General features: G+C 69.0%; 50 protein-coding genes and 5 pseudogenes (2 of these 55 cut by a window edge). 27 read left to right on the top strand and 28 right to left on the bottom strand.

Going from position 1 to position 57671, the window contains the following annotated elements; all coding sequences use genetic code 11:
* On the top strand, positions 1–29 hold the 3' end of the coding sequence (locus tag AGRA3207_RS37160; protein ID WP_231332047.1) for a WD40 repeat domain-containing protein. It extends 688 nt beyond the left edge of the window; 29 of the gene's 717 nt are visible here — the last part of the coding sequence; the start codon falls outside the window, past its left edge; it ends in the stop codon at positions 27–29.
* Positions 30–46: 17 nt separating this feature from the next.
* On the opposite strand, the gene AGRA3207_RS37155 is transcribed toward AGRA3207_RS37160, so the two are convergent.
* Complete coding sequence (locus tag AGRA3207_RS37155; protein ID WP_231332046.1) at positions 47–3976, bottom strand: tetratricopeptide repeat protein; 3930 nt, start codon at positions 3974–3976, stop codon at positions 47–49.
* 622 nt (positions 3977–4598) lie between these two features.
* Entirely contained in the window at positions 4599–5564 is a 966-nt protein-coding gene (locus AGRA3207_RS37150) for a hypothetical protein (RefSeq protein WP_231332045.1), read from the bottom strand.
* Positions 5565–5704: 140 nt separating this feature from the next.
* Here AGRA3207_RS37150 and AGRA3207_RS37145 point away from each other — a divergent pair, with 140 nt between their 5' ends.
* Positions 5705–6619: an IS5 family transposase gene (locus AGRA3207_RS37145; protein ID WP_420830840.1), complete on the top strand. Its 915-nt coding sequence runs from the start codon at positions 5705–5707 to the stop codon at positions 6617–6619.
* Positions 6620–6817: 198 nt separating this feature from the next.
* Here the strand turns inward: AGRA3207_RS37145 and AGRA3207_RS37140 are convergent, their stop codons facing one another.
* The 6 genes and pseudogenes from AGRA3207_RS37140 to AGRA3207_RS37115 form a co-directional block, all read right to left on the bottom strand.
* Positions 6818–7300 carry a hypothetical protein gene (locus tag AGRA3207_RS37140; protein WP_231332043.1) on the bottom strand — a complete coding sequence of 161 codons (483 nt, stop codon included), beginning with the start codon at positions 7298–7300 and terminating at the stop codon, positions 6818–6820.
* A gap of 250 nt (positions 7301–7550) precedes the next feature.
* Positions 7551–8291 carry a hypothetical protein gene (locus AGRA3207_RS37135; protein ID WP_231332041.1) on the bottom strand — a complete coding sequence of 247 codons (741 nt, stop codon included), beginning with the start codon at positions 8289–8291 and terminating at the stop codon, positions 7551–7553.
* A gap of 170 nt (positions 8292–8461) precedes the next feature.
* Positions 8462–8659: a hypothetical protein gene (locus AGRA3207_RS37130; protein WP_231332039.1), complete on the bottom strand. Its 198-nt coding sequence runs from the start codon at positions 8657–8659 to the stop codon at positions 8462–8464.
* Positions 8660–9314: 655 nt separating this feature from the next.
* Positions 9315–10022: pseudogene (locus tag AGRA3207_RS37125) on the bottom strand (IS30 family transposase); the annotation flags it as partial.
* A 52-nt stretch (positions 10023–10074) separates the two neighbouring features.
* Positions 10075–10578 (bottom strand): annotated as a pseudogene (locus AGRA3207_RS37120) (transposase); the annotation flags it as partial.
* Positions 10579–10795: 217 nt separating this feature from the next.
* Complete coding sequence (locus AGRA3207_RS37115; protein WP_231332036.1) at positions 10796–13729, bottom strand: tetratricopeptide repeat protein; 2934 nt, start codon at positions 13727–13729, stop codon at positions 10796–10798.
* Positions 13730–14337: 608 nt separating this feature from the next.
* Between AGRA3207_RS37115 and AGRA3207_RS37110 the strand changes: the two genes are divergently transcribed.
* Positions 14338–14541 (top strand): pentapeptide repeat-containing protein, encoded by a 204-nt coding sequence (locus tag AGRA3207_RS37110; protein ID WP_231332034.1) that lies wholly within the window; start codon positions 14338–14340, stop codon positions 14539–14541.
* A gap of 122 nt (positions 14542–14663) precedes the next feature.
* Positions 14664–15050: a hypothetical protein gene (locus AGRA3207_RS37105; protein WP_231332032.1), complete on the top strand. Its 387-nt coding sequence runs from the start codon at positions 14664–14666 to the stop codon at positions 15048–15050.
* Between the two features lie 476 nt (positions 15051–15526).
* Here the strand turns inward: AGRA3207_RS37105 and AGRA3207_RS37100 are convergent, their stop codons facing one another.
* From AGRA3207_RS37100 to AGRA3207_RS37085, 4 genes and pseudogenes are all read right to left on the bottom strand, one after another.
* Positions 15527–15943 (bottom strand): hypothetical protein, encoded by a 417-nt coding sequence (locus AGRA3207_RS37100; RefSeq protein ID WP_231332030.1) that lies wholly within the window; start codon positions 15941–15943, stop codon positions 15527–15529.
* Between the two features lie 51 nt (positions 15944–15994).
* Entirely contained in the window at positions 15995–16462 is a 468-nt protein-coding gene (locus tag AGRA3207_RS37095) for a GNAT family N-acetyltransferase (protein ID WP_231332029.1), read from the bottom strand.
* A 188-nt stretch (positions 16463–16650) separates the two neighbouring features.
* Positions 16651–17010, bottom strand: a pseudogene (locus AGRA3207_RS37090) (IS5 family transposase); the annotation flags it as partial.
* Between the two features lie 75 nt (positions 17011–17085).
* Positions 17086–17985, bottom strand: coding sequence for an IS982 family transposase (locus AGRA3207_RS37085; RefSeq protein WP_420830929.1), 900 nt, complete (start codon positions 17983–17985; stop codon positions 17086–17088).
* Positions 17986–18295: 310 nt separating this feature from the next.
* On the opposite strand from AGRA3207_RS37085, the gene AGRA3207_RS37080 reads away from it, so the two are divergent.
* From AGRA3207_RS37080 to AGRA3207_RS37065, 4 genes are read left to right on the top strand one after another with little or no spacing between them, the layout of a single operon-like run.
* Positions 18296–18628, top strand: a complete 333-nt coding sequence (locus AGRA3207_RS37080; RefSeq protein ID WP_231332027.1) for a hypothetical protein — start codon at positions 18296–18298, stop codon at positions 18626–18628.
* A complete protein-coding gene (locus AGRA3207_RS37075) occupies positions 18621–19082 on the top strand; it encodes a hypothetical protein (protein ID WP_231332026.1) in 462 nt (153 codons plus the stop codon). The genes AGRA3207_RS37080 and AGRA3207_RS37075 overlap by 8 nt, the downstream gene beginning before the upstream one ends.
* Before the next feature lie 44 nt (positions 19083–19126).
* Positions 19127–19471: a hypothetical protein gene (locus tag AGRA3207_RS37070; protein WP_231332025.1), complete on the top strand. Its 345-nt coding sequence runs from the start codon at positions 19127–19129 to the stop codon at positions 19469–19471.
* Positions 19455–19631, top strand: a complete 177-nt coding sequence (locus AGRA3207_RS37065) for a hypothetical protein (protein WP_231332024.1) — start codon at positions 19455–19457, stop codon at positions 19629–19631. The genes AGRA3207_RS37070 and AGRA3207_RS37065 overlap by 17 nt, the downstream gene beginning before the upstream one ends.
* Positions 19632–20830: 1199 nt before the next feature.
* Here AGRA3207_RS37065 and AGRA3207_RS37060 read toward each other — a convergent pair.
* Positions 20831–22354: an ISL3 family transposase gene (locus AGRA3207_RS37060; protein ID WP_273700067.1), complete on the bottom strand. Its 1524-nt coding sequence runs from the start codon at positions 22352–22354 to the stop codon at positions 20831–20833.
* 138 nt (positions 22355–22492) lie between these two features.
* Positions 22493–23491 carry an NACHT domain-containing protein gene (locus AGRA3207_RS37055; protein ID WP_231332020.1) on the bottom strand — a complete coding sequence of 333 codons (999 nt, stop codon included), beginning with the start codon at positions 23489–23491 and terminating at the stop codon, positions 22493–22495.
* A 157-nt stretch (positions 23492–23648) separates the two neighbouring features.
* Here AGRA3207_RS37055 and AGRA3207_RS37050 point away from each other — a divergent pair, with 157 nt between their 5' ends.
* Positions 23649–23933 carry a hypothetical protein gene (locus tag AGRA3207_RS37050; RefSeq protein ID WP_231332018.1) on the top strand — a complete coding sequence of 95 codons (285 nt, stop codon included), beginning with the start codon at positions 23649–23651 and terminating at the stop codon, positions 23931–23933.
* A gap of 277 nt (positions 23934–24210) precedes the next feature.
* Here AGRA3207_RS37050 and AGRA3207_RS37045 read toward each other — a convergent pair whose 3' ends face one another.
* Positions 24211–24885 carry a phosphotransferase family protein gene (locus AGRA3207_RS37045; RefSeq protein ID WP_231332016.1) on the bottom strand — a complete coding sequence of 225 codons (675 nt, stop codon included), beginning with the start codon at positions 24883–24885 and terminating at the stop codon, positions 24211–24213.
* Between the two features lie 359 nt (positions 24886–25244).
* The gene (locus AGRA3207_RS37040) at positions 25245–25394 is read right to left on the bottom strand and encodes a hypothetical protein (protein ID WP_231332015.1); all 150 of its coding nucleotides are present in this window, start codon (positions 25392–25394) and stop codon (positions 25245–25247) included.
* A gap of 275 nt (positions 25395–25669) precedes the next feature.
* Here AGRA3207_RS37040 and AGRA3207_RS37035 point away from each other — a divergent pair, with 275 nt between their 5' ends.
* The 4 genes and pseudogenes from AGRA3207_RS37035 to AGRA3207_RS37020 form a co-directional block, all read left to right on the top strand.
* Positions 25670–26026 (top strand): putative ATP-grasp-modified RiPP, encoded by a 357-nt coding sequence (locus AGRA3207_RS37035; protein ID WP_231332014.1) that lies wholly within the window; start codon positions 25670–25672, stop codon positions 26024–26026.
* 47 nt (positions 26027–26073) lie between these two features.
* On the top strand, positions 26074–26997 hold the full coding sequence (locus AGRA3207_RS37030; RefSeq protein ID WP_231332013.1) for an MvdC/MvdD family ATP grasp protein: 924 nt from the start codon (positions 26074–26076) through the stop codon (positions 26995–26997).
* Positions 26998–27002: 5 nt separating this feature from the next.
* Positions 27003–28223: an ATP-grasp peptide maturase system methyltransferase gene (gene tgmC, locus AGRA3207_RS37025; protein ID WP_231332012.1), complete on the top strand. Its 1221-nt coding sequence runs from the start codon at positions 27003–27005 to the stop codon at positions 28221–28223.
* Positions 28224–28362: 139 nt separating this feature from the next.
* Positions 28363–29011: pseudogene (locus AGRA3207_RS37020) on the top strand (transposase family protein); the annotation flags it as partial.
* Positions 29012–29032: 21 nt separating this feature from the next.
* On the opposite strand, the gene AGRA3207_RS37015 reads toward AGRA3207_RS37020, so the two are convergent.
* From AGRA3207_RS37015 to AGRA3207_RS37000, 4 genes are all read right to left on the bottom strand, one after another.
* The gene (locus AGRA3207_RS37015) at positions 29033–29881 is read right to left on the bottom strand and encodes a PIN domain-containing protein (RefSeq protein ID WP_231332011.1); all 849 of its coding nucleotides are present in this window, start codon (positions 29879–29881) and stop codon (positions 29033–29035) included.
* A gap of 223 nt (positions 29882–30104) precedes the next feature.
* Positions 30105–30740, bottom strand: coding sequence for an NPCBM/NEW2 domain-containing protein (locus AGRA3207_RS37010; protein WP_231336506.1), 636 nt, complete (start codon positions 30738–30740; stop codon positions 30105–30107).
* A 337-nt stretch (positions 30741–31077) separates the two neighbouring features.
* Entirely contained in the window at positions 31078–31785 is a 708-nt protein-coding gene (locus AGRA3207_RS40010) for a hypothetical protein (protein ID WP_273699971.1), read from the bottom strand.
* A 1-nt stretch (position 31786) separates the two neighbouring features.
* Entirely contained in the window at positions 31787–32563 is a 777-nt protein-coding gene (locus AGRA3207_RS37000; RefSeq protein ID WP_231336538.1) for a hypothetical protein, read from the bottom strand.
* Positions 32564–33422: 859 nt separating this feature from the next.
* On the opposite strand from AGRA3207_RS37000, the gene AGRA3207_RS36995 reads away from it, so the two are divergent.
* The 7 genes and pseudogenes from AGRA3207_RS36995 to AGRA3207_RS36965 all read left to right on the top strand — a co-directional run bounded on the left by AGRA3207_RS36995 (position 33423) and on the right by AGRA3207_RS36965 (position 40517).
* Positions 33423–34163, top strand: coding sequence for a pentapeptide repeat-containing protein (locus AGRA3207_RS36995; protein WP_231332010.1), 741 nt, complete (start codon positions 33423–33425; stop codon positions 34161–34163).
* 351 nt (positions 34164–34514) lie between these two features.
* Positions 34515–34889: a hypothetical protein gene (locus tag AGRA3207_RS36990; RefSeq protein WP_231332008.1), complete on the top strand. Its 375-nt coding sequence runs from the start codon at positions 34515–34517 to the stop codon at positions 34887–34889.
* A complete protein-coding gene (locus tag AGRA3207_RS36985; RefSeq protein ID WP_231332007.1) occupies positions 34870–36216 on the top strand; it encodes a hypothetical protein in 1347 nt (448 codons plus the stop codon). The genes AGRA3207_RS36990 and AGRA3207_RS36985 overlap by 20 nt, the downstream gene beginning before the upstream one ends.
* Positions 36217–36260: 44 nt before the next feature.
* Entirely contained in the window at positions 36261–36770 is a 510-nt protein-coding gene (locus AGRA3207_RS36980; RefSeq protein ID WP_231332004.1) for a site-specific integrase, read from the top strand.
* A pseudogene (locus tag AGRA3207_RS36975) lies at positions 36757–37467 on the top strand (helix-turn-helix domain-containing protein); the annotation flags it as partial. The gene AGRA3207_RS36980 and the pseudogene AGRA3207_RS36975, both read left to right, overlap by 14 nt.
* An 856-nt stretch (positions 37468–38323) precedes the next feature.
* Positions 38324–39745 (top strand): transposase, encoded by a 1422-nt coding sequence (locus tag AGRA3207_RS36970; RefSeq protein ID WP_231332003.1) that lies wholly within the window; start codon positions 38324–38326, stop codon positions 39743–39745.
* Between the two features lie 238 nt (positions 39746–39983).
* A complete protein-coding gene (locus tag AGRA3207_RS36965; RefSeq protein WP_231332002.1) occupies positions 39984–40517 on the top strand; it encodes a hypothetical protein in 534 nt (177 codons plus the stop codon).
* Here AGRA3207_RS36965 and AGRA3207_RS36960 read toward each other — a convergent pair.
* On the bottom strand, positions 40487–40783 hold the full coding sequence (locus tag AGRA3207_RS36960) for a hypothetical protein (RefSeq protein WP_231332001.1): 297 nt from the start codon (positions 40781–40783) through the stop codon (positions 40487–40489). The genes AGRA3207_RS36965 and AGRA3207_RS36960 overlap by 31 nt on opposite strands.
* Positions 40784–40901: 118 nt before the next feature.
* Between AGRA3207_RS36960 and AGRA3207_RS36955 the strand changes: the two genes are divergently transcribed.
* The 4 genes from AGRA3207_RS36955 to AGRA3207_RS36940 all read left to right on the top strand — a co-directional run bounded on the left by AGRA3207_RS36955 (position 40902) and on the right by AGRA3207_RS36940 (position 43498).
* Complete coding sequence (locus AGRA3207_RS36955; RefSeq protein ID WP_231331999.1) at positions 40902–41075, top strand: hypothetical protein; 174 nt, start codon at positions 40902–40904, stop codon at positions 41073–41075.
* On the top strand, positions 41056–41637 hold the full coding sequence (locus AGRA3207_RS36950; RefSeq protein WP_231331997.1) for a hypothetical protein: 582 nt from the start codon (positions 41056–41058) through the stop codon (positions 41635–41637). Before AGRA3207_RS36955 ends, AGRA3207_RS36950 begins: the two co-directional genes overlap by 20 nt.
* A gap of 113 nt (positions 41638–41750) precedes the next feature.
* Complete coding sequence (locus AGRA3207_RS36945) at positions 41751–42284, top strand: hypothetical protein (protein WP_231331996.1); 534 nt, start codon at positions 41751–41753, stop codon at positions 42282–42284.
* A 536-nt stretch (positions 42285–42820) separates the two neighbouring features.
* Complete coding sequence (locus tag AGRA3207_RS36940; RefSeq protein WP_231331995.1) at positions 42821–43498, top strand: ribonuclease H family protein; 678 nt, start codon at positions 42821–42823, stop codon at positions 43496–43498.
* Positions 43499–44056: 558 nt separating this feature from the next.
* Here AGRA3207_RS36940 and AGRA3207_RS36935 read toward each other — a convergent pair.
* From AGRA3207_RS36935 to AGRA3207_RS36920, 4 genes are all read right to left on the bottom strand, one after another.
* Complete coding sequence (locus AGRA3207_RS36935) at positions 44057–46669, bottom strand: tetratricopeptide repeat protein (protein WP_231331994.1); 2613 nt, start codon at positions 46667–46669, stop codon at positions 44057–44059.
* A 708-nt stretch (positions 46670–47377) separates the two neighbouring features.
* Positions 47378–48118 carry a hypothetical protein gene (locus tag AGRA3207_RS36930; protein WP_231331993.1) on the bottom strand — a complete coding sequence of 247 codons (741 nt, stop codon included), beginning with the start codon at positions 48116–48118 and terminating at the stop codon, positions 47378–47380.
* A gap of 489 nt (positions 48119–48607) precedes the next feature.
* Entirely contained in the window at positions 48608–48955 is a 348-nt protein-coding gene (locus tag AGRA3207_RS36925; protein WP_231331992.1) for a hypothetical protein, read from the bottom strand.
* 338 nt (positions 48956–49293) lie between these two features.
* Positions 49294–49821 (bottom strand): hypothetical protein, encoded by a 528-nt coding sequence (locus tag AGRA3207_RS36920; protein WP_231331991.1) that lies wholly within the window; start codon positions 49819–49821, stop codon positions 49294–49296.
* A 407-nt stretch (positions 49822–50228) separates the two neighbouring features.
* Here AGRA3207_RS36920 and AGRA3207_RS36915 point away from each other — a divergent pair, with 407 nt between their 5' ends.
* Entirely contained in the window at positions 50229–50849 is a 621-nt protein-coding gene (locus AGRA3207_RS36915; protein ID WP_231331989.1) for a hypothetical protein, read from the top strand.
* A 366-nt stretch (positions 50850–51215) separates the two neighbouring features.
* Positions 51216–52136 carry a hypothetical protein gene (locus AGRA3207_RS36910; protein WP_231331988.1) on the top strand — a complete coding sequence of 307 codons (921 nt, stop codon included), beginning with the start codon at positions 51216–51218 and terminating at the stop codon, positions 52134–52136.
* Between the two features lie 45 nt (positions 52137–52181).
* Here the strand turns inward: AGRA3207_RS36910 and AGRA3207_RS36905 are convergent, their stop codons facing one another.
* Positions 52182–52364 carry a recombinase family protein gene (locus AGRA3207_RS36905; protein WP_231331986.1) on the bottom strand — a complete coding sequence of 61 codons (183 nt, stop codon included), beginning with the start codon at positions 52362–52364 and terminating at the stop codon, positions 52182–52184.
* 356 nt (positions 52365–52720) lie between these two features.
* Positions 52721–53494 (bottom strand): hypothetical protein, encoded by a 774-nt coding sequence (locus tag AGRA3207_RS36900; RefSeq protein WP_231331985.1) that lies wholly within the window; start codon positions 53492–53494, stop codon positions 52721–52723.
* A gap of 232 nt (positions 53495–53726) precedes the next feature.
* Here AGRA3207_RS36900 and AGRA3207_RS36895 point away from each other — a divergent pair, with 232 nt between their 5' ends.
* Positions 53727–54368 (top strand): hypothetical protein, encoded by a 642-nt coding sequence (locus AGRA3207_RS36895; protein ID WP_231331984.1) that lies wholly within the window; start codon positions 53727–53729, stop codon positions 54366–54368.
* Between the two features lie 334 nt (positions 54369–54702).
* Here AGRA3207_RS36895 and AGRA3207_RS36890 read toward each other — a convergent pair whose 3' ends face one another.
* A protein-coding gene (locus AGRA3207_RS36890) for a hypothetical protein (protein WP_231331983.1) crosses the window boundary here: on the bottom strand, positions 54703–57671 show its 3' portion. The gene runs 487 nt beyond the window's last position; only the last 2969 of its 3456 coding nucleotides appear in the window; its start codon lies beyond the right edge, outside the window; the stop codon is at positions 54703–54705.

Below are 57671 nucleotides of genomic sequence, written 5' to 3'. Positions count from 1 at the left end.
GCAACGTCGATGTACGTGATAATGGCTAATTATCACGTACGTGGATTCAGGCGGGGTCGGGGCCGCCCCACGGGCCCGCCGCCGACGGATCCGCAGCGATGATCTCCCGCCACACCTCCAGCAACCCCTCCAGCCCGGCAACCGGCTCGGGACGGGTCAGCAGGTCATATAACGGCCGCACGAACCGATCGCGCGGGCGCCGGCCGTCCATTGCGGAGCGGAGGATCTCTACGGCCTGCGGCCCGTTCCCGTTGCCGGCCACTGCTAGTGCACGGATCTCGGCCACCGCGAACATCGACGGACGGACTATCCGGGGAGGCCAGGGGTCGGCAAAGGCGGCCAGCACCGAATCCGGTGTATGCATCGAGGCACCGTCTTGAGAGTTGACCCGGGCGACAATCCACCGCAACAGCTCGGTGCGCGGCCGACCGTCGGCCTGTTTCAAACCCAGCCTCGCCCGTTCCAACTCGCCGGTGAACAACAAGAACCTGCCTAACCAGCCGTAGGCACTGGTGTAGTCGCGGTCCAGTTCAATGGCCTTGCGGAAGGCGGTCTCGGTCTCGGCGAACCGCTCCAGCTCCACCAGCGTGATCCCGAGGCTGTTGTGGACGATGGCGTTATCAGGGTCCAGTTCGATGGCCTTGCGGAAGGCGGTCTCGGCCTCGGCGAACCGCCCCAGCTCCAACAGCACGTTCCCGAGGCCGTTGTGGGCGTTGACGTTATCGGGGTCCAGTTCGATGGCCTTGCGGAAGGCGGTCTCGGCCTCGGCGAACCGCCCCAGCTCCACCAGCACGTTCCCGAGGCCGTTGTGGGCGTTGACGTTATCGGGGTCCAGTTCGATGGCCTTGCGGTAAACGATCTCGGCCTCGGCGAACCGCCCCAGCTCCACCAGCACGTTCCCGACGTTGGTGTGGACGACGGCGTTATCGGGGTCCAATTCGATGGCCTTGCGGTAAACGATCTCGGCCTCGGCGAACCGCCCCAGCTCCACCAGCACGTTCCCGAGGCCGTTGTGGGCGTTGACGTTATCGGGGTCCAGTTCGATGGCCTTGCGGTAAACGATCTCGGCCTCGGCGAACCGCCCCAGCTCCACCAGCACGTTCCCGACGTTGGTGTGGACGACGGCGTTATCGGGGTCCAATTCGATGGCCTTGCGGTAAACGATCTCGGCCTCGGCGAACCGCCCCAGCTCCAACAGCACGTTGCCGAGGCCGTTGTGGGCGTTGACGTTATCGGGGTCCAGTTCGATGGCCTTGCGGTAAACGATCTCGGCCTCGGCGAACCGCCCCAGCTCCACCAGCACGTTCCCGACGTTGGTGTGGACGACGGCGTTATCGGGGTCCAATTCGATGGCCTTGCGGTAAACGATCTCGGCCTCGGCGAACCGCCCCAGCTCCACCAGCACGTTCCCGACGTTGGTGTGGACGACGGCGTTATCGGGGTCCAATTCGATGGCCTTGCGGTAAACGATCTCGGCCTCGGCGAACCGCCCCAGGTCCACCAGCACGTTGCCGAGGCCGTTGTGGACGACGGCGTTATCGGGGTCCAGTTCGATGGCCTTGCGGTAAACGATCTCGGCCTCGGCGAACCGCCCCAGCTCCACCAGCATGTTCCCGACGTTGGTGTGGACGACGGCGTTATCGGGGTCCAGTTCGATGGCCTTGCGGTAAACGATCTCGGCCTCGGCGAACCGCCCCAGGTCCACCAGCGTGATCCCGAAGTTGTTGTGGGCGATGGCGTTATCGGGGTCCAGTTCGATGGCCTTGCGCTCGGCGGTCTCGGCCTCGGCGAACCGCCCCAGCTCCCATAGTGCACTGCCGAGGTTCATGTGGGCCGTTGCATCGGCGGGATGGTAGCGGGTGGCGAGCTTCTTTGCGTCGATGAGGGCCTTTTGCAGGCGTGTGGGCTGGGTGTTGGGGGTGGTCAGGGTGCAGGACTGGGCGATGTCGCCGAGCTTGGTGGCTGTGGGACCGCTGCCGGATGGGAAGGCGCGGGCAGCGCGGCGCAGGTGGATGACCTGGTCGGCGAGGTCCAGATCGAGCGCGGGGGCGGTTTCGGCTCGGAGGAGGTCCAGGTATGGCTGGGTGTCGCCGTGCAGGAGCGGTGGTTGGGGGGTGGGGGCGGTGGTGAGGGCGTCGATGGCTGCTCGGGCTGCCTGGCGTTGAGGGGACCGGGAGTCTAGGTCGGTGAGGTGGGTGAGGAGCTTCTGGTCGGTGGCGGTGAGGTAGGGGGCGAAGGTGGCGGTGATGTCCAGGAGGAGTTGGGCGTAGGAGGGCTGGAGGACTCGGGCGGGGAGGTAGAGGTGGCGGAGCAGGGGGATACCGTCGGCGGGGTTGATCCAGCAGGTATGCCAGAGCAGGGCAGCGGTGGTGGTGCGCCAGGTGGCGTCGGTGAGCTGGTCGTCGATGCCGGTGTGCTGGTGGGCGCTGAGTTGCTGGATGAGGTGATCGGCGGCGCGGGTGTTGATGTCGGTGACGGTGGCGCGGTGTTTGGGGCTCAGCAGGAAGGTGCGGATGGCGTCGCGGACGTCACGGTGCAGGGTGCCGGTGCCGCTGTGCACGAAGTCGTGGTGACGGCCGAGTTCATCGAGCCGGGCGGCGACATCGTGGACCTCGATGCCCCACAGGGCGGCGAGCAGGTCAGGGTCACGATCGATCGTGACCGCAGTGTCGGTGTCCTGGCGGACTGGTTCCCACCGGTCGCCGAGGGAGCGGGGCGGGAATGCGCGGGGCCGGGCAGGGGTCTGCTCGACGTTGACCAGAGCCAGGCCGTAGAGGGCGGTCAGGTCCTGGTGCAGGTCGGAGCCGGGATCGTAGGTGGCGTGGTGCAGGTAGCGGTCGGCCATCCGGGCCACCACCGCCGAGACCGTGCCCTCTGCGGAGACCTCGTCGTAGAGGCCGTCGAAGGGACGGCCGACGCGGATCTGGTCGGCGAGCATCCTGTACATCAAGTGCAGCGCCAGCGGCACCCCCTGGGTCAGGGCGATCACCCGCTCCAGGTCCAGGCCGGGCGGCAGCGAGCCCAGGCGCCGCTGCAGGTAGTCGGCCGCGGTGCGGTCATCGAAGCGGTGCAGGGTCATGGTCCGGAGCCGTTGCTGGTCGATCTCACGTTTGTACCGGACGGCTTCGCTGTCGCCGGCTGCCACGAAGTCGGGCTCCAGCCGGGTGCCGATCACCCACACCACCCGACGGCCCGAGCGGCGCATCACCTCCCGCAGCCACGGCCCGGAGGCACCCAGCAGCTCGCAGGTGTCCAGGACCACCACCACCGGCCGCCTGCGCGCCAATGCCCTCAGGCCGTCGGTGAACGCGGTCACCAGCGCATCGATCTGGTCGACCAGGGCACGGTAGGCGGCAGGGTCGATCTGGACGGCCCGGTTCTGCTGGAAGGTCGTGGCGATCTGCGCGCCCGCGCCCGCGACGGTGTTGGCGGCGCCGACGATCGCGGCCGGCGCACCGGAGACCTTGGCGATCTCTCCGCCGGATCTGACGATCGCGGCTAATTGCACGGGCGTCAGCGGCCGGTGAGCGGCCTGTTTGCCCAGACCGAGCCGGGTGGCATCGGCCTCCAGCTCCGGCAGCTTGGTCACCTGCCGCTGGAAGGCGGCGAACCCCTTCAGGCGGCGTCGCTCCAGCGGCCCCCAGGACGCGGCGGAGTTCTCGATCTGGGTGCGGATCCGTTCCAGGATCCGCCAGATCGGCGGCCCGGCGAACTCCACATACTCCTCAGCGTGCAGTTCACGATCCCGCTCCCAGTCCACCAAGAACACCGTGAACCGCCCAGCCGAGACCTCCGGCAGGCCACCGGCGGCGATGTCGATGAAGCGGCGCAGCAGCGTCGACTTCCCGATCCCTCCATAACCCTGCACCAGCACCACGTACGCCTCATCCGGGCCACCACGGCCCCTGGCAGCCGCCTCGGCCAGCACCAGCCGGAACCGGTCCTGCTCCTCGCTGCGCCCCACAAACAGCCCCATGCCCCTGGCCTCCTGCACATCCCCTAGCCTTGGCTCCCCACATTCGGCGTCCTCCAGCAAACCTGCGATCTCCCCGCGTACCAGCGCAAGACACGCGAACGTCATGGACCGACTGCGGTCAGGCAGCAGCGGCGTGGAAGGGCCGCCGCCCGCAGTGAAGCCGGTATGGGCGAAGGCGTAGCGAAGAAGAACGCCGGGGACACCAGCGTTGATGAGGAGACCTGACAACAGCGGCCAACCGCCACGAGACTGGCCTCGCGGTGACGCGCAGCGAAACTGAGGCAAGGCCCGGAGTGGAACACCACATCACGCCAGCCGACCATGGCTACGCTCACGGCTCACCACGGCGATGTCACGCTAGTAGCGCATTATCGCGTACATGCGAGCGATGGGTGCAGGGGCCTCGTGGCTTGAGTGTCTGGCTTTCGGGCTCAGCGGTTGATGCAGAAGGTCGCTTTTGTTGCTGCGGTTCGGTGACGGCGCGGTCGCGTCACGAGTCGGAAGGCTTACTCAAGGGCTTCCGAGACGTTCTCAACGCGTAACCCCCGAGGTAGACGAAGCTTCCGAACGGTGGAGACTTCGTCATGCCACGGAACCGCGACGGCCGTAGCAGCCCTGGAAGTCAGGGCTGGAGGAGATCGGAGCGGCCGAACTCGCGGGCGTCTGGAAGGAATGCCGCGGGGACGCCCGAGGCGATCAGCAAATGGCGTTCCCGGTCAAAGCGCGCCAGGGTGCGGCAGCGGCGGGTGAACAGGGTGAGTATCTGGCGGGCGGTGGCCGGGTCGGTGCGTGCGCGTTCCAGCACCTCCTCGGCCTCGCCCTGCAGGTTCCTCCACGGGTCGGCGGGCGTGCCGGGCGGGTCGCCATCGTGGACGGGCTGGTGCCGGGGAGGGTCCAGGAGCGCACCGAGGGTGCCGCGGGCGGTGATCGCGCCGGTCTCGGCGAGGTGCAGCGCGGTGCCCGCGGCTCGCAGGATCGCCTCCTGGTACGTGGGGTCGAGGCGTTCGTAGGGCCGCCAGAGCCGCAGACCGGCCCGCGCCGAGACAGCCGCAGTGTCCCAGATCTGGTGCAGGGTGGCGGCGGATCGGGCGCCAACCTGTGAGGGGGCGACAGTGACCTCATCCACCAGGGTGCGCAGCAGCCGGAACCATAATCCGACGTGGATCGCTCGCCCTGGCAGTGTGACCCCGCCGCTGGTCAGGCCCTGGTGGGCGAGGCGGTCCAAGGTGACCAGAGGCGTCGGCGCGTGCCGGGCCGGTACCGGTTCTGCAATGGCGATACCGACGCGGACGTCCACTTCGGGTTCCAGTCGGCACCCGTGTTCGGGGCAGCTGGTGGTGAGGAGCAGCGTGGCGGTGAGGGGGGTGCCGCGGTCGGGGTCGGCTGCGCAACTCGGGCAGATCTTGCGTGCCGATCGCTTCCGGGTGCCCGGTGGTATCCAGGGCAGCCACCGCGCGACGATGTTGCGTCCGGCCGCACGCCGAGGCAGCAGCACCGAGTCCTGGCAGACGTAGGTGTGGAAGGCTTGCTGGCCGTGGTCGGGGTCGAGAGTGTCGGCCAGCCACGGCACCCATCCGCCGACCGTCATCAGCCGCAGCTCGCCGGTCGGCGTGCCGGTCCGCTAGGGCCTGTCTCAAAGTGGAGTGAGCGGCGTGTCCGGCGCCGAAAGTAGTGAGGTCTCCGGTACAGGAGTCATCGACCAAGAAGACCCTGAGTTCCGGAGACCTCGTGGCCACCCTGGCGGTGACGAGGCGGTTCGACCTGACCGATGAGCAGTGGGCGCTCCTGGAGCCGGTGCTCCCACCGCCCAAGGGGCCAGGTAGGCCGTCGAAGTGGACCAAACGCCAGCTCATCGATGGGATCCGCTGGCGGGTGCGGACCGGTGCGCCCCGGCGGGACGTGCCGGAGCACTACGGCTCCTGGCACGCGGTCTACGCGCTGTTTCGCCGCTGGCAGCGCGCCGGCATCTGGGCAGGCGTCCTGGCCGGGCTGCAGACGCGGGCGGATACGGCCGGGTTGACCGGCTGGGAGGTGAACGTGGATTCCACGATCGTGCGGGCTCACCAGCACGCCGCCGGTGCCCGCCGCCGCGGCGATCTGCAGCGCGAGCCACCCGCAGATGCGGGCACCGAGCCCGCTGATCACGCCCTGGGCCGCTCCCGCGGCGGGCTCTCGACCAAGGTGCATCTGGCCTGTGAGCAGGGGCAGCGGCCTTTATCGATGGTGGTGACGGCCGGGCAGCGCGGGGCCGCCCCGCAGTTCGAGGCGGTGATGGCCCAGATCAGGGTCGCCCGGCCAGGACGGGGCCGTCCCCGCACCCGCCCGGATCGGGTTCGGGCCGATAAGGCCTGCTCGTCGCGGGCGATCCGCGCTCACCTGCGCGGCCGTGGTATCGCCTGCACCATTCCGGAGCCGGCCGACCAGTCCGGTCACCGGAAGCGGCGGGGCAGCCGCGGCGGCCGCCCGCCGTCCTTCGACCCGGTCGACTACCACGGCCGCCACGCCGTCGAGTGCGGCATCAACCGTCTCAAGCGGCACCGGGCCATGGCCACCAGATACGACAAACTCTGCGTCCGCTACCAGGCCGTCCTTGAGATCACTGCCATCAACGAATGGCTCCACCTACTTCGACACACGGCCTAGGTCTAGCGGGGGCGTGCCGCTAGGACGTCCCGGTCCGCTAGAGGACGTCTCAGCGCTTCCCCGGGACGTCCCGGCCGGACGTCGCGGCCGGACGTCGGGCACGGGCAGCGTGCCAGGCACCGGTTGCCGAGACCGGCGCCCTGTCGTATTCGCCTGTGTCGTATCGGTTCGGCGTATCGGCCGATGAAGGGCCTCCGCCTACGGGCGTTCGGGAGTCCCGAGTTCCTTGGTGGCGGTGCCGAGTTCTACGCGGGCTGAATCGACGAACGGTTGCCGCTTCTCACTCATCAGCGCCCAGACGTGGCGCTCGGTAGGGAGCTCTTGGTAGAGGAGGCTGTGAAGGCCCTCGGCGTAGTCGGTGACGGTGTTACGCACAGGGGCGGTCGACACGAGGTCCACGCACTGCTGGAGGAACCACATGCGGTTGGTGAGCTCGACGGAGCCCTCCGGCCGCTCGCCCGAGTGGACACGTTGTTCGATGAACCGCTCGACCTGCTTGGCGGTCTCCATGAACTCAAGGATCGCAGTCTTTCGCTCGGCGCGGAGGGCGGTCCGGCGCTCGGCGAGGGCCTGCGCCTTGGTCGTGCGTGTCGTGAGGTACTGACCGATGAGTGTTCCGCTGGTTCCGAGTGTGACACCGATGAGTGAGAAGACGGCGGGGCCGACGACGGACCAATTCATGGGCGTTTCCTCGATTTCGGCGTGCGTGTCGTGGGATAGCGGTCCCAGGTTCCGCCGGCGGCGGTGCGGTGCTTGGGCACGGTTCCGTGGTGGTAGCCGAGGGCTTGAGCGACGACGGGCGCGGGGGCTTGGGGGACGAGTTGCCGACCGTGTCATGTTCGCGCCGGATGCAATACGACGTGGTCGACCGGTGTCCTGCCGTATTCGTATGGGTCGTATTCGGTCGGCGTGTCGAAGGTGATCTGCAGCCCTACGGGGACGGTGATGGTGGGCCCATAGGAGGCTGAGGCGGCAGCTTCCCCGGGCTACGACCTGAGGTTCTGGTGGGCAGGCGGACCACCCGTCCACCAGTCTGTCCCTCTGCCAACTTCTCCGGCTGTCCCTTCGGTTGGCCGTCTGGGATGCCGACGTACGGGATGCCGGCATAGATGCGCCGCCAGGCGGTGGTCCAGTGCTGGAGGTCGGCTTCGCCGCCACCGCAGCAGTGGATGATGGTCTGCACGTACTTCAGCGTCATCGGTGGCCTTTTGTGCGGCGCCTCGGCCAGCAGCGCGTTCAGCGTGGTGTGCGAGACCTTGCCGTGCGGCCCCCCGCGAGACCAGGCACTGAGTTGGCGCGGGGAGTAGGCGCCTGCCCAGAGCCAAAAGGCCCGCAGTGTGGTCACGAACTCCTCACGAGTGCAGGCCCGTAACGGATCCGGTCGGGCGCCGTGCCCCGCGGCATCGTCCACCAGCGGTGGTGCTCCCGCCTGCCTCGGCGCCTCGGTCGGCGGAGGCTGATGAATGTGCACGTCACCGCCACCACCGTTGTTGACCACGGTGACCGGCAGCCCCGTATGGCTGCCGTCCTCCTTGCCCTGCGTGCCTTTGCTCGGACGGCCACTACGCTCACGTTCGGCACGGGCTTCACGCTCTGCCTCCAGATAGAGACGACGGAGGTCTCCTTTCTGATCCAAGGAAAAACCGAGGCCCTGGATCAAGCTGTCCAACATGGTGCGCCTCGGGAGAACAGCCCCATTCAAGACTCCCTGCAAAGTCGATCGAGACATGCCCGTGGCTCTGCTCAGCTGATCCAGAGTTCGGTCGCCCATTTCGGCCCTGAGGCGACGCGTGAACTCCATGCGCTTGGAATTCGCTTCGGCGCTCATCATGTCCGCCGGTGTCAGGCCAGGCCAGCCGGGCCCGGCCCGTGCGCGCCCCGGCCCATCAGCAGACCTGTGGCCAGCATTGCGGCGTTGAGCAGCGCCTCGGCGTGCTCGATGGTGTCGCCGCGGTACAACAGCACCGCGACCGCGACCGCCACCGCCATGGCAGCCAGTTGACGCCCGTCCAGCTCCATGGCGCCGTTGATTTTGATCATGCTCTCTCCGCTCGGTGTCAGACCCTCGCGCGGCAGATCAGGAGAGATGCCTCGCCCCGGTCCTAGCCAACCGAAAGCAACGCTTCTCCCGCCGCGCGTGCGCTCATTATGCCCTAGAACCGCAAACCAGGAAAGCCGAACAGAATGGAGTGAAATCCTGATCCAGGAGAGGGTGCCAGGGGTACTCATCGCCAATTTGTTTCATTTTCGAAGGACTATGTATGCCCACGTCACACGCCGTACAAGAGTGTAAAAGTCTGTCAGCGATCGACAGAGGGATTTGTATTCATCTGGATACCTCAGCATCCTTAGGCCAACACTTCTTGCCCAACTCGGACAGGAAGGAACCTGCGCCCGCTCTCGCTCGGTGTCAGACCCGACAGCAGGAAGAGGCGCACGGGTGCACCGGTCTAGCCACCGACCACCCACAGGCGAACAGGGGCCTGGTCCGACTTACGGCCGGCCGGGCTCTTGTTCGTTCTGTCGTCTCCGTGCGGGTCACACCGCCAGCCTTAATCCCCAGCTGAGGTTCCCCCCGTTCCACGGAACCGGCGTTTCCCGGATCGGCCTGCCCCCAGCTTCGTTACGCTGCTGCGACAGCGCAGCGGCGGAGTCCTTTCACCTCCGCTCGGTTGCATGGCGCCTCGTGGCGCTCGAGGTCGCCTTCCCAGTGACCGATGGTGCATCGCTCGTTGACCTCCAGCGGACGCTGGTGGATCAGCTTCATATTCTTGATCTTGCTAGGGTTGGGGACGCCGCGGCGTTGCCGTCGGCGGCGGGTCCGGCGAGTGCGCAGCATGCTGGCCGGACGGCCGAGCAGCCCGGCGAACAGGGCTCGGTAGATGGTCTCCGGGCACGCTCGCATCGCCGGGTTCTCGGTGTAGGCGCGGGCCAAGAACCGGGAGACCTGCTGGGGCGACCACCGGTCGGTGAGCTTGTTTCGCACCAGCACACGCAACGATGCGCTGGCGGCGATCTTGGTGTCCTTGGGACGTCTGCGACGCAGCAGGGCCTGGTTGTGCGCCCAGAACGGCTCGTACCGGCCGTCGGGCTTGCCGCCTCGCTTGATCTCGCGGTAGACGGTCTGGAAGCTCTTGCCGATGGAGGCGGCAATCTCCTTGGCATTGCGGCCGGCGTGAAGCCCGTCGGCGATGGCGATCCGGTCGTCCTGGCAGAGAAACCGCGACGAGACCGGCCGGTCAGCAACGATCATTCCGCCAGCGTCGAGGAACCAGTTGGAGCCACAACTGGCCGACACGCCGACCACTCGCGCGGCCGCCGCACCTTTGCATCCCTCCCTCAGCAGTTCGAAGTACCTCTTCTTCACCGACAGCGGCATCTTGTTCGGGACGTACCTCGGCATCCGAACGCTCTCTCTCCGGGGCGTTCGCAACCATCGTTGGAAACCGCCCCGGGTCCAGCGGCCGGTTCTGCCACTCGGCCATCCCCTCCAGCACCTTGTCGGTGCTGGTGGAGATGGTCTGCTTGAACACCGACGCTCCATAGACCTCGGCCAGGTGCGCGGAGATCTCGCCGTGGGTGAGGCCCTTGGCGCTCAGCGACAGCACCATCTCATCCACCCCGGTCAGCCGCCGCTGCCGCTTGGCCACGTCCTTTGGTTCGGAGCTGCCCTCCCGGTCGCGGGGAACCTCGATCTCGACCGGGCCGGCCTGGGTGGTCACCGTCTTGGCCCGGTGCCCGTTACGGGCGTTGGTGCCGGTCTTGGCCGCCCGCTGGTGCTTGTCATAGCCGAGATGGTCGGTGATCTCACCGTCCAGTGCCGACTCCAGCACCCGCTTGGTCAACTGGGCCAGCAGCCCGCCCTCACCGGCCAGTTCCAAGCCCTGCTCGCGGGCCTGGGCCACCAGCTGGCCGATCAGATCCTGGTCCGCCTGGCCCTCGGCCGGCTGATCGGACATGGCCACCGCGGCGTCCGCCTTCGCTTCAGTTGTCGTCATCAGGAGCAACTCCTTGATCAGGAGTTACACCGAAAACCGTACGGTCCCTGTTGCGAACGGATGGCAGTTGAAACGGACTCATGAAACCCTCGGGAGGGGTGAGTGCCGACGACTTCCGTGTCGATTTCCGAAGCCGACTGCACAGATGCCCGAAGTCGTGTGCACAGGACCCGGGTTGTTACATGTCGAGGGCGATGGCGTCGTCGTCGCCGCGTCGGACCAACCGTCGCTGCAGGTCGCCTCGGGTCTCGATATAGAGCTGGTGGAACCGTTTCGGATAGCGGGCGGCCAGGTCTCGATACAGCTCGACCGCCTCCCGGTCTACCCGCAGTGCCTCGTCATACCCACCCACCCGGTCTAGAGCGGACGTGAGGCCGATCAGGGCGTGGGCGAGCCGGGGACGGTGGGCGGGGTTGTCGGCGGCCAGCTCCCGGAACAACCCGACCGCCTCCCGCGCCACCCGCAGAAACTCGTCATGCTCACCCGCCTGGTCCAGGACGGCCGCGAGATTGGTCAGGGCATGAGCGAGGACGGGTTGGTAGGTGGAGTTGTCGGCGGCCAGCTCCCGGAACAACCCGACCGCCTCCTCCGCCACCCGCAGTTGCTCGTCATGCTCACCCGCCTGGTCCGGGATGACCGCGAGATTGGTCAAGGCGTGGGCGAGCCGGGGACGGTGGGCGCGGTTGTCGGCGGCCAGCTCCCGGCACAAACCGACCGCCTCCCGCACCACCCGCAGTAGTTCCTCGCGCTCACCTACATAGTCCAGGGCGGCCGCGAGGCCGGTCAGGGCGTGGGCGAGGGCGGGTCGGTGGGCGGGGTTGTCGGCGGCCAGCTCCCGGCACAAACCGACCGCCTCCCGGGCCACCCGCCGTGCCTCGTCATGCTCACCCAGCTGATCCAGGGCGGCCGCGAGGCCGGTCAGGGCGCGGGCGAGGGCGGGACGGTGGGCGGAGTCGTCGGCGGCCAGCTCCCGGCACAACCCGACCGCCTCCTCCGCCACCCGCAGTTGCTCGTCAAGCTCACCCAGCCTGTCCAGGGCGGCCGCGAGGCCGGTCAGGGTATGAGCGAGGTCGGGTCGGTGGGCGGGGTTGTCGGCGGCCAGCTCCCGAAACAACCCGACCGCCTCCCGCGCCACCCGCAGTTGCTCGTCATGCTCACCCACATAGCCCAGGGCAGACGTGAGGCCGGTCAGGGCGCGGGCGAGGGCGGGTCGGTGGGCGGAGTCGTCGGCGGCCAGCTCCCGGCACAACCCGACCGCCTCCTCCGCCACCCGCAGTTGCTCGTCATGCTCACCTACACCGAACAGGGCAGACGTGAGGCCGGTCAGGGCGCGGGCGAGGGCGGGTCGGTGGGCGGAGTCGTCGGCGGCCAGCTCCCGGCACAACCCGACCGCCTCCTCCGCCACCCGCAGTTGCTCGTCATGCTCACCTACACCGAACAGGGCAGACGTGAGGCCGGTCAGGGCGCGGGCGAGGGCGGGTGGGTTCGCGGTGGTGCGGGTGTGGTGCAGGTGGCGGCGGGCCAATGCCACGGCGCAGCGGGGTAAGACGTAGGCGGGGATCAGGGCGGTGAGGCGGGCGGTGGTGTCGGGGTCGAGGTCGGCGCGGGCTAGGGCGGTGGCGGTGGCGTGGTCCAGGTCGCGGCGGCGCAGGCTGGTGAGCGCGGCGTGGACGGCGTGGTGGGCCAGCCTTACCGGGTCCCGATCCAGGACCTGCTCGAACAGGGTCCGCGCGGGCGGGTGGTCTTCGCCGGCGCGGGCCAGCACGGTCAATACCCGCCCGGCCTGTTCCTGGCTCAACCCGGCCAGCAGCGCCCGGGCAAGATCACGGCCGTCGTCAGTGCCGGTGAGGTGGGTGGTGACGAACCAGTCGGTCAGCACGTCCGGGCCGATCCGTACCTCTGCGGCGGCACCGGGCGGGTACAGGGTGCGGGCCCAGCGGACCAGGTTGGCCACTCGTTCGCCAGGTGCGTCGGCCAGGTCGGGGATCCGCCGCACTACTTCCACCGCCGCCTGCTCACCCTCGGGCGCGAACAGCACCAACGCGACCATCAACCGCGCCAGCAGCACATCGGTGACGTCTGTGAGCCCCCATCGCCGCAGCTCCGCCGTCGCGCGCCACCAGCGCGCCTCATGCTCGAACAGCACCCGTGCGACCTCATCGGCCGGTGTCGGCTCCGCAGAAGGGACAGGGGACGGTGCCGCGGCGGGCGCTGCGCGCAGTACCGCGGTCAGTGCCTCGGCCAGCATCTGCATCAGCGTCTGCCCGGCGCGCACCGGCGCCACCGTCGCCGACACCGGCGGTGCCGGCGCGTCGCGGTCGGCGGCGAACGCGCGCACCGCCTCCCCATACCAGCGGACCAGGTCACCGGTCCCGCCCAGCGGCCCCAGCGACATCACACCGGCGCGCGTCAGCAGCGCGCTGTGCCGTTCGGGGAGCTGCCCGGCCAGCGCCTGAACCAGCCCGGCGCCATTGCGGGTGATCAACATCACACGCAGCCGCGCCCGCCCCCGGTACCCTGCCACCGCCTCCAACAGCGCCCCAAGGTCCGACCGGGTGTCGGCGTCATCGACCAGGACCAGCACCCTGCCCTCGTCCACCGATGCGGCGGCATCCAGCACCTGTGCGGCCTTGCCCTGGCCCAGCCACCCGGTCACCCATCCGTCCCCGGCGACCTGCCCGGCGGCGCGTAACGCCAGGCGGGTCTTGCCGCACCCGCCCGGTCCCTCCAGCATCAGCAGCGCCGAGGCGGCCTGGTCCTGGCACCACTGCCACCATCGATCCAGCTCGGCGCGCCGCCCCCAGAACGCGGTCGGGCACCACTGCGGCACCAGCACCTCCAGCACCCTGCGCGCGTCGCCCCCGGCCTCCTCGCCTTCCGCTGCGGCCCATCCGGGGCGCGGCGCATCCAGCGGTTCCAGGGCCGCCTCCAGCGCCTCCCGGGCACCGGCGGCGTCCTCGGTCCGTGTCAGCACCACCCCGAAGTACGAACCGCTCGCTCCGGCCAGCCCCGCCACCACCGCAGCGATCAAAGCCCGCCATACCAGCGGCCACCCCGCCGGGACCACCAGCGGCGGCACCCCCGCGCCGACACTGGCCGCTACCCCCAGCACCCACGGATTCTTCGCCCACCGCACCATCACCCCAGCATCCCGCCCCAACCAGCCCACACCCCGGTAAACCCACCCAGGTGACCTCAACCGGCTACCGTCCGCGACCGGCCGCCCTGTTCTCAGAAGCATTTCATTTATGCGAGACCCGTGGGGTTGCTAGCGGCCAGTGAACCCTGGGGGAGGTGGCCCTACCGGATTCGCGCGTCCCCTTCGTCGAGCGCGGCCCGGATCCGCCGTGCACAGTATGGTCGACCCCCGAACGCTGTGCCGTGCAGCGCAGATACTCCTCAGCCCCTGCAGCAGACCCGAGTCCGGATACTCAGTGACCATGAAGACGTGTGTCCCAGCCGGTCCGACGTGACTCCAGGAATCAACATCGTTGGGGCTTGGCCGCCCCGGTGGCGTCCACGGCTGGGATGCGATCGGGCACGAAACCTCCGGTCTACCGAGACCAGAACATTTCCGGCCGGTTCGGGTCACCGCACCGCAGGCCGTCCAGCAGGCGTCGCGCGGCCGGCCTGTCCAGTTAAGCCGCCCCGGGCGGCCGGGACCGGCCCCTGGAGCTGGCGGTTGCCGTGCGCACGGGGACGGCGCGGCCCTAAGGTCGGATGCGTGCGGACTTCGGCGGGCGGCGGCTGGTGGATGAGGACGACGAGGAGATCGCGCCCAGTATCACTCGGGACCGCATCCACCCCTACGCCGACCTGACCGACGCGGACCTGACCGACGCGAACCTGAAGGGCGCGAACCTAACCGGCGCGGATTTGAACGGCGCGCACCTGACACGCGCAAACCTGGTCGGCGAACCTTGAACGGTACGCGCCTGGTGCTGCCCTACGCCCAACCGGTCAGCCGACTCACCCGGCTGACCATCGCAGACGTCTCCGAACACCATGGACGGGTATCGCTTCGCCTGGGCGATCCGCCCACCCCGGTGCCCGAACCATTCGCCACGATGCTCACCACGCTCGCCGCCAACCGCGCCAACATGAACACCGCCACCAACCCCGACAGCGACTGGCTGTTCCCCGGCGGCCGCGCCGGACAACCGCTCTCCGCGGGCGCCTTCCTGCAGCAGCTACGCGCACTCGGACTACCGGTCGCCCAGACCCGCACCGCCGCCTTCCGCCAGTTCGTCCTCCAAGCTCCCGCGCCCGTCGTCGCCCAAGCACTCGGCTACCACCACAACACCGCCACCAAGCACCGCACCGCCGCCGGCGGAACCTGGAACCGCTACCCCCGATCAGGAAGGCGCACCCATGACAACCTCCGGAATCCCCTACCGCGTGAGGCCGCACCTGACCAGCACAACCTTCGATAGTCCGCTGCTACAGCTGATGTCCCACTCCACCCAAGCCCAGCCTTACGACCTACTCCTCGGCGAAGGAATTACCGCGGAAGCAGCCCTTAACGACCTGAATGCCAAAGCAGAGCAATCCGCAGCTAAGTACGCCGACGAACAATCCAAGTCTGACTACATGTCCAGCCATGCATCACATGATCGCCCGCATCTGTACTGTTCATTCAGGCTCAGCACGGTCCGGTTAGCCGCAGGTCCCCTGGCCAACAGCCTGCCTGGATGGGTCGCCTACGGATCGCTGGTCGTCGAAAGCTCGCTCTCTTGCAACTGCCCCAAGCCATGAAACCCCCCAGAGCTCACCCGAATACGACAGGGCACCGGTCTGTGTAGCCGTCGGGCCAGTTGCGGTCGTGGTCGGCACGATGCTTTGGAGCACCGAGGTGGGTGAACATCGATACATGGCTTGGGAATGGGTCGCGCCTGTCGCCACTTCGGCTTCAGGTGGTCTCGGTGTCGTTTTCACCTGGCTGGCTGGTGCCCAGAGCCGCCGCCATGCCGAGCACATGGTTGAGCAGAACCGTGCAGCCGAGCAGCAAGCACGCCTGTTTCGGGAGTGGCGGGATGCCTACCTGGCCGCTCTCCGCTGCATTGACCTGCTGGGGCGCCGGGCCGACTACGAGGCGAAGGGAGCACACGACAAGCTCCAGCAGTTCGATCAGCAGAGGCCCCGAACCAAGCGCATCGAGATGGAGTTGGACGAACTTATCGCTGTCCGGGCGTTCGGAAGCGAACGCGTGCTCGCTGGTGCAGACGCCTGGCTTGGCGCTCACCGCGGTCAGAACGACGGCGAGGTTGCGGAGATCACTATTCAGCTTCAAGCCGTCGTCCGAGTTGAGCTCCAGGGCTGCTGACACTGCCCGAATACGACACAGTCGATACGGCAGGGCACCGGTCCCCGCGCGTGCTCAGGACAGTGAACAGCGGTAGCGGAGCTTGGGCAGGGCGAGCCCGGCGGACGGATCATCAACGACGGTGCCGTCCCAGTGCCAGCCTGCAGCCTCATAGAAGCGCCTGGCCCGCCTGTTGGCCGCCAACACCCACAAGCTCGCGTTCCGGTAGTCGGCCCGCCGCATGGCTTGGGTCGTGGCAGCCAGGAGCCGCCGTCCGACCCCTGCCCCCCACACCTCGGGCAGTGCATAGAGAGTCGCCAGCTCCGCGCTACCCGGGATGTCGGCGGCGCTGAACACCGCGAAGGCCACCGCGGCATGATCGTCCTCGGCCAGCAGCGCCCCGGCCGCGGGCCATCGCGAGGGCCGAAGCAGCGGCTCCCAAGCCGAGGCCTCCGCGCCGACGTCCATGGAGTCGAGGTGGCTCTGAGGGAGGATGTCCACGAAAGCTCTTTGCCAGGCCCGAACATAGATCTCGCCGGTCACCACAACATCGTCCGGCCCGGCCCGTCTGATCTGCACACCCCATCCTGCAAGCCGCCTCGCTCACACGACAACTCCTTTACGTCTGTCGATGCGGGTCAGTCAGCGATCTTGCTTCAGGTGAGGTGACGCCGCTGTAGCGGCCTGTGCCTGCCCGCCTGCCGGTGATGCCGGGTTCGTCCCCGGCCGTTCCCCTTTTTGCGGGCGCCGGCGGCGTGCTGGCGGGCGCGCACGATGGTGGAGTCCACGCACACCGCCGACCAGTCCACGGTTCCGATCGCATCGTCGTGGACCTGGACGTGCGCCAGCAGCCGCTCCCAGGTCCCGCCCGCGCTCCAGCGGCGGAACCGCTGGTAGAGCGTCTGCCACGGCCCATAGCGCTCGGGCACGTCCCGCCAGTCCGCACCGGTCCGGACCTTCCACAAGATCCCGTTGATCACCTGCCGGTGGTCACGCCACCGCCCACCAGGCCCCGAAGCGACCGGCAGCAACGGCTCGATCCGCGCCCAGGCCGCATCGGTCAGCTCATGTCGCCGCACCATGGCCACCATCAAGCCACAACCCAAAGATCCAGATCCGCAAAACAGGCCCTAGATCGTTGATGGGGGTTGTTGTGAGTGGTCTGGTTAGTGGTCGTAGGCGGTCAGTGACCGTATGACCTTTGCGTTGATCAGCCAGTTGTGCCAGATTGCGGCGTTGAGTGCGCAGATGCGCTGGCACAGGCGTGTCCACAGCCCTTTGGTGGTGCGTGCGGCGTGGCGTTCCAGCCCGAGCTGGTTCTTCAGCGTCCAGATCACTGCCTCGATGCGCTGGCGCAGCCAGCCCGGGAACACCGTCACGGCGGGCTCGGGCTCGTCGTCGCGGACCGGGCGGATCAGGATGTGGCCCAGATCGGCGGCGGCCTTTTCCACCCCGGCGCCGGCGAATCCCTTGTCGCACACGATCGGGCACGGTCCCGGCGCGGCCTGCCGGACGTGCAGCAGGTGCACCGCCTGCTTGCGCTCGTCCAGCTCTTTGGGGTGGGCCAGGCTGAAGGCGCAGACCGCGCCCTCGGCGGTGGTGATCAGCATCAGCTTGGCGCCCCAGTAGAAGGCGTGGTGCGATCTGTCCATCCCGTACCCGGCGATCTCGCCCAGGGCCGAGCGGTCCACGGTGGTGCGTGAGGCACCGCAGCGCACCGGGGTGCCGTCCATCAGCCGCAGCCGGTCGTGCCAGGACGGAATCTGCCGCACCAGCCACATCGCGGCGGCGAACAGGGCGGGGGCGGCATCGCGCAGATGCCGGTTGTACTGAGACTGGCCGGGCAGCCGCGGGAACAGGTGCCCGATCCTGGCCGGGGCGCCTCGCAGCCACCGCCGCTCGGAATCGCAGCCGAGCAGGACTTGCGCGACGGCCACACAGGTCAGCTCGGCATCGTTGAGGACCCGCGAAGGGCCGCGCCTGCCAGGCCGGACCACCGACGGCAGGACATGGTCGTCCAGGTGGACATAGAGTGCGATCAGAAGGGCGTCCAGGTTTGTCTTCACACACTGATCATGGGCGCCCTTCACCACGTCCGCACCCGCCCCAGAAAACCCCCATCAACGATCTAGGGCGGTGCACTGCTCATATCCCGGGTCACGGTAAATGCAGCAGTGTCCTGAAACCGGGCAAACCGTCGAACAGGCGCCGCCTCCACATGGATGGGGGCGCCTGATCGGCTCTTTGAGTGGCCCACACCCCCTTCGGCAGCCACAGGCCTGGGAAGCGAGACGAGGTTTTGATCATCATTTGATCGTTTGGCCCGATGATGCCAAGATATTCCGTGCCTGGGCCGCATGCCCTACCTTCGGATGCATGACCAGCCCTCCAGACGATGACGAACCCGACGAGGATGCGACATCCCGCGAAGAATCTGATTTCTATTTTCAGAGAATCCTCGGTTTGATTAACCAGTATGAGCTTAGACTCGAAGAACTGGACAGATCTTTACTGCCACCCACTGATGAGCTTCGAGCCGTGGGTATATTTGGTTTACGAGATTTAGATGCAGGATACGAAGAGCTATTTACTTGGGGACCGCCTGAGGATGACTTTCGGCATATAGATTCCCTCAAAGCTGTTAATGATCGACTTCACGAAATCTACAACAGGTTGGGCCCACCACCGGGCTGGAGTCCGGATGACTGATGGGCTGTCCCCCGACCCCCGCTATGCGGAGTGGCGAAAGTTGCCCCCCGCCAAGCAAGCCCAAGCGTGGGAGAAGATTCGCCCCGGCACCTTTGAAGAGATCTGGGCAGAAGCTCTGAAAGAGGGCAAACATCGGCGTTACATTGAGGTTCAGGCTGAGAGGCATCGTATGACCCAAGAGCGCGCAGCGTCTCAGCATATGCGCCGAGTGTCTTGGTTCGCCCACGGGGCACAAACGGTCCGCATCATCTTTGCCTTTTGCTCGTTAATCATTACAGCTTACGCCGCGCAGAAATTTATCAGGGCGGACGCATCCCAAGGGGTGATGGTCTATGCGATCGGCGGAGGAACAACGGTGGCGCTCTTCCTGGGGCTCCGACCCGCGGCCCTAACATTTCTCGGCAAAGGGCATGTCAAGGGAATAGAGGACAGCAATACCGGAGACTCAACCTGAAGGCTGTCCCGTAACGGTGGACGATCTTGGTCGTTGATCTTGCCATGGAGCGGGTGATCAGTGCGGATCGGGACGAGCGGGTGCCGGTGTTCACCGGCCTGCCGGTGCGGCAGTTCCGCAGGCTCGTGCGGATCGTTGCAGGTCGCGGCGGTGAGCAGACCGGCACCGGCCGACGGTGGAGCCTGCCGCTGGCCGACCGGGTGCTGCTGATCGCGGTGTACTACCGCACCAGCCTGACACTGCGGCTGGTCGCATTGCAGTCCGTCGAAGTCGGCCGCGCACCGGGTCGTCGACCACCTGGCGCCGCTGCTCGCGCCGGCCCCCGCCGCCCGCCGGCACGGCCCCGGCACGGTGCCGATCGCGGACGGCACAATGGTGCCCGTCCATGACCGGACGATCACCTCACGGTCCAAGAACCACCAGTACTCGGTGAACATGCAGGTCGTCATCGATGCCGACACCCGCTTGGTGGTCGCGGTGGGGCGTCCGGTGCCGGGCAACCACAACGACCGTGAGGATGATCTAGTGCTGTCCCGCCCGATGGTCTGACCCGCACAACGATCGGCTTTCGATGCCTGTGTGCAGATCTGTCGGCCTCGGTCGGGACGGCCCTTGCTGGCGCTGGGCTGGGTGAGGGGTGTCCCGATAGGGGCTTGCCCGTTTGGGACGTCGTCACAGTCCTGACCTCCTCGCTGGCCCGGCGACTGCCAACTGCCCCCTCGACGTCGTCGAGGAACTCACATCTCCGTGCCCAGCATCCAGCAGCCGACTGCGACCGCGCAGACCGAGACGCCTACCATCGGTCCAGAGATTGTGCTCGGGTTCGATACCCATAAAGACACCCACGTTGCCGCCGCGGTTACCCACCTGGGGGTTCTGCTGGCCACGGCGGCGTTCCCAGCGACCTCGGCCGGCGGCATAGAAGGCCTCGGCAGCAGCATCGGAATCATCACCGCAGTGATGAGGGCCCTCTTCTCTGCATTCTTCGCACCGTGTGCACGGGCAGGGCGCGGCTCTACGGCCGAAACCAGCAGCAGGCGTTGGCGGAACGGCGGGGGGCGGGCGGTGGGAGAGAATCGCCCCCGGCATCCGCCGGGGCGGCATCGCCCCCTGCGCCAAACTGCTCGGCGCGGGCGTGACTGGCGCGGACCCGGCCGAGGCGGCCCTGACCGGCGTGCCCCCTAACGGCGCCGACCTGAGCAACGCGCTCCTCAACAGGACGCGGCTGGACGGCGCGCGAGTTTGATCCGCGGCGGCGCTGACCGGCACAGGCTGGCCGGTGCGAGCCTGCCGGGCGCGGATCTGCTGGAGGCCGACCTGAACGGCACGATCTGAGCGATACCGGCTTGAACCGCGCGGACCTGACCGGCGCGACCCTGCCCAGAGTGCGCCTGGACGGCGCCGACCTCTTACAGGTGCGCTGGCCGGGAGCCGAGGCAGCCGACCTGATCGGAGGAGGACAGCCCAGCGCCGACGGTATGGCCGGGAAGGTGGAGACGCCGGATGCTGTGGCGGTCGACGCGGCTCGCGCCATATCGGTCGGAAGTTGCGTTCGAGGACGTCCCGGGCAAACCTGCGGCACCGCGCCACCTGAGCACCAGAAGGCAGGGGACAACCGCAGATCGCCCCTCCTGCGAACGCCGGTTGATCCGTTCCGCAGGGTGTTGAGGCGGACACCTTCATCGCCTGACGGCGGCCATGAGAAGCGGTTCTGATCCACTTGGTGTGGTGGGGTGCACGTTGAGTGTTCAGTCGGCGTGGAGGATTTGGAGGCGGAGAAGGTCGAAGAGCGCGCGGCCGTAGCCGTCTCGTTTGATTCGTTTGATCCGGTTGACGTTGCCTTCGACGCGGCCGGAGTTCCAGTGGGTGCTCAGGCCTGCGGTCACTGCGTCGAGGTCCTGGCGGATTCCGTTGACTAGGCTTTTCAGGGGCGGGAAGCCGGTGGCTTCGGCCTGTTGGAGCCAGTGGGGTAAGCGGCGTCCGTCCAGGTCGGCCATCATCGTGGCGAAAGACTCCACGCAGGCGGCGACGGCGTCGAGTTCGGGGCAGCGGGCCAGCAGCTGCTTGAGCCGGAGTGTGGCGTTGTCGTCCAGGTGGTCGGGGTGGCTGGTGATCAGGTGGGTGGCGCGGCGGACGCTGAGCTGCTTCGCGACTTCCGGAGCGGGCTTTCCGCTGGCGCGCACGGCCTGGAGATGCCGGCGGACGGTGCGCTGGCTGCCGGTGTAGCCGCGTTCAGCGATCTCGGCGCACAACCGGGCGGCGTCGGTGCATCCCTGGTTCCAGCGTTCATGCAGGTAGGGCAGGAACGGGGCGACGCGCGTTCCGCGCCGGCCAGCCGGGGCGGGCGTCACGTCCTCGGGAGTGGCGGCGTGCGCGTAGCGGCGCACGGTCTTGCGGTCCAGGCCGAGCGCGTCGGCGATCGCAGAGATCCCGATGCCCTTGGCCCGCAGTTCGTGCACCGCCGCGTGCCGCTCGCGCCGCTGAGACACCCGCACGCCTTCCCACTCGGCCGGAACGGCCGGGGAGCCGGTGTGCGGTGAGGCTGGCGCCACCTGCTCCGACGACTTGTCGCCGGTCGGCTCGGCGAGACAGGCGCGGTGGTGCGCCACGCACTTGTGCACCGCCTCGCACAGGTTCCTCCAGACATGGAAACGGTCCGCCACCTGCACCGCGTCCGGGGCGGCGGCCCGCACGGCCTCGGCATAGGCCCCGCCCCGATCGCGGCACACGATCTCCGCCCCGGGATGCTCACGCAGCCAGCCGGCCAACGTGGCGGCGGTCCGATCGGGCAGCACCTCCACCCGTTCGCCGGTCTGCATGTCCAGCAGGATCGTGGCGTAGACGTGGCCTTTGCGGGTGGCGAAGTCGTCCACGCCCAGCACGCGCGGCGCGGCCGCCCGTGGTCGCTCGGGCCGGCGGCGCAGCAGCCGCAGCAGCGTGTTCTGGCTGACCGGGATCGCCAGATACTGGGTGAGTCGAGCGGCCGGGCGCCCGGCCAGCACTTGCATGAATCGTTCGAAGACGCGCCGCAGCCGCGGGGTCCGGCGGGCGAACCGCTCGGTCAGCCCCTCGATCTGCTCGGTGAACGTGCGCCGCGGGCACCCGTCCGCCGCGCAGCGGAAGCGCTGCACCGCCAGGTCGATCACCGTCCGCCGACCACCCACCGTCACGTCGTCGAGCCTGCGGCGATACCGGCCATGCCGGTACCGCGACACCGACCCGCAGGTCGGGCACCTGGCCTCCGACGTCGTCGTCTGGGCGGAGATCGTCACGGCCGACTCGTCCGCCGTGACCTGCTCGACGGCCACAGATCCACGGTGACCGGACAAGGGAGATAGCGCCGCATAGTCACACGCGCCAAGATCCTTCCGGCTCAACCGACGCTACGTGACCGGTTCACACCAAGTGGATCAGAACCCAAACAAGTGGCCGTTGACAGGTCGCAAGACTCCCGTCCCGCTCGGCGCGCAGATGCTTGTAGACCGTTCCCAGTCCATCTGGTCCGGCCACGCGGCCTGCGCCAGGAAGGCGATCGTCTCTTCGGCCGCGAGCGGGTCTATCTTCACCCTGCGCGCCTCCTGCAGATGGTCGGCACCGTTTCTGATCACCTCGGCGTATTCGACCGCCCGGCAGGTGACCGCGACGGGCCGGTCGGTACCGATCGCATCGTTGATGCAGTCGACCGCGTGGCGGCGGGAGGTCTCGGGGATCTCGTCCAGGCCGTCCAGGATCGGCAAGATCAGGCCATGGTTCATCAGCTGCCGGGGGGTGTGCTCGTTACCGAAGAAGAACGTGGCCGCCATGTACTTGATGATCCATGTGTCCAGCGGCTTGACCGGCTCCCTCGCCGGCTCCCATAACGCCGCCGGCAGCCTGACCGGTACCCTCCCGCCCGGCGGCCGGTCCTCCAGCAACCCCAGCGCCAGCAGCAGGGCAACCACTGACTTTCCCGACCCGGGAGAACCGAGCACCACCAACCGCTGCCCGCCGGTCACAGGGCCATACACCTCGGCCAGATCGCGGCACGCCTCCCCGAAGCGTTCCCCCAGACGTGTGCTCCCGGACCACCCATCCGCCTCCGCGGCCTCCGGATCATCCGGCGACCACGTCAACGGCAGCACCCGCTGATCCAGCAGCCCCCGGTTCTGTGCCTCCTCCCGCAACTGCCCCTGCAACTCCCCTGCCAGGCTGTCGGCCAGTGCCTCCGGATCACGTTCCGGCTCACCGCGCTCGGAGACAAAGGCCACCAGCGCCAACGCCAGATCCGCGAGCAACCCGAAGGTCGCCACCACCGCAGCCACCGCCACGGAATTCGCGACAACGACCGCCACCAACGCCAACACCGCAGCCGCGACCAAGATAACGACATAAGTGCGCCTCAGTCCGGAACGGGAGAATCCAGTCGACATAGGCTCAGACTAGGAACCGAACGCTCACCGCGACCGCGCCGTCACTGAACCGTAGCCAACAAAGACGGCCTTCGATATCAACTGGTAACCGCGAAAGCCAGACACTCATGCGCTGTACCCGCCCGGCGTCGCCGCGCAGATGAGGATCGGCCCGGACGTGCTCACTGACTGGTTCGTCACCAGCCACCTCACCGGCACCGATGACGGCCGTGAGCTCGCCCGGGCGGTGCTGGCCCGCGCCGGCGAACATCATCCGCCCACGTGGGTGCTGTTCGAGCCGGTCCTGGAGGGGGAGCCGGTACGGCGGGCCCACCACGCCGTCTACGCCGCGCTCACCAGCCTCCGCCGCCGCGACCTGGACCACGCCACCGCCTTGGTCGATGATTCCTGTACCGGAGGCCGCACTGCTTTCAGCGCTGCACACGCCGCTCATCCACCTTGAGACACGCCTCAAGCGGCCCCGCCCCGGCTCGCAGGACCCACACCCGTCTTCGATCTCCGGCCGTGTTCGGCTGCGCTACTGCAGACTCGGTCAGTCGGTCCAGTTCTGGCGATCCTCACCTCCTGTCATGCGAACCGGCTCCTTGAGGATGCCCGAACCGTGGACACGCCCACCTCGCCGCCGAGCACCGGCAGCTACGAAGGCGCCACCAAGGCGCAGCAACAGCGGTCCAGATCGGCTCGACCAGGGCGGGTGGGGGCAGGGGGCTGCTAGATCCCTACACGGCGGGTCCGAGCTGACGGTGATCGGCCCACTGCTGCCCTAGGGCGGCCAGTTCGGCTTTCCAGGCGATGCCGGGGTCTGCGGTGCTGCGGCGCCGCCAGGTTTCGGCGAATGCCCAGGCGAGGCGGTCGATGTCGGCAGGAGCGGTGCGGGTCCAGGAGGGGAACCGGGACAGCCAGTGCGCCACCTGGCCGGGGTGGTGGCCGGCTTTGAGCAGCCAGGGGATGAGCAGGGCCAGCTCCACCCAGGCGGCTCCACGCGAGGTGAAGGTCCAGTCCACCACGTAGGCGCGGCTCTCATCGGTGATCAGCAGGTTGTCCGGGTTCAGGTCGGCGTGGATCAGCGTGTGGCCCGCCATGGCGGACACGTCGTCTAGGACCGGTTGCCAGCGCCGCTCGACCCGGAGTGTCACCGCGTCGGGTGCGGGCGTCGCCTGGAGCGCCTCTACGGTCTTGGCCAGCAGGGCAAGATCGGGGGAACCGGGTGTGTAGTCGGCGTGGCGGGCCTGGACGTGCTCAAAGCCCAGCAGCAGCCATCCCGCCTCCTCGACACTCCAGAGGAGGCGGGGCGCATACGGCTGCACGTGCGGGTTGATCCGGGCCTCGTTGCGCAGGGTCGCGACCTCGGGGCCGTCCCGGCCGGGTTCCTTGCGAGCGCCCTTGACGAACACTGGCCCCGAAGGTGCGCGCAACGTCCCGGCGATGTGAGCGTGGTTACCCGAAGGAGCCGGGTCAAGACCGGTCACCTCACCGGTATGTGCCTGGACTGCGTCCCTGGCTTGCAGGGGCAGTTCGTTCCATGCACTGCGCGACATCGAAGCCCTCTCGGTCAGCTCACACGCACGGGTTTTCGGGGCAGCAGGTCTCACCGGTGGACCAGAGTTCCATATCGACGGGGTAGCCGGTGGCATGAAGCGCCGGGATGGTGCGAGCCACCGCTGCGCCGGAACGGATGTCCGGCAGCACGCAACCGATCCCCTGCGCCCGGTGTGCTGGTGGTGGAAGTCGGCGTGGAGACCGCTGCCGAGTGTCAGCGGCGGCGTGCCGTTGCAGGGTGCCCGGCGACGCGGACGGTGGCGCGGGCGGCCGACAGGCCGTGCCGCAGGTTCAGCACGATGATCCGCTCGTGCGCCTGGCGGTCCCGCTCGGTGAGCCAGCCGTTGCGGTGCAGCGCGGTCATGAAGCGGCGCCAGCTCAGCTGTTGAATGCCGCCATGGCCTACCTGGCGTTTTCAGCTCTGTATACAACGACGTGCGGCTAGCTTGGCGGGGGCAGGCGAGCGCGTCCCGGGCACCGAGTGCGCCATCGGCAGCGGCTCCTCGACCAAGATTCAGCGGTTTGACCCGGGTGCGGCGCAACATCCCGCCGTTCACGCAGGCAGATCGTCTCGGCTTGGACACAGATCGGTAGATCCAGTAGGCAACACTTTTTCCGGCTCCGGCGTTCGTGTGGACAATGTGCGCTAGATGGCGTCCGATAGGCGTCAACGAACACCCTCCTGTGGAAGGAGCCTCGCCGTTGGACGCGCAGACAACCCCCTTCGGGCGAAAAGACGGCGCAGGGGCAGCCCCGTGGGGATGGTCCAGGGCGGTCGACCGGTTACCAGAGTCACCTTCGGACTACGTTGGTGTGGTGCTGGATCCGCTCACGCAGACCGCCCGGTACATCGATGCCGACGATCAGGTGATCGAGGCGGGCAGACACGGGACCAACAAAACCAGGGGCACCGCGACCAAGTCGGGCGGCGGGGACGGCAAGGGGCCTCAAGAACAGGTCCAAGACGACAACACCACCGACTACGAAACGGACTAGCCCGGGTGTCCGACCTGGCGGTGTTGGTTGTCACCAGCCTGCACGACGTGACCGCCGATCTGGTGATCACCGCGCTCAACGAGCGGGGAGTGCCGGTCGTCCGCGTCGACCCCGCCGACATCGTTCCGACCGACGCAGGCAGCGATGCGCTGTCCTTTGCTGCACAGATCGGCGGCGCCGGGGACCGGTGGGCCGGTGTGCTGCGCACCGCCAGCCGCGTCCTGGAGGTGGAGCAGATCCGCTCGGTGTACCACCGGCGGCCCGGTCCCTGGAGGTTCGCCCATCCCGACCGGCGAGTCCGGGAGTTCGCGGCCCGGGAGGCCCGGCACGGCCTGGCCGGTCTGCTCAACCACCTCCCGGTCCTGCACGTCAACCCGCCGAAGGCGACCGCGTGGGCCGAGTACAAACCAGCCCAGTTGCAGACCGCCGCCCAGACCGGGTTCACGGTCCCGGCAACCCTGATCACCAACGACCTGCGCGCCGCCCGCACGTTCATCCGCGAACACCACCCGGTCGTCTACAAGAGCTTCCGTGGGGCACCGCCTAGTGACGGCCGCACCGGCGCAATCTGGACTCAGCGCGTCGACCCTGCCGACCTCGATGAGTCCGTCGCGGTCACCGCACACCTCTACCAGCAGGAACTCGACAAGTCCGGCGACGCCCGGATCACCGTCGTTGGCCGCCGGGTCTTCGCCTCGCTGATCGAGACGCCCGACGGACTCCTGGACTGGAGGTCAGGGGACTGGGACGAGCTGACGTGCACCTCGCTGGAACTGCCCGACGGCCTCGCCGACATGCTGTGCACCTATTTGGACCGGTTCGGCTTGGTGTTCGGGTGCTTCGACTTCGCCGTCGACCGGCGCACCGGGCATCTCATCTTTATCGAGTGCAACCCCAACGGGCAGTGGGCGTTCCTTCCCGACGCCGATGCCATCGCCGATGCGTTCGCCACCCTCTTGCAGGCAGGATGAACTCCGTGTCCGACCACCCGCCTACGACCGCCGACCTTCAGGTCTCGGCCGCCGCGCTGCGCGGCGAGCTGGCGCGCGCGCTCGATGCCCAGGGGCTGCTGGAGGATCCTGGCTGGCGGCGCGCGGTGCAGACGGTACCGCGGCACCGGTTCGTGGCCGGCTTCTATACCGACACCGGCCGACACGACCAGGAGGGTCTGCCGATCTGGGAGCCGGTCACCCAGAACATCGACCCCGGGCGGTGGCTGGAGGGCGCCTACAGCGACACCACCCTCATCACCCAGTTCGACGGCACGGAAACCGACTGGAATCGGCCGGCCCCGCGCGCCGGTGGCGCGCCGACGTCATCGTCCACGCTGCCGTCACTGGTGCTGCGGATGTGGCTGGACGCCGAGGTGGCCGAGGGTCACAACGTGCTGGAGATCGGGACCGGCACCGGCTACTCCACCGCCCTGGTCTGCGAACGCCTCGGGGACCGCGGCGATGTCATGTCGCTGGAGGTCGACCCCGCCCGGCTGGCCCAGGCGGCCGACGCGCTGAACGCCTGCGGGTACGCAGTGGGCCTGGCGGTCGCCGACGGGCTGCATGGGTACTGGCCGCACGCCCCCTACGACCGCATCGTCGCCGCCTGCTCCGTCCGCATCGTCCCGGCCGCGTGGCTCGCCCAGACCCGGTCCGGCGGCAAGATCCTCACCACCCTGTCAGGCTGGTTGTACGGCTACGCCCGGGTCCTGCTCACTGTCACCGACCCGGGTACCGCGCATGGGCCGCTGCTGCCGGGCACCATCTCCTTCATGGCCGCCCGCCTCCAGGAACGTCCCGCACCCGGCAACCCCGCCGACTGGGACGCCCTCACCCGCAACCTCCCGGCCGAACCCACGCGGCACGACCCGGCACGGCTGGAACAGGGCACCGACGAGGCGTTCTTCGGCCGGTTCCTGGCCCAGCTCACGACCCCGCACGCCCAACTCCTCACCGCAGATGAAGACACCCTGCACCTGATCGACGTGACCGACGGATCAGCCGCCACCCTCACCCGCCATCACGACACCTGGCACGTCCACCAAACCGGACCGACTCGGCTATGGGACGCCATCCAAACGACATGGGACACCTGGGACCAAGCCGGTCGTCCAGGCCCGCAGCACTTTCACCTGACCATCACCCACGGACGGCAGAACATCGCCCACACCACGACACCCGACCTGTCGTTCCCTCTCATATGACACAGGCGCTCGCGGCACGCGCCCTCGGCATGGGACTGTACGGTTTCGGCTCTGTCGCATTTTCGGCTCTGTCCCGTAATCGGTGGTGGCGGTGAGTGATCACCTGCCAACCTGGGGCGTGCTGGAGATCAACAATCTGATGAGTGTGGTGTTTTCGGGCCTGTCTGCGCTGGTCATCGAGGATGTCGCGGACGACAACGATCGCATTCGGGTCATGGCCCGCACTCGGGAGGGGCTGGTGCCGTGCCCGATGTGCGGGGTGCTCACCGGGCAGGTCCCACGGCTTGTGCGGCCGGACCGTCACCGACGTCCCGGTCGACGGGCGGCCGGTGGTGGTGCCGGTGCGGGTGCGGCGGCTGGTCTGCCCCGCACAGGGATGCTCACGGCAGACGTTCGGTGAACAGGTGCCCGGACTGCTGGAGCGCTATCAGCGCCGTACCAGCCGGCTGACCGGCCAGTTGAGCGCGGTGGTCACAGAGCTGGCGGGCCGGGCGGGTGCTCGCCTGTCACAGGCGCTGCAGGTCGTGGTGTCGAAGTCGACGGCGCTGCGGCTGCTCATGCGGCTGCCACTGCCGCCGCCGCGGATCCCGCGGGTGCCCGGGGTCGATGACTTCGCCTTGAAACGCCGCCACCGCTACGCCACCATCCTCACCGACGCCCAGACCGGCGAGCGCATCGACGTTCTCCCCGGCCGCGGTGCCGACGCCCTCCAAGCATGGCTGCGTACCCACCCCGGGGTCGAGATCGTCTGCCGGGACGGCTCAGGTGCCCACGGCGAGGCGATACGCGAGCCCACCAGCATCAAGCCCCTACTCCTGAGGGGGCTCCGGCTCCGTCGGTGCCAGGTGCAGGTTCAGCACCTGCAAGCCGCGAGAGCGGGCTTCCATGGTCTGGCCGGTGTCATAGGTGGCCACGGTGACCGGGTGGGCGGCGAGCCCTTGGACGGCGAATGCCTGGTCGACGATCTCGGCGTCCTCGATGGGCAGGCGTACATGGCCGGGCCGGTCCATCAGGATCTCCAGGGTGATGGCGCCGCGCCCCGGCTTGAAGCCCGCCTCGCGCAGGATGCCGGGTTCCTGCGGTCTGGGCAGCTTCCCGTTGAGGACTCCGGTGGCGTGGCCAGCGCGCCACCGGGTGTGCTTGCGGCCGCTCTCCTTGAGACGGTCCAGTTCCTCAACGACGACGAGCGGTACGGCGATGTGCAGAGGCTCGCCCTCGGCCATTCGCAGGTGCTCGGCCAGGTCCCATTCTGCGAGCTTGACCGCGTGCCTGCAGAACATCGAGGTGTCGGGCACCACGACCCTGGCGGCCGCCCAGCGGTCCCGCTGCGCCTGCAAGGTCTCCTCGATCTGCCTCAGCTCGGTCTTGCGGAAGTCGATCTCGTTGTTGATGGTGTCGGTGTTGACCGCCAGGTCCACGGCGTCGATGGCGTGGATGTGCCAGTACGCCGGCGTCATGAGCAGACGGTCGAGCTCACCGGGGGGCAGGACGTGCCGGAGGGCGGCGACCGAGGTGTTGACCCAGCGAAGGTAGTCGTTTCGACGCCCGACGGCGGCTGAGTAGTGCTGGCTGCCGAGGTTTTCCAGGGCGTTGCGGACCCGTTCGAGCGGCTTGAAGATGCTGTCCGGGGTCGCTCCCGGGAGGAGTCGAAGGTGCATGCCCGTGACCCTGGCAGGTCGCCGGCGTTAGCGTCACCCCGTTTGCCGCAGCCGACGAAAATGTTCTCGCCGCGCACGTGCGGGCCACCGTCGACCTGGATTGGTAAGGCCGCCCGCAGCGGGGGTGGCCAGTCTCTACGTTCAACTCATGGCGGAAAGTGTTTCGGCCGAAATACTTTCGGGACGATGGGACCTTCGGATCTGCTATGGAGTTCTATGGCGGTCATGGCTCCAGTTGGGGTTCACCGATGGCCACGCTGACAGACGTGCTTGTTCCGCATTCGTCTCTGGTTGTTTCGAGACCAAGGCGTACCAGGCCGCGCATGTCGAGGTCGATGTGCGCGGGGCGGCGCAGCTGGACCGTCCCTGAATGGATGGTCTTCCCATCGCCGGTTATTTTGAACGAAACGGGCGAGGTGTCTTCTGTATCGTCGGCGAGTCCCACGGCAGCACGAAAGCGGCTGTAGCCGCGGCTGAGGGCGTACTGACGATCTCCTTTCCCGCAATCACTCAAAACCGTCATGCCATGGACATAGTTCTGTCCGTCAACAGTTACCGGTCCATTCTTCCAAGCATGGTAGAGACTGGGGGTCTCCTCGGCAGGTTCAAGATCTGTCAGATAGACCTTCTGGGCAGGCCGGTCGGGGGGCGAACCCGGTGGTTCGGCCGTGGCCGGAGGGTCAGTGCCGCGCGGGGGGACGCCTTGGCCTGCGGAGGAGGGGCCAGCGGAGGAGGGGCCAGCGGAGGAGGGGCCAGCGGAGGAGGGGCCAGCGGAGGAGGGGCCAGCGGACACGGCTGCGGTCACCAGTGCGACGACGATGAGCGTGGCCACGGCGCCGGCACCGGCCGCCAGGAGCATCCTGCCGTCGAGCGGCCTTGCCGGGGCATCACCATCACCCAAGACCACCAGACACTCTGGCTAGACGAACCGGGTAAACCCGTAGGCGAACCTATTGACCCGGAACCGGCCTCCCCGGAAGAAAACTAAATACAAGGGCCGGTACCGAAAGAGGCACCGGTCCGCCTACTCAAGGCCGGTTTCACTCGACAGTACGCTGGTTTTCATTCTCAATTTGCGTGAACCGCGCGGCGATCCAAACCACCCGCCTCCGGTGTACCGGCCGAGTAACAGGCTCCATGGCCGGAGAACGTTCCCTGCAATATGGCCAACGATCGCAAATTCAGGCTCGCAACTGTCAGCCAGTGACCTCAAGCCGGACGGATCCCGCATTCCCGGCCTGGCCACCTGCACCGCTGGCGCCAGGTTGTCCCGGCCTGCCCCAGGCGGGGTTGGGGCCGGGGTTGGGGCAGTCGCTGCTCGCCGAGAACTCCCCTGTGGTGAAGCCCTGCAGACCTGGAGCACCGTGCGCTCCGCCCTGCCCACCTCGGCCGCCTGCACCGCCCAGGCCGCCCCGTGCAGCCAGCGGGTCGTTGTTCGTGGAATTGTCAGTACGAACCCGGACGAACACGCTTCCACCGTTGCCGCCGCGGCCACCGGCCCCGCCCTGCCCGCCGTTGCCGCCATTGCCACCGTTGCCGCCGACCCGGCCATGTTCGCAGTCGTTCCCGTTGCCGCCCTGCCCGCCCTGGCTGCCGTCACCTCCGTCGCCACCGGGGGCGCCGTTGCCGCCCTCCCCACCTGCCGCCGTGAACTTCACACTGCCGTTGAGGAGACCGATCTCGAAGGAGATCGAACCGCCGTTGCCGCCGTTCCCGCCGTTCCCGCCGGAAATCCCGGGGGCTCCATCGCCCCCGGGAAAGCCAATCTGCGCGCAGTCGTCGTCCAGCCAGTTGCAGTTGGCGCCCTGTGCTTGTGGTGGTTGCCGGGGACTAAACGCCTTGGGCGGCTGGTCGGTCCGGTCGGGAAAGTCTCCACCGCGTGCATCGATCACTGCGACGGTCATCTTAATGCCCCTTCTCAGGAAGCACCCCGGGATAGTGCGCGGAATGCCACTCGACGGACTTCGAGAACCCGGGAAGGAATTTCCCGATCGTGATATTGCGCGGCTCATGGGGGATCTCGAGCGGCGGACGCGGCACGACGGGCGGGCTATAGGGTGGACCAGGTGCGTTCCAGTCCGGCTCATTCGGCCCACTGACCGTCCCGCAGGACGCATTGACCGAACCGCTCATGAAAAGGAGCCTGCTTCCCGAGGCGAGCCGGACGGTGTCGGCGTGGACGACATGCACCGTCGAGTCCATGACCAACGTGGCGTTGACCCCGACATCGACATTCTGTGCCCTGGCCACCCCGACATAGAACGGGGTACTTCGCTCCAGCCAGCGCCGCACGTGGTGGTGCACCTGGACGACCTCGGGGTCTGTCGGTTCGAGGAACCGTCCCCGGGCGCCGTGCAGTACCTCGATGAGGCTCCGGTGGCTCCGTCGAGCCTGGCGGTTCGGGCCCGAGCATTCACCCTCGGGTGCGAGCCGCTCCTGCTGCTCCCGAAAGGCGTCGTCGTCGGCGCGCAAGGCATCGGCGGCGTCCTGCTCGGAGATGTTCTCGGGGACCATGCGCAGGTCGCGGAGATCCTCGAAACGCTGGACCTCGACGATGTGATAGCCGCCGTCGGGGCGGTCGAACGGACCGAACCACCGCGCATCGGAATCCGGAACCTCGATATCGACGCTTGGAGCACCGAGCGCCTCCTGGACAGTTACCGGCTCGGGTAGTTCGACCACAGAAAATCTCTCCTCAACGCATGCGACATGTATGAGCGGCTCGGCAGCACCATTTTCGTGTTACGCACACGGCCATTCAACACCTGACCGCGAGCCGATCGCCGACTCCCTTGCCCTGGCCCGTACCCGGACAAGAGCATGGCTGAACGCGCCAAACATATCGGGGACGGGACCAAATACCCATAAATCGGCGCTAACGCCGGCACCATCCCAAGATCCGAGCAAAATACTCCTTTTGTATCGCCCGGCGCCAAGCAAAATCGATAGCCTCAATCCGAGTCTGCAAACCAAACGCAGACACAAAAGTCACAACAACGCGACTGGGACACACAAAAACACGTCATTGCCGCAAGACAAATGCCCTGGCGCTGCACTTACCCACACGATCGTCGGCCAACGTGGCCGCCGTGAACCCAAAACCCAGGACGACACCCATCCCGACGGTTTCTGGCGCCAGCAGCCCGCTTGACGTCTTCCCGACAGCACCGCAGGCGACGCTAGGCAGGGTCCATGTGCAGTTCTGGTGGGTAGGGTTGCCGCCATCGATGGCCGTCTGGAGGGACGAGTTCTCTCAGGTGGTCGTGGGTGTTGGGCACCATGCTCTTGAAGTAGCGCGTCGGCGCTGCGCGGGGGTTGTTACGTGCCAGGTACTCGAGTCCGTCGCGTCCGGTGAGGTTGGCGTATCCGCGCTGGCCACGGCCGCGGAAGAGGTAGGCGGGTCGGCCCCAACTTCTGGGACCGGCGGCCCTGCGGCGGGAGGCGGTGACGATGAGCCGGCCGCTCTTGTGCCGGTTCGGGCCCAGCCAAGCATCCACCCAGACCCGCCTCCCGTTGGAGATCCAGCGGCGGGCGGCGGCTGGTGGATGAGGACGACGAGGAGATCGCGCCCGGCATCACCCGGGACCGCATCCATCCCTACGCCGCCCTGCCCGGCGCGGACCTGTATGGCGTGGACCTGGCCGGTGCGAACCTGCTCGGCGCGGATCTCACCGGCGCGGACCTGTCCGGCGCGGACCTGACCGGCGCGGATCTGACCCGCGCGAACCTGGCCGACGCGGGCCTGGCCGACGGGCGTCTGATCCGCACGCGCCTGGTCGGCGCGGACCTGTCCGGCGCGAACCTGCTCGGTGCCGACCTCACCGGTGCCGACCTCACCGGCGCGAACCTGTCTGGGCGCGGGTCTTCTCTCTGGTCCGGTCTCCTGGGCGATGTCCGCCTGTCCCAGGTGCGGCTGAACGGCGTGGACCTGGGCGGCGCGTACCTGTCCGGCGCGTACCTGTCCGGCGCGGACCTGATCCACGCGGACCTGTCCGACACGGACCTGTCCGACACGGACCTGTCCGGCGCGGACCTGTCCGGCGCGGACCTGTCCGGCGCGGACCTGACCGGCGCGGATCTGACCGAGGCGATCTTGATCGGCACCCGGCTGCTGCGGGCGCGCTGGACGGGGGCCGAGGCGGAGGGACTCCAGGATCGGCCCGGGTCCTGGGGGGAGACGCGGTGGCCCGCGGCCTGGGAGACCGGGATACGGCAGCGGTCGGCGCAGGTCGCGCGGGGCGTGTACGAGGTGGTAGGCGAGGATCCCGGTGGACCCGCGTAGCACTGGCCCGACAACGACCACCCGGTCACTTTCTCTCACATAATGCTGACTATGTGAGAGCGTGAGGGCTCATGGACGACGCACCTGTCACCGGGACCCTGATCTCGGCAACGCGTCCAGCACCTGGTCCCCTGGATGGATCGTCCAACCACGAGAAGACGGGACTGCCACGCTCGTTCGGAGATCACTACAGACACGGAGCGAAACAGAAAGCTGATGTGACAGGGAATGGCCCATTCCCTGTCACGACCGCATCCGGCCGCCATAGGCGCAGGCGTTCTCACCTCGGTCGTCCTCCCCGGCCCATACGGTCAAAGCCGACACATTCCCTGTCACATTAGGCGGTCTGTTATGCCTGGCGAGGGCACCATAGAACGCGACGAGATCGTGCGCCTGATGAGCCTGTCCGACGACACGCTCTTGGCGGAGCTGGGCTCAAGCGCGCACGCCGCGTTCCCGCAGAATGCCCTGAGGAGGGGCAGGCAGGTCCTCGCGCGGCTTCGCGAGGCCGCCCAGGAGGCCGTTTGCGGTGACGCCAGGATCAAGCAGATCGCGCAGGATGGCGACAAGATCGCCCTCGCCGGAGCGATCGCAGATCTACTGGCGACCCAGTTCGCCGTCACCCCGGCGGCGACAGTGTCGGTGCTGCTCGTGCGATCCGGGGTGACTGACTACTGCAGCGCGTACTGGGGCCCCGAGGCTGGCGATGGCACTGACCGCCGATGAGGTTGCCGCGCGCGCCCGCAACGCTGTCATCACCGCAGATGATCATTACTACTTGCCTGAAGGAAAGCTCCTCGACTGGCCGGACCACCCGGACTACAACGAGAGACTGTTTTCGCCTATCAGCGACATGCTCGCTGAGTACCCGCACCTTGCAGACGATCTCGGATACGCCTGGGCAGCCGACCGCTCCGCCTATCGAACTTTCATGGATGTGGTATTCCAACGCCATCTCCTAGAACTACTCGCGGACGTCGATCCCAGCCATCCCGGTCTGATTGACGCGAATCCGGTCGCCGCCCGGATGGCGATCAACCGAGATTTCGTCTCCTACGCCCAGCCGGGTCGCGACCTGGACTTCATCTTCATCGGGCGCGGGTTCATGGATGTCCTCAAGTACTTCACGGAGATGACGCTCGACATCATAGACCTAGCCCCCGCCTCAAATGGTCAACGCTCTTGGTGGGGACCGGCGAACCTGGAGGACATCTGCCGGAGCCACTCACAGGGGGTAGCGAAGGCCATCATTACGTTCTTCAATCGCTCGACCAAGGTGTGGGAGGAGGAGTTCCCGAGCGGAGGTTCCCCGATCTCGGACAGGCTCAGGGCAGGGCCCGGCCTCATGCCGTACACCTACGACGCGGTGGAGTCGTTCATCGTGGGCCATGAACTGGCCCACCTGCTGAACCGACACGATGTACGGGACACCACGCCCATAAAGGAGGTCAACGCCGACTGGGCTGCGATCTCTCTGCAAACGGCACGGCACGGTACTCAGAACAGATTGTTCGGCTCGGCAGAACCGGCCGCTATAGCATTAATCCTCGGCGGACCAGGCTTCTACTTGCTAGGCAGCATCTTCTATCATATCGCAGCATTTCGCGAATGGGTCTATTCCAAGCCCATCGACCCACACTTGGAAACTATCATCCAACTGAACGTCAGGAAGATCCTCTATCGCGAATTCATAGCACACCTCCATGGTTCGTCGACACTGCACTATGTCGACCAGTGCGGCCAAGCCATCTCCAGGATCATGGAACTCTGTTACGCGTCCTTGTACGGCATTTCACAAGGACGCAATGCGAAGGCCGCGGGAAGGCTAATTCCATTCATCGACGAAGACCCCTTCGAGTGCATGTGGGACGCTGACCGTGCGACAGGAGACCTCTTGCCATGCGAGTTGCCGCGGTGCTACGACCCCGCGAACGCGCAGTGGTCCGCGCCCGCCAGCATCGAGGAGGCCATCAGGGACGCCATCGTTGAAATCCTCGATGAGTACCTTGGTGATTCGACGGATGGCGGCGGCGCTTCGCGAAGCGGGCAGTGAACGGAGACGAACGCGTGACCGGGCATCGATTGACGGCAAGTGGTATGTGCGGCCGTGCCGTCGTGCCGCTGGCCGACACCGCTCTGGGCGAGGCCGCCGCGGCGTTCCTGGTCCGCCGCGACCTGGACGCCGACACGCTGCGCTCCTACGGCCAGATGCTGCGGCGGCTGCGCCGCGAGCTCGGCGAGACCGCCCCGCTCGCCCAGGTGACCGCCGACCAGGCCGACGCGGTGTTCACCGCCGCGTGGAACGAGGCGGCTCCGCGGACCTGGAACCGTCACCGCTCGGCGCTGCGCTGGTTCACCACCTGGGCGGCCGACCGCAGCTGGGTCACCACCGACCTGGCCGCGCTCATCGAGCGGCGGCCGGAGAAACGCGACCGCACCCGCGCCATCGATCGGCGCACCGTCGAGGCCCTGCTAGCTGTACTGACCATGGAGGTTGGGAACGGGGCGGCACGGTCGGATGATCTTGAAATGAGGGAGGGCCTCCGGGTTCGGTGTGGATTGCGACATCTGCACCGGACGCCAGGAGGCCCTCATGCCCCACCGTAACGCCCCGCTGACCGAGACCGGACGTCTGCGCCTGGCCCGCTGCGTGGTGGATGACGGCTGGCCGCTGCGGCGGGCCGCCGAACGGTTCCAGGTCTCGGTGAGCACGGCCCGGCGGTGGGCGTCCCGGTACCGCGAGCTGGGCGAGGCGGGGATGGCCGACCGCTCCTCGCGCCCGCACCGCAGCCCCCGCCGCACCCCCACCCGCACCGAGCGGCGCATCATCAAAGTGCGGGTCCTGCGCCGGTGGGGCCCGGCCCGCATCGCCTACCTCCTGGGCCTGCACCCCTCCACCGTCCACCGCGTACTGACCCGCTACGGCCTGCCCTGCCTGCGGCACCTGGACCGCGCCACCGGCCGCGCCGTCCGCCGCTACGAGCACGACGCGCCCGGCGACCTGGTCCACGTCGACATCAAGAAACCCGGCAACATCCCCGACGGCGGCGGGCACCGCGTGCACGGCCGCGCCACCGGCGGCCGCAACTCCTCGGCCCACCGCGACCCCGCCCGGCCCCGCACCATGCACGGCCGCCCCAACCTGGGGTACGGCTACCTGCACAACGCCGTCGACGACCACTCCCGCCTGGCCTACACCGAAATCCTGCCCGACCAGACCAAAGAGTCGGCCGCCGCGTTCTGGCAGCGGGCACAGGTGTACTTCGCCGACGCCGGCATCACGGTACGGCGCGTGCTGACCGACATTCAAACTTGGTGGTGTCCCCAAGATGGTCACCTCGTCCGGCCGGCGGCGTGAGGATCTGGGGTGACCGGCGCCCGCTCGTCACCATTGCAGACCGATTGGGGCCTGGTGCTCCTTGCCTGTTGATCGTGGGACGAGCGGGGCCAACGCCGGGAGATCGCGTGTCCTGTTAGGAACCCGGCCCATGAACCACAGAGAAGCTTTCATCTGGCTGATCATGACCGTAGAGCCCCGCGCCCGGGGGCCTAGCTCAGCACGCCGCGCGAATACGACCAGTCGAATACGGCAGGGCACCGGTCTCGGCAGCCGGTGACCTGGACGCTGCGCGCGGCCGCGCTCCTCTGGTGCTCGTGCCCGGCGTCCGGCCGGGACGTTCCGGGGACGCGCTGAGACGTCCTCTAGCGGGCCGGGACGTCCTAGCGGCACGGCCCCGCTAGACATCCGATGCTTCTAGCGCGTCAAGCGGCAACGGCGAGCCGGGGTCCGAAGGCGGCGATTTCGTTGTCGGGCTGTCTGGTCTGGCTACGACGTCTTCAACTGGGATCTGGCCCATTTTTGTGATTGATGCGGCTCCGTTGGCCCGTTCAGGTGTGCTGGGCGGTACTGGCCCGTAGCCCGCTGGTCGCGGGCGAGCATGTGTCACGTGGAGAGATCATGATCTTGGGGTGTTGCTGCCTCATCTGGCCGAGGTTGAGGTCGAGCGGGTCGAGCAGGCGGCTGGTGGGGTGCGGATCTGGGCGCGGACATGGCCGGTGGCGGTGACCTGCCCGGGCTGCGGTTCGTCCTCGTCCAGGACGCATAGGGTACCGGCGCCGGCCTGGCCGGCACCGCGATGGGTGGTCGGGAGGCGACCATCGTGCTGCAGGTCCGCCGCCTGTTTTGCGATGAGCGGTCGTGCAGGCGGCGGACGTTCGCCGAGCAGGTGCCCGGTCTGACCGTCCGGCATGGGCGCAAGACGCCGCTGCTGGTGGAGTTCCTGCGCAGCATCGCGGTCGCTGTGGCCGGGCGTGCCGGGGCACGGCTGGCTGGCGCGCTGTGCGCGGTGGCCAGCAGGTCCACACTGTTACGGCTGGTCATGGTGGTTCCCGATCCGGCCGCCCCGACTCCGCGGGTGCTGGGTGTCGACGACTTCGCGATCAAGCGTGGTCACCGGTATGGCACCGTGCTCATCGATGGTGAGACCGGTGCGCCGTTGGAGTTACTGCAGGGCCGGGATGCCGCTGTCCTGGCGGACGGGCTGACCGCGCATCCAGGTGTCGAGGTGATCTGCCGGGACCGCTCGGGCGCCTACGCCGAGGGCGCGCGCAGCGGAGCGCCGGAGGCGATCCAGGTCGCCGATCGCTGGCATTTATGGGCCAACCTGGTCAAAGCGGTGGAGAAGTGCGTGGCCGCGCACCGCTCGTGCCTGCCCGAGCCCGCATTGCCCGAGCCTGCAGTGGAGGGGCCCGCGCTGGAGGGGCCCGGCGGTGACTGGGAACTCCAGCCGACTGCGCCGCTTGAGGCGGCGGCGCCGGAGCCGGCCGGGAAGTTCGCCGAGCGCGCCCGGCGGCATCACACCCAGGTCCATCAGTTGCTGGCCGGGGGGTATGCGATCCGGGCGATCGCGCGGCATCTGGGCTGGGGGTGGCACACTGTGCAGCGCTACGCCCGCGCCGCCAGCTGGCAGGATCTGGCCGAGGGGCGCTGGCAGGCCCCGCGCGCCAGCATGCTGGATCCCTTCAAGCCGCACCTGCACCAACGCCTGGACGAGGGCTGCGGCAACGTCACCGGGTTGTTCCGGGAGATCCGCGCGCTGGGCTACACCGGCAGCTACTCCAACCTCCGTGACCACCTGGCCGGGCAGCGTCCGGCCAAGACGCCGCTGGCCACGCCTGCACCGAGCGTGCGCGAGGTCACCGGCTGGCTCACCCGCCATCCCGACTCCCTCACCGAGGACGAACGGCCCCAGCTCAAAGCCCTGCTGGAACGCTGCCCCGAACTGGAACTCGCCAACCAGCACATTCGCGCCTTCGCCGCCATGCTCACCCAGCTGAGCGGCCACGATCTCCCGCGATGGATCAGCGACGCCCACGCTGCCGGGCTGCCCGGGGTCTCCTCCTTCGCCAAGGGCCTGGAACAGGACCTCGACGCCGTCACCGCCGGGCTGACCGGCCGCTGGAACTCCGGCCCGGTCGAGGGCCGCGTCAACCACATCAAGATGATCAAACGGCAGATGTTCGGACGAGCTGGCCTGCCGCTACTCCGTAAACGGATACTGCTCACCGCCCAGCACACCTGAACGGGCCAACGAAGCCGCATCAATCACAAAAAGCGGGCCAGATCCCAGTCGAAGACGTCACGGCCACCCGCCATCACCCGGCTACTGCGCGTCAGCCTCCTCGTGGCCGTTCAGGCGATTCGTTTCAAGGCCAGGCAGGGGCCCATCACCTAATCTTTACGGCCGGGCGGGGGAATCGGGATGGGCTGGTAGGGCGAGTCATCGACTACTTTCCGTGCCCGCCCCTAACGTTGCGATCATGGAAAACGAGTTCATGCCGAAGGAACTCCTGGCCGCGACCGCCCGCATGGTTACCGAGACAGTCAGCTACCTGCAGGAGGTCCTGGCCTACGGCCGTTCTCCGTCTGAATGGGAATGGCCGCGGATGATGCTCTACCGGGCCACCGATGCCCAAGACACTCTCGGCATGCTCGTCGGCCTCTATGCTGCGCATGTTCAGCGCGCCGGCCACAGCCCTGACGACATCGCGAGGTACCTGCAGACCTACCAGCAGAGGCCCCGCACCCAGGTACCGCAACAGGAAGACTTCGACTACCTCGACGGCCTCACCGACCGCCCCGCCCGTGACGGGGCCAGCGGCCGATACATGCTCGGCAAGATTGCACGCGAGGGCTGCGGAGCCGACAACGCCCCTCAGCAGTGGACCCTCGCCTGCATCCATGCCCTGGGAGCCCTCTCCGGTGAGGGGGAGGACGAGTTGGAGTCGCTGCCGCCGGGTATCGGCGACAAAGCACGGCAGCTCTACTCGGCCATGGCGCGCGAGAGGGTGTAGCCGTGCGCGGCGGCCCGGCTGGCCAATGCGGCCACCTGCTCATCCGCCTCCGCCCTCCGCAACTCGTACAACAGGGGGGCGACGGCGCCCGGGTTGTCGAGGGAGACGTGTGCGGCGGGGTCACAGGCCACCAGCGCGGCCACCTGCTCAACCGCCCCCACCTCCCGCAACCCCTCCAGCAGGAAGGCGACGTCGTACGGGTGGTCGAGGGAGACGTGCGCGGCGGCCCGGCTGGCCAATGCGGCCACCTGCTCATCCGCCCCCACCTCCCGCAACCCCTTCAGCAGGGAGGCGACGGCGCCCGGGTGGTCGAGCGGGGCGTGCGCGACGGCGTGTGCCGCTGGGCGGTGGTCGTCGGCGCTCGCCGCGTACCTGGTCGGCGATGTGGCGCCGTTGCTGCGCGGTACCAGCGGCGCGGCCAGGCCCGCGCTGTTTGTGGCCGCGGCCGAGCTGTCGTATCTGGCCGGGTACATGGCGGCCGATGCGCTGCGCACCGGTCTTGCGCAGCGGTACTACATCCAGGCCGGGCGGCTGGCCGATGAGGCCCGCGCCCGGTGATGCGCGCGACCGCGCCGGACGGGACCTGGCCGACGCCGCCGCCGACGGCATCAGAGCCGGGTCACCGGTGCGGACCCGCGCCTGGATCACCGGCATGTGCGCCGAGGCGCTCGCGGCCGCCGAGACCGACCGGTACCGCGCCAGAGCGCTGCTGCGCCGGGCCGAAGCCGACCTGGACCGCGCCGACTCGGCGGCCGAGCAGCAGGAGGCAGGGTACCGCCGCGAGTCGTTCGAGCATCAGACCGGCCTCGCCCTGGCCCAGCTCGGCGACCTAAGAGCCGAGGAGCACTTCACCGCCTCGTTCGGCTCCCGGCGTCCCATCGAGCGCCGCACCTGCGCGCTCATCGGCGTCCGCCTCGCCCACGTCCAGCTGCGCCGCCACCGTCCCGACCACGCCGCCCGCACCCTGCTCGGCCTGGGCACCGACCTCGCGGTGTCCTCGGCGCGGGTCCAGCACACGCTCACCCGGATCCGAGCTGGATGGCAGCCCAGCCGCACCGACCCTGACGTAGCCGCAGCCGACCGGCTTCTGGCGAGCCTGATCACCCCCGCTCGGCACTGAGCTCTGATTCGGCCCGGGGGAACATCGGCACCGGCCAGTGATCACCAGAGACCAGGCAGACGGCGCTGTCCGCCGCCGGTCACGCGCTGCTGGTCGGTGTCGCCACGGTGGTGGTGATCTACCTGACGCGGTTCGCGCGGCCGCGGCTGGAGTACGGGCTGCGCACGTCCGCGCCGCTGCTCACCGCACCCGGCGGAGTCCGCGATGAGCTTGAGGTGCGCCACCGCGGGGTCAGGCAGGAGCGTCCCTTCCTGCGCGAGGTGGTGCTCGCCGGGCGCGGGCGCCGGGACGTCCCCCGCAGCGCCTTTGACGGCGATGACCCGATCCGGCTCGACCTAGGCGTCCGGATCGTCGAGCTGCTCCAAGTGGAGGCCAGCGACCCGGCCTCGGCGACACCGCCACCGCCGGTGCGCGTCGAGGGGACGGCGCTGCTGGTCGGTCCGGCGCTGCTCGGCCGCCGCCAGCGGCTCGTCTTCACCTGCCTCGCACAGGGCCGACCGCGAAAGGTCCGGTGCTCGGCTCCGCTGCTCAACACCACCGTACGAGCCGGCAGTGACCCGGCTCAAAAGGTGGATAGCCGTCTAATCTTTCTCGCCACCGGCGTCGGCCTCCTCGCGTCCATCGGGTCCATGAAGAGTTTTCTTTAGGCGCTGAGCTGACCGTCCGAATCGGTGGATAACATGTTTCCGCGCACCGTGCCGGACCTATCCCATCCTGCCCGGACCTGAATCACCTGGGCCGCCGGTCGCCGCGTACGCACCTTGCCTGCCAGCCGGGGCCGGATTGTGGCATATGGCACGGTGGTTACCGTCACCCCGAGTAGGCGCGGAGCGGGGAAAACCGGGTGATCACAGCAAAGCCACCGGAGATCTCTCAGAGTCTCACCTGAAACACCTGCGAACTATGGAGAGAACCGTTGTTGCCGACGACCTCGCGGGCGGCCCCCAAGTGCGTCCTCAGGGCAGGATCGGTCGCGGTAACAGCGACGGCGTCCGAGAGCGCGCAGCTTAGCGACGACGGCGTAGCCACTTTGTAGGCGCACGCGCGGCACGCGCAAGTAGTCCGGGTTCCCGCATGACTAGCAGCAGAGGCCGTGCGCGGTGCCGGGAGCTCCCGGGTACTCCATCTGTTGTCGTCCCGCGATCGGCCCCACTTTGATCCGCGGGCCTGGCAGCATGGGCGGATGCCGAACCGCCTCATCGCCGCTTGTGACGGAGCCTGCAAGAACAACCCTGGTCCTGCCGGCTGGGGGTGGGTCATCGCCGATGCCGATGAGCGAGTAGTGCGATGGGCGTGCGGGCCACTCGGCGATGCGACCAACAATGTCGCCGAGTTAGCAGCCCTGCAGCAGCTGTTGCTGACCACCGACAAGGACGCAGATTTGGAGATCCGCATGGACTCCAAGTACGCGATCGACGCGGTGACCAAGTGGCTGCCCGGCTGGAAGGCCAGGGGCTGGAAGACCGCTTCCAAGAAGCCGGTCGCGAACCGATACCTGATCGAGGCGATCGATGACCTGCTGACTGGACGCACGGTCGTGTTCGTGCACGTCCGGGCGCACCAGGAGGATGGGGACTTCCTCAACGCGCTCGCCGACCGGGCGGCCAATGCCGCAGCGACCAGCCAGCAGGCCGCCAGCGGCACCAGCGCTGACGAGGTCCCCCCGGAAGCCGATGATGTTCAGCCCCGTCGCCTATCAGCGCCCTACCGGGTTTCGAGGTCGGCTGCTATCACGGCCAAGTTTCCTGGGATCTGTCGTTGTGGAGAGGCTTTCAAGCCCGGAGACGAGATCGTCAAAGGTGTGGGCGGTAGATGGGGGCACCCGGCATGCGCGCAGGCCGGGGAAACCGCCAAGCCGTGATGCAGGTGGTGCGGGAGGCGGTGGGGATGTATCGGGACCTGGCCGCAGGCGACCCCGCCCACCACGCCGCATAAGCCCGCAACCGGACAACCCCGTCCCGCGGTCAAAGGGCCGTCGATGCCCTGGTGGTGCTGTCTGGGAGACCTTCGGATGCCAGACCCATCGGGAGGTGTCCGATCAGCGGTGGTTCGTGCAGGCGGTGACGTCGCAGTGCCCGTGTTCGGTCCGGTGAGTCGCGTCGGCGTGCGAACACACCGTTTTCGCGACCGGTGAGGGCCCGTTCTCGGCCGTGTCCTCGACGTCGCCGGCGGCCGAGGGCGGCCCCGGGGAGTGCGAGATCCCGCAACAGACGGCCACGGACGGCCCCGATCGGTTCGATCCGCTCGGTGGTGCCGGGGCCGCGCGCCGCACCTTTGTGCCGTGCCTGCCGGGCGGGCTGACGGTGCGTCCCGGGGGTTCGGCTGCGGGTCTGCTAGCGGCGGGTGACCGCCCGCCACCAGCGCCGCAGCCGGCCATGGGCCGCCATCTGCCGCCGCGTCGTCTCAAGATTGTCCAGCGTCACGGCCTGGCCGTGCCGGTCGCCCAGGTCACCGAAGATGCCGGCGGCCCGGGTGCAGGCGGCGATCGCCTCGTCGAAGCGCCGCACCTCCCGCAAGGCCAGGGCGAGGTTGTTAACGCCTGGCCTTGGCCGTGCCTGTCGCCCAGGTCGCCGAAGATGCCGGCGGCCCGGGTGCAGGCGGTGATGGCCTCGTCGTAGCGCCGCGCCTGCTGCAGGGCGACACCCAGGTTGGTCAGCGCGTGGCCTTGGCCGTGCGGGTCGCCAAGGTCGCAGGAGATGGCCAGGTACCGGGTGTGGGCGCCGATGGCCTCGTCGAACCGCCGCACGTCCTGCAAGGCCAGGCCGAGGTTGGTCAGCGCCTCGCCTTCGCGGTACCGGTCGCCCAGATCGCGGTAGATGGCGGCGACCTGGGTGTGGGCGGTGACCGCGTCCTCGAACCGCGCCAACTCCCGCAAGCCCAGGCCGACGGTGTTCAATGCCTGGCCCTCGCCGGCCCGGTCGCCCAGGCCGCGAAGGATGCCGGCGGCCTGGGTGCAGACGGCGATCGCGTCCTCGATCTGGTGCACCTCCCATAGGGCGACGCCGAGGTTGGCCAGCGACTGGCCCTGGCCGTGCCGGTCGCCCAGATCCCGGTAGATGGCCACGGTCTGGGTGTGGGCGGTGACCGCCTCGGGGAAGCGCTGCACCTCCCGCAGGACCAGGCCGAGGCTGGCCAGCGCCTGGCCTTCGCCGTGCTGGTCGCCCAGGTCGCGGGCGAGGGCGAGGGCCTGGGTGCAGGCCGCGATCGCCTCCTCGAACCGCCGCGTCTGCCGCAGGGCGACGCCGAGGTTGGCCAGTGCCTGGCCTTCGCTGTGCCGGTCGCCCAGGCCACGAAAGATGGCGGTGGCCTGGGTGCAGACGGTGACCGCCTCCTCGAACCGCCGCGTCTGCCGCAGGGCGGCGCCGAGGTTGGCCAGCGACGCGCCTTCGCCCTGCCGCTCGCCCAGACCGCGGGCGATGGCGGCGGCCTTGGTATGGGCGTCGATGGCCTCCTCGAACCGCCGCGCCTGCTGCAGGGCCAGGCCGAGGTTGTTCAGCACGCGGCACTCGCCGCCCCGGTCGCCGAGCTGGCGGCTGACGGCGAGGGCGCGCCGGGCGTTGGCCAGGGCATCGCCGAAATGGCGGCGCAGCAGCAGGAAGTCACCCACCGCCTCGGCGAGGGCGATGGCGGCCGCCGGACGGACGGCGGCGGCCACCGCAACGGCCGCGACCAGGTTGAGGCGTTCGGCGTCCAGCCACGCAAGCGCGTCCTGCCGGCCGGTGAACCGGCCGGACAACCCGATCTCCGGCCGCGCCACCACGTGCCCGTCCGCGGCGACGACAGTGACGGCGTAGTACTCCATCAGCCGCTCCAGCGCCTGGGGATGGCGGCCGTCGGCGCGCGCCAGTTCGGCGGCGTACAGCTTGAGAAGGTCGTGCATCCGCCACCGCCCCGACCCCACCGGCACCTCGGCCAGCAGCCCCGCAGCCGCCAGCCCCGCCAGCCCGGCCCGAACCCTGCCAGCGAACTCGCCGGGCTCGGCCCGATCACCGGGCTCAGCCGAGTCGGCGGGACCGTCGGGGTCGGCGACGAGCGCGGCGGCGGCGCCGGTGGCGATGTCGGGCCCGGGATTGAGCGAAAGCCACCGAAACAGCCGCTGCAGGCTGGGGTGCAGGCGGCGGTAGGACAGCGCGAACGCCGCCCGCACCGGCGCCGACCGCCCGCCGGCGGGCCGCCCCGCAGGGCCGGGCGGGGTGAGCCGGTCCAGCCGCTTGCGCTGATCGGCCAGCGCCCCGGCGAGCGCGGCGACGGGCAGGCCGGGGTCGGCGACCAGGATCGCCGCGGCGATCTGCAACGCCAGCGGCAACCGCCCGCACAACGCCGCGACCCGCCGCACCGCCGCCGCCTCGGCACCCGGGCGGCCATCCCCTGGCCGGGCCCGCAGCAGCACCAAGCCGATCAGCTCGGCCGCGGCGTCGGGCTCCAGCTCGTCCACGTCCAGCAACCGGGCGTCCAGCCCGGTCAGGGTGTCGCGCGAGGTCACCAGCAGCCGATGCACCCGACCGGCGGGGACCAGCGGCTCCACCTGCCCGGTCTCCGAGGCGTTGTCGGCCACCACCAGCACCCGCTCACCCCGCCCCGCGCGCCGCGCCAGCTCCGCCTGGTACAGCCCGGCCCGCTCCGCGGGGGTGGGTGGCAGATCCCCAACGGGCACCCCCAGGGCGCGCAGCAGCACCTCGACCGCCTGCTCGGCACTCATCCCCCCGGCCGGGTCGTAACCGCGCATCTCCACGAACAACGCCCCACCGGGAAACCAGCCCCGCGCCACCGCCTGATGCGCGGCGTGCAGCGCCAGCGCGGTCTTGCCGATCCTGCCCAGCCCCTGCACCGCCGACACCACCACCACACCACCCGGACCCGCCGCACCCAGCCCCGCCACATCCAGATCCACCGCATCCAGATCCACCGCTCCCGCAGGGGGGACGGGCGCGGCTTTGGGGGCAGGGCCGTCCGGGCCGGGGGCCAGCACCCCGAGCAGCACGTCGGTCTCGGCCCGGCGGCCCACCAGCAGCGGCGCCGCCGGTAACGACACCACCCCACCCGGCAAGGCCCCACCACCGGCCCCGGCGGGGTGCGGGTGATGGTGGTGCACGTGCTGATCCCGGCCCGCCTGATACACCCGGCCGCCGCCAGAGGCGGTGGCCTCCTGGAAGACCCCGCCCTCCCCGCACCCCTCACCACGATCGGCCCTCATGAACCCGCGGGGAGAACCTACTCCCCCGCACCCGGCCGCACCGCACCCGGCCGACCCGCGCCCCTGCCCGCCCGCCCTCGCCCCGTCATGACCGACATCATCGACACCCGCGCCACCGCCCCGCCACCCCCTGCCCCAGACCGGTCACCGCCCCTTGTGCGCGGCGCTTCACGCATCCGTGCAGGCGGCCTCGGAGACCGACAGCGGCGCTGTATAGGACCGACGACTGCTCCCGCGCCCCCCGGACCCGAAGATCCCCGCCGTGGGCGACGTGCCCGGGATCGGCCAGCCGGGCGCCCCCGGGCACCGGCGGCGCCCGGCCCATCGATCACCCCGATCCCGTGACCTGTGCTGCATTCACCGTGACCCGGGATATGGGCAGTGCCCCACCCTAGCGAGCACCCCCGGTCGCATTCCGCAGTTCCGCACCCGAGGCGGGACCACGGCGACCCGTGACCGGGCCCGTGGCCGCTCCAGGGCCGAACCGGCGGCGCGGGGTTGTCCGCACGGGGCTCGGGGGTTCCCCGATTCGCGTGCTCGTGCGCACTACCTTCGGTCTTGGCCTGTGCTCGTGATCGGGGCCGAGGGTGTGGCGCTGGGCTCCGGGTACGGGTGTGCCCGGTCGCCGAGCGGTTCCAGGTCCACGCGACCGTTCGGCAGGGGCCGGTAGGCGGGGGTGATCTGCCGGTCCGGTGAGGGCGCGCAGGCGGCGGGCCACTGCACGGCGAACGCGTGGGCTGCGGCGCAGTGCAGCACGAGGCGGTCGAAGGGGTCGTAGCCGTGGCGGATCCCGGCGGCGCGTTCGTGGTCAAAGAACGGGCCGGCCAGCAGCCGCACGGCTTCGCGGTCCTCAGGCCGGGGGCCCCACCACGACACCGTGTCCAGAGAGGTGGCCGGCTGCCGGTGCCCGGCGGGGTCCTGCCCTGCGGTGGAGCCGTGGTCGAGGTGGCGGGCGGGCAGCCAGTGGTGCTCTTGGACGAGCGCGGTCACGGTGCGGTAGTGCTGGACAATCCGGTCGGCCGCATGCCCGAGTGCCGCCGTCAGAGCGTCAGCGGATTGCGGGGCGGGTACGCTGTCGCCGACGGCGGCGGCTCGCCGGTGCTGCCGGTCGCGGCGGGTCAGCAGGTGGCGCACCGCGGTCAGGTCGCGCAGCAGGGCCCCGGCACCGTAGGGTCCTCGTCCTCCCTGCTGGGTGTTGGTGAGTGCGGCCTTCAGTAGTTCGCCCTGTTCCGGGGTGATCTGCGAGGAAGGGCGGTGGACCGCGTCGCGGCCCAGGCCGGTTTGCACGAGCTGGCACTGACCGCGTGTCAGGTCGGCGTGCGCGGCGACCCGCTGCGCGGCGGCGCGGTAGACGGCGCGGCGGTACGCCCGCGGGCCCGCTCCACCGGCGGCACCGTCTGCGTCCGCTGGGGCGGCGGGGCGGGTGGGCGACGGCGGCCAGGGCCGGAAAGTGGGTCAGGTCCTCGGCGAGGCCGTGTGGGTCCCAGGCCAGCTAAACCGGGCGTTCCCCGGCCGCGTACCGGGCGACGGTCGCGAGGGATAGCTGGGTTGTGCCCGGCATGGCGCCGAGTGGCTGCGCTGCCAGGCCACGCAGCTGCTGGCCACGCTCGCCCCTGACCCGCCCGCGCTCGCACCCGCCGGCACCGACCTGTGCGATGCGCTCAACGCACTGTTCGCCGCGGCCGCCGCCCGCCAATCCGAAGACCGGAGCGTTCCGCTCGGCACCAGGTCGCGTTCCAGGGCACCTCAACCGCCCAGCGGAAGCGGAACCAGCGCCTAAATCAGGCCCACCTGCTGGGACTGCTGTTCGCGCGCCTGAGCGGTCTGGACTTCACCGAGCGCGAGCGGCGAGGCGGGTGTAGTCACCGTGTCGTCCTGGCCGGTGCGTAAGGTCACCGCGGTGGCCAGCAGGCTGCCGTCGGCCAGGAGCGCCCCGATCAGCAACACCCGCTGTTGATCCACTGATAGCGGCCCTGACGTGTCGCCGTTCCCGCACGGCGCCGGCACAATTCCGGGCAGCGTCCGCGCGGTCCTCGGCGCGCTCACGTTCATGGTCACGGCGTTGCCGCTGCAACTCCAGCCGCCGGGCAGATCGTCCAGCTCGGCCCAACCCGGCGCGCTCACCCGAGGCACCGGATCAACCGGCTCTGTCGCCGAGGCCAGCGTAGCGCTGGGGCGTGCGGGCTCATCGGGCCTGCGGCCGGATCGGGCGGGGTTGGCAAGGGGGTATTGAGCTCGCTCACGTCTGTCAGACGCCCGGCAGCCTCTCCGCGCTGCCTAATGCCCGTCCTTCGTCCCTGGAGGGGCATTCGCTCGCCAGTGCCCTTCACCGATCCGAAGCGGGCTCCGCGATATCACCGGCCTGCATGAACAGCGGCTGATCGGGCACCTCCCAGGCGGATCTCGTGACCGATCATTTTCGAGACATGAGCCTCGTGGTCACTGCGCCGGAAACGCACATGTCACCTGAGGAAGGCATAACTCGCAGCGCTGACAGCGAGGGCAGTGGCCGCTGAGAACGCCGCCTTCGAGGGCCACCAACTCGGGCGCGGCTTGTTCTGCCTGACCTGGAACTTCTCCAGTCTCAGATCGTCGGCCACTCTAGCTCTAAGCTCTGCGACGGCATTGCCTTCCCGCCAGGCCCCCTCAGCCTGCCCTCGCCCGATTCGATAGGCCAAAAAGGTTGTGATCGCCTCATAAATGCCCAGGACCCCGGCGATCATGTTCAAGTTTGCGGTGATCGCACTGACGTAGGCAGTCGCCAAGATCGCAGTCGAGACCAGGTAGTAGTTCGCTACCTGCAAACCTCTGTTGGTCCTCGCTTCATGAGCCGCCCATGCATGGTTCAACGCGGCGATCAGAAGATCGTTGGAGGCCTCGGGCTGGGAGGACGGGGAGGCACCTGGTGGGGTCACGGGGAAACTCTGCGACGCCCAGATGACCGCGTCAAACAGATCGACCCTCCACCAAGCCGGGACGATCGCGGCCACGGTGTCAAGGGCCGGGATTCGACATACTTCCCGTCCTCCAGTTCTTCCCGCGCGAGCGGTGATAGTCCGCTGGTCAGGAGCCGGACAAGTAGGTCTTGAGCTTCTCCCCGCACGCGCGGGGATGGTCCCCCGTAACCACCGGAGTGCGGGCCCGCACGGGGCCCCCTCAGGCGGTAGTGGTGACCTGCGGGCAAAGCTCGCCACGCGTGGCCCTGTGCTTGCACATTGCTCGCACGAACGGCTCCGCAGAAGACCTCACCCAGCCCCACCAGACCCGAGGCGAAATGCTTCGATGAGCTCCTGACCATCAGAAACTCTACAGACCGCCTAATCCGCAACCCACACCAAGGACAGGGAACACACTCACAACCCGGTTCCGCCAGACCCGCCGACGTCGCTTGATCATCTTGGGAGGCCCAGGGGCAGGCAAGACCACGCTGCAGCTGCAGCTGCACCTGCTGGCCACCCACCCCCCGCACCCTGACGAACCGGTCCCGGTCCTGCTCCCGATCGCCGACTGGGACACCGAACGCTTCCCCCGGCTGCACGACTGGCTCACCGACCGGCTCCTGGCCGACTATCCCACACTGCGCGCCCCCGGACTCGGCGAACAAACCGTGCGAGCACTGGTCCCGCGCGGCCATCTGCTGCCCGTCCTGGACGGCCTGGACGCACTCCCCGCACCCGCCCACACGGCTGCCATCGGCGCGCTGAACCGGTCGCTGAGCGCCGATGACCAGCTCATCCTCACCAGCCGCACAGCCGAGTTCACCACCGCAGTCCACCAAGCCGCAAATGTGATCACCTCCGCCACCGTGCTGGAACCCCGCCCCCTGAACCCAGCGGCCGCGGCGGACCACCTGCCTCACTGCCTGCCACCCGACCCCGGACCGGCCTGGCAGCACGTCCTCACCACCCTGCGCCACACCCCGCCGGACCAGCGCCCACCCGGTCACCCGGCCGCGGCGCTGGCCGACGTCACCGCGAACCCGCTGGGCCTATGGCTGCTAAAGAACGGTGTCCCATGAGGAAAACCGTGATGATCTAGAACGGTTTGTGGTGACTGCCGGGTAAGCCCGGCGTTGGATGGTCTGGGGCGTAAGGATCTTCGGCCGTGGGGCGGTCAATGGGTCTGGATGAGCTAGCACGGTGCCGCGCCGAGCGGATTAAGCCGCCGACGCTCAAGCGGGTCGACCGCATCGTCCGGTCGGCGCTGCGCACGGCTGAGCTGCCGGTCCGGCTATTGGACCCACGACATAACCCCCCGCCCAATTTTGATGAAGGAGATGCACGTGTCCCAGCATCATTGGTCACCGCGCGGGCCAGCTCACCGGCCGCCTCGCAGACGTCCTCGAGGTCATCCCCCGCATCCCGAACCGCCGAGGCGAGGATGGTTGCAATGGCTGCACACGCCGACAGGGTGCGCCATCGCGGTCGTCACCGGGGTAGCCGGGACACTCACCGGCGCCCTGATCCTCTTCGTCCTGGCACAAGGCTTCGATCCACCTGCCGCCAAAGATAAGGTGCGATCCGAGTTACGGCCCAACGGCGACCAGGACATGCGCTACACGGTCCAGTTCAACGACCCCGCTTACCAGATCGTGACACCCGCGGGCATCAACCTGACACCCCGGCAGCAGGACTACCTCAGAACCTGGCGATGGAGCTCGCTGAACGCGGACGCTAACGCCTACAACCTTTCCAGGCTGATCGAGGAGGTGCGCTCGGCGGGCGGAGCCAACCTGCAGAAGCTCAATCTGGTGATCAAACTGGAGGGGCGACGCAACCAGCCGCTCTTCGTGGATAACGTCCACCCCGTCAACATCAAACGCACCAAGCCCTACAGGGGCAGTCTGGTCAACATCCCGCCCCAAGAAGGCGGCGAGACCATAAAGATGATGTTCGACTTTGACCAGATCGATCCACGCGCCCGTGAGGTGTCCGGCCCCAAAGGGGGCCCATACAAGCCCGGCGACCTGTTCTTCAACAACCGCACCCTGACCGTGCAAGACGGCCAGCAGGACTCGCTCCTCATCCAGTCGATCACCACCCGGCAGGCCGTGACCTTCGAGATCCGTATCGACTACCGCATCGGTAACCGACCCAAGCACCTCGACATCAACAACCACGGAAGGCCCTTCGCGCTGTCCCCCTACAACTGTGTCCAGAGCGGCAAGAGGCTCGACCTCGGGCAGTGGCTGCCCGGCCGCATGAGCTACCAGGACGTATGGGAGTTAGGCATCGAGGCCATCGAGCACTCGACCACCCCCCGGAACCATCCCGGCCCGTCACCGTGGTGCCCAATCTCAAAATGATCGCCACGATCTCGGTGGATTACTACGGTTATCCACCCGTTTGCCTCAGGGAGCACCATTCTTAGGATCGCCCCAACTTGGTCGCTGGAGCGGGTAGCGGCGGCTGGAGGTGCCGGCCTGTTCCTCGAAGGTGACCAGGTCGGCGATGCGGGCTTCGTCCAGGACGAGGCTCTGCCGGGCGGTCGACTGCTGGTCGGCCGAGACCCGCTTGTAGATCAGGTTCGCCATTGGGGCCCTTCCGTGCGGGGATCGGACCCTATCTGTCGTCAAACCCCGTCATCGGAACGCTCTGCCTGAGCGTCCGCGTCGTGTCATTCGTCGTCATCGTCGTCCAGGCCGACGCAGAGACCGAGTTGGGCGGCGGTGGGAGCGTTGTGGGGCCAGTCGGGGTCTCGAATTAGTTCGGGGTAGACAGTGCGCGCGGTGATGGTGCGGTGGACGCCCGCATCCAGCATCGCTTGGACGCGGTGTTGGCCGTTGACGTATTCACGGCACAGCCCGTCGCGCTGCAGGATGATGGCGTCCGCGTTGCAGGCGAGGGTGAGCAGAGCCTGGCGCTCCCAGTCGGTGAGGGTGATGCCGAGCTACTGCTCCTCGAAGTAGTCGTATAGTTCGTCGTGGTCGATACCGACGCGGTTCGCCCGCCGCAGCAGCTTGATCGCCACGCGGGAGACTTTCCGCCAGTTCCCCTCGTGGTACCAGCAGCAGGCCGGACCTCGGCGGGGCAGGAAGCGGGGCATCAGCTGGCGGGCGAGGCGCCGGGCCGGGGTGATCCCGTTGGGCATGCAGTCGTCCTGCCGGAACGGGTCGGGTCGCGGCAACAGCGCCACCCACGCCGTCGAGAACCGGGTCTGTGCGTCGGGCTCGGGTGGGCGGGGGACGAAGCCCTCTCCGCGGTCGTCGTCGACGTCGGATTCGACCATGGCACGGATCTGATCGAGGGTCAGCGTGCAGTGCCCGATGTGGGCGGCGGTGATGGTGTGGGGCTCGGGACCCGCCGGCAGGTTCATCAGCATGAACTGATCCCAGCCGCGCCGCAGTTGCCGCGCGATCCACAGCGGGGGCTCGGTCTCGTCGGGGCAGTGCCGTCGCCAGATCTCGGCCAGGTACCTCTCGCGCCCGTTGGTCAGGCCCATGCCCTCACCGCAGGTCTGGATGACGACCGCGACCGGCCGCGCGCCGGGCGCGGTGAACAGCTGGAGGCGGAAGGTGCTGGGGTACCAGACGCCGCCGCCGACGGCGAACATGTGGTCGTCGATGACGCGGGTGCGGGGGTGGCCGTAACGGGCCTGAAGCTCGGCGGCGCGCGCGGCTCGTCGTGCCAGCCGCGCAGCGTCGTCGTTCGCCGGTTCCGCCATGTCAGTCCTGGAAGTCCTAGTCGTCGGCATCGAAGAAGACGGGCCGGTCGGCGTCCAGCAGAGTCTTCCACAGCAGGGAAGTCCGTACCCCCGCCACTGCCCTAGCCACTCGGCGTCGCGCTGGCACGGCAAGCCGTCCCTGCGCCGTCGGGTGCATTCGGGCTTCTACACTGAACGTGCCTCCAGCGAACACCAGGGATGGAACCTCGCCTCAACGGTAGAACGAGCGCCGATGCCAGCGGGCGAGCAGGCCGAGCAGCGGGCCCAGCACAACGCCGATCACACCCTGGAACTGGCCGAGCAGGTCACCGGGTTCCGCGCCGAGGCCGGCGAGGCGAACGCCGCCCGCGCCGCTGCCGAGCAGGCCGCTGCGCAGGCCCGCGCCGACCTCGACACCCTCCGGGCCGATACGCAGACCCAGATCACCGACCTGCGCGACCGGGCCCAGCGCGCCGACGACGCCGCGGCCAGCGCACAGGCGATGCTCCAGGAGCTGGTCGGCCAGGCCCCGCCGTCCACCGCAGCCCGGCCACGACGATGGCTGAGGCCGGGCAGCCGGGTACCCCCGGCAGAGCCCGGCGCAGGCGTGGGAGGAATTGAACCAGCGCCAGCGGCACTTATCTGCACGCGGTCTTCGACGCCGACCAGGCGGCCGAGGAGAAGGCACGCTCGGCCTGGAACGCACCACCGGCGTCCGAATGGCGGTGGTTACGACCCGGAGCGGTGCACCTGGACCAGCGCGGCCAGCAGCCGCCACTGCGCCATCGCGAGCAGCCCGCGCGGCTTGCGGACGGCATGGTCGGCCAGGTCCTGGTGGGCGCCGTCGCGGCGTGGTGGCTGCGGCGCCTGGACGTCGGGGAACAGCTCTGCGTAGCACGCCCCGTGCGTCTCGTAGTGCCGGCGACCGTGCGGGCTGAGCCGGCACCGGTGGTAGTCGGCCTGCTAGTCTGGGGCGCCGTCGGGTTTGGGTGTTCCCACAGCGACCCGCCGGACCGGTCGCGCAGCTTCAGCAGCGTGTTCCACGACGGCCCGAACCGGAGCTGTTCAGGCGGCTGGTCGCGGCTGGACCAGATGTGCTCGAAGCCGCGTTCACCTCCCTCGAACAGCCACGCCATCGCGTCCCACAGGTAGTCGCGCGACAGCAGCCCGGCCGGGGGCTTGCGAGGACCGGCCGATCTTCAGGTGGCGGACGAACGGGGGCTGGCCGATCACTCCAGGTCTTCCCACCCCCAGGGCTCGGCGGGGCGCCCATCATCTGATTCCCGCCCGAACCGATACCGCACCCTGCGATCACCAACCTCAAGAAACCCCTCGAACAAGCCTGCGGCTGGCAACAAGTCGGTCAGTGCAGCTACCTGCTCATCCGCCCCGACTCTCCGCAGCATCTCCAGCAGGGAGGCGACGGCGCGCGGGTCGTCGAGGGGGACCTGTGCGGCGGGATCACGGGCTACCAGCGCGGTCACCTGCTCACCCGCCCCAACCCCCCGCAGCATCTCCAGCAGGGAGGCGACGGCGCGCGGGTCGTCGAGGGGGACCTGTGCGGCGGGATCACGGGCTACCAGCGCGGTCACCTGCTCACCCGCCCCAACCCCCCGCAGCATCTCCAGCAGGGAGGCGACGGCGTCCGGGTTGTCGAGGGGGGCGTGCGCGGCGGCCCGGCCAGCCAGCGCGGCCACCTGCTCACCCGCCCCCACCTCCCGCAACCCTTGCAGCAGGTAGATGACGGCGTCCGGGCTGTCGAGGGAGACCTGCGCGGCGGGATCACGGGCCACCAGCGCGGCCACCTGCTCACCCGCCCCCACCTCCCGCAACCCTTGCAGCAGGGAGGCGACGGCGTCCGGGTTGTCGAGGGAGACCTGCGCGGCGGCCCGGCCAGCCAGCGCGACCACCTGCTCACCCGCCCCCACCCTCCGCAACCCTTGCAGCAGGGAGGCGACGGCGTCCGGGTTGTCGAGGGAGACCTGCGCGGCGGCCCGGCCAGCCAGCGCGACCACCTGCTCACCCGCCCCCACCCTCCGCAACCCTTGCAGCAGGGAGGCGACGGCGCGCGGGTTGTCGAGGGAGACCTGCGCGGCGGCCCGGCCAGCCAGCGCGACCACCTGCTCACCCGCCCCCACCTCCCGCAGCCCTCGCAGCAGGGAGGCGACGGCGCGCGGGTCGTAGAGGGAGACCTGCGTGGCGGGATCACGGGCCACCAGCGCGGCCACCTGCTCACCCGCCCCCACCCTCCGCAACCCTCGCAGCAGGAAGGCGACGGCGTCCGGGTTGTCGAGGGAGACCTGCGTGGCGGGATCACGGGCCACCAGCGCGGCCACCTGCTCACCCGCCCCCACCTCCCGCAACCCTTGCAGCAGGCGGGCGACGGCGTCCGGGTCGTCGAGGGGGGCGTGCGTGGCGGGATCACGGGCCACCAGCGCGGCCACCTGCTCACCCGCCCCCACCCTCCGCAACCGGTACAGCAGGGAGGCGATGGTGTGCGGGTCGTCGAGGGAGACCTGCGCGGTGGCCCGGCCGGCCAGCGCGGCCACCTGCTCACCCGCCCCCACCCTCCGCAACCCTTGCAGCAGGGAGGCGACGGCGCGCGGGTCGTCGAGGAGGGCGTGCGCGGCGGGATCACGGGCCACCAGCGCGGCCACCTGCTCACCCGCCCCCACCTCCCGCAACACCTCCAGCAGGAAGATGACGGCGTACGGGTCGTCGAGGGAGACCTGCGCGGCGGCCCGGCCGGCCAGCGCGGCCACCTGCTCACCCGCCCCCACCCTCCGCAACCGGTACAGCAGGGAGGCGACGGCGTCCGGGTCGTCGAGGGAGACCTGCGCGGCGGCCCGGCCGGCCAGCGCGGCCACCTGCTCACCCGCCCCCACCTCCCGCAACCCTCGCAGCAGGGAGGCGACGGCGCGCGGGTCGTCGAGGGGGGCGTGCGCGGCGGGATCACGGGCCACCAGCGCGGCCACCTGCTCACCCGCCCCCACCTCCCGCAGCCCTCGCAGCAGGGAGGCGACGGCGTACGGGTCATCGAGGGGGGCGTGCGCGGCGGCGTGTACGGCGGGGCGGTGATCGTCGGTATTCAGGGCATGCAGGTGCTTGATGAGCGTGTATGCCGCCGCCGGGTCGCCGTGGAGGGTGGAGTTCTTGTGGAGCTGGGTGGCGTCGCGGTACAGGCCCCGGGCCCAGGCGGCGTCCCCCAGCCGGCCCATGTCGGCGGGGTGGGCATGGGCGGCCGCGGCGGCCCAGAAGCCGATGGGCGTGATCTGGTGGTGGCGGGTGGTGCGGCCGTGCTGGTCGAGGTAGTCGGCCAGCCGGTACACCGGCCCGGTGCCGGGCAGCGGGGCCGCGGCGGTACGGCGGCCCCGCCGGTCGTTGCGGCGCGGTCGGATGCGGGTGACCGGCCCGCGGGCGCCCTTGCACGGTTCGCAGGCGTAGGCCAGGGCCTGTTCCAGCCAGTCGTCGCCCAGCCGCTCATACTCGATGTCGGTCAGGTACGCCGTGGCGGCCTCCTCCAGCAGCGCCTGGGGAAGGGCGTTGCGGTGTCCCATCCGGCGGGCGTCCATCGCCGCCCAGATGAGCGCCTTGGCCTCCGGCGGCGCGGCGGCCAGCCGTTCCAGCAGCGCCGGCCCGCCGGCCAGGTACTGGGTAATCTGCCCGTCCTCGGCGCGGTCGGCCGCCTGCCCCAGCCGGGCATCATCTCCGGCGGCCTGCCGCAGGGCGTCCAGGTCGGCGCCGGTGAAGGTCCCGGGTACCTCGATGAGGGTGCCGTCCAGCACCTGGCTCACCTGCGAACCGGGTTGGCGGGTCAGGTCGGTGTGGTGGCGGGGCCACAGGGTTCCCAGCACCAGGACCGGCGCCCGGCCCGGGTCGGCCAGAAGGGTGCGCAGCTTGGCCGCGACCCGCTCCCCTCCCTCACCGCTCAGGTACTCCTGGGTCTCGTTCAGCCACACCACCGTGTACGGGCCCACCCGCTCCAGGTCCCCTGCCGCCGCCTGGGACCGGGCCGGATCCAGCGGATGCCACAACCGCCACTGCTCGGGGCGGTCGCGTAACGGCCGCAGGGCCTCCCAGCAGGCCCGGGTCTTGCCCGCCGACGACCCGGCCACCAGCACCGCCATCACACTGCCCCCGCCGGCGGCCCGGCCGACGGCCTCGGCGAGCCGCCGGTCGTGCGCCCGCCGCACATACC

The organism is Actinomadura graeca, from assembly GCF_019175365.1.
GTDB lineage: Bacteria > Actinomycetota > Actinomycetes > Streptosporangiales > Streptosporangiaceae > Spirillospora > Spirillospora graeca.
Note: the sequence above shows the minus strand (reverse complement) of the source record. Positions and strands in the feature narration are given on the sequence as shown.

Excerpts from the sequence above, each read along its gene's own strand:
- AGRA3207_RS37155 (WP_231332046.1), bottom strand. The coding sequence starts at position 3,976 with ATGGGGCTGTTTGTGGGGCGCAGCGAGGAGCAGGACCGGTTCCGGCTG.
- AGRA3207_RS37150 (WP_231332045.1), bottom strand. The coding sequence starts at position 5,564 with ATGACGGTCGGCGGATGGGTGCCGTGGCTGGCCGACACTCTCGACCCC.
- AGRA3207_RS37140 (WP_231332043.1), bottom strand. The coding sequence starts at position 7,300 with ATGAATTGGTCCGTCGTCGGCCCCGCCGTCTTCTCACTCATCGGTGTC.
- AGRA3207_RS37135 (WP_231332041.1), bottom strand. The coding sequence starts at position 8,291 with ATGTTGGACAGCTTGATCCAGGGCCTCGGTTTTTCCTTGGATCAGAAA.
- AGRA3207_RS37130 (WP_231332039.1), bottom strand. The coding sequence starts at position 8,659 with ATGATCAAAATCAACGGCGCCATGGAGCTGGACGGGCGTCAACTGGCT.
- AGRA3207_RS37110 (WP_231332034.1), top strand. The coding sequence starts at position 14,338 with ATGCGTGCGGACTTCGGCGGGCGGCGGCTGGTGGATGAGGACGACGAG.
- AGRA3207_RS37080 (WP_231332027.1), top strand. The coding sequence starts at position 18,296 with ATGACCAGCCCTCCAGACGATGACGAACCCGACGAGGATGCGACATCC.
- AGRA3207_RS37075 (WP_231332026.1), top strand. The coding sequence starts at position 18,621 with ATGACTGATGGGCTGTCCCCCGACCCCCGCTATGCGGAGTGGCGAAAG.
- AGRA3207_RS37070 (WP_231332025.1), top strand. The coding sequence starts at position 19,127 with ATGGAGCGGGTGATCAGTGCGGATCGGGACGAGCGGGTGCCGGTGTTC.
- AGRA3207_RS37065 (WP_231332024.1), top strand. The coding sequence starts at position 19,455 with ATGGTGCCCGTCCATGACCGGACGATCACCTCACGGTCCAAGAACCAC.
- AGRA3207_RS37055 (WP_231332020.1), bottom strand. The coding sequence starts at position 23,491 with ATGTCGACTGGATTCTCCCGTTCCGGACTGAGGCGCACTTATGTCGTT.
- AGRA3207_RS37040 (WP_231332015.1), bottom strand. The coding sequence starts at position 25,394 with ATGACCGCGCTGCACCGCAACGGCTGGCTCACCGAGCGGGACCGCCAG.
- AGRA3207_RS37035 (WP_231332014.1), top strand. The coding sequence starts at position 25,670 with ATGTGCGCTAGATGGCGTCCGATAGGCGTCAACGAACACCCTCCTGTG.
- AGRA3207_RS37015 (WP_231332011.1), bottom strand. The coding sequence starts at position 29,881 with ATGCACCTTCGACTCCTCCCGGGAGCGACCCCGGACAGCATCTTCAAG.
- AGRA3207_RS37010 (WP_231336506.1), bottom strand. The coding sequence starts at position 30,740 with ATGCTCCTGGCGGCCGGTGCCGGCGCCGTGGCCACGCTCATCGTCGTC.
- AGRA3207_RS40010 (WP_273699971.1), bottom strand. The coding sequence starts at position 31,785 with ATGACCGTCGCAGTGATCGATGCACGCGGTGGAGACTTTCCCGACCGG.
- AGRA3207_RS36990 (WP_231332008.1), top strand. The coding sequence starts at position 34,515 with ATGCCTGGCGAGGGCACCATAGAACGCGACGAGATCGTGCGCCTGATG.
- AGRA3207_RS36985 (WP_231332007.1), top strand. The coding sequence starts at position 34,870 with ATGGCACTGACCGCCGATGAGGTTGCCGCGCGCGCCCGCAACGCTGTC.
- AGRA3207_RS36980 (WP_231332004.1), top strand. The coding sequence starts at position 36,261 with ATGTGCGGCCGTGCCGTCGTGCCGCTGGCCGACACCGCTCTGGGCGAG.
- AGRA3207_RS36965 (WP_231332002.1), top strand. The coding sequence starts at position 39,984 with ATGGAAAACGAGTTCATGCCGAAGGAACTCCTGGCCGCGACCGCCCGC.
- AGRA3207_RS36950 (WP_231331997.1), top strand. The coding sequence starts at position 41,056 with ATGAGGCCCGCGCCCGGTGATGCGCGCGACCGCGCCGGACGGGACCTG.
- AGRA3207_RS36940 (WP_231331995.1), top strand. The coding sequence starts at position 42,821 with ATGCCGAACCGCCTCATCGCCGCTTGTGACGGAGCCTGCAAGAACAAC.
- AGRA3207_RS36905 (WP_231331986.1), bottom strand. The coding sequence starts at position 52,364 with ATGGCGAACCTGATCTACAAGCGGGTCTCGGCCGACCAGCAGTCGACC.
- AGRA3207_RS36900 (WP_231331985.1), bottom strand. The coding sequence starts at position 53,494 with ATGGCGGAACCGGCGAACGACGACGCTGCGCGGCTGGCACGACGAGCC.
- AGRA3207_RS36895 (WP_231331984.1), top strand. The coding sequence starts at position 53,727 with ATGCCAGCGGGCGAGCAGGCCGAGCAGCGGGCCCAGCACAACGCCGAT.